General features: G+C 49.2%; 47 protein-coding genes (2 of these 47 cut by a window edge). 12 read left to right on the forward strand and 35 right to left on the reverse strand.

Translation table 11 applies throughout. From position 1 onward, the window contains the following. Positions 1-919 carry the end of a glycoside hydrolase family 38 C-terminal domain-containing protein gene (locus tag PKI34_03180; GenBank protein HNS16805.1) on the forward strand. The gene continues 2,342 nt to the left of window position 1, outside the view, so the window shows 919 of its 3,261 coding nt (coding positions 2,343-3,261); the start codon falls outside the window, past its left edge; its stop codon occupies positions 917-919. Positions 920-954: 35 nt separating this feature from the next. Here PKI34_03180 and PKI34_03185 read toward each other — a convergent pair whose 3' ends face one another. The 3 genes from PKI34_03185 to PKI34_03195 form a co-directional block, all read right to left on the reverse strand. Then, on the reverse strand, positions 955-2,511 hold the full coding sequence (locus PKI34_03185) for a hypothetical protein (protein HNS16806.1): 1,557 nt from the start codon (positions 2,509-2,511) through the stop codon (positions 955-957). A gap of 7 nt (positions 2,512-2,518) precedes the next feature. Then, positions 2,519-4,669, reverse strand: coding sequence for a methylmalonyl-CoA mutase (scpA, locus tag PKI34_03190; GenBank protein HNS16807.1), 2,151 nt, complete (start codon positions 4,667-4,669; stop codon positions 2,519-2,521). Between the two features lie 85 nt (positions 4,670-4,754). Further along, the gene (locus tag PKI34_03195) at positions 4,755-6,650 is read right to left on the reverse strand and encodes a methylmalonyl-CoA mutase family protein (protein HNS16808.1); all 1,896 of its coding nucleotides are present in this window, start codon (positions 6,648-6,650) and stop codon (positions 4,755-4,757) included. Between the two features lie 117 nt (positions 6,651-6,767). Here PKI34_03195 and PKI34_03200 point away from each other — a divergent pair, with 117 nt between their 5' ends. Continuing rightward, positions 6,768-7,619 carry a TIGR01777 family oxidoreductase gene (locus tag PKI34_03200; GenBank protein ID HNS16809.1) on the forward strand — a complete coding sequence of 284 codons (852 nt, stop codon included), beginning with the start codon at positions 6,768-6,770 and terminating at the stop codon, positions 7,617-7,619. Here PKI34_03200 and PKI34_03205 read toward each other — a convergent pair. Genes PKI34_03205 through PKI34_03215 form a run of 3 tightly spaced genes read right to left on the reverse strand, consistent with a single transcriptional unit; the run spans position 7,608 to position 12,044 of the window. Next, a complete protein-coding gene (locus PKI34_03205) occupies positions 7,608-9,416 on the reverse strand; it encodes a glycosyl hydrolase family 18 protein (GenBank protein HNS16810.1) in 1,809 nt (602 codons plus the stop codon). The two genes, PKI34_03200 and PKI34_03205, sit on opposite strands and share 12 nt — an antisense overlap. Next, positions 9,413-11,614, reverse strand: coding sequence for a S46 family peptidase (locus PKI34_03210; protein ID HNS16811.1), 2,202 nt, complete (start codon positions 11,612-11,614; stop codon positions 9,413-9,415). The genes PKI34_03205 and PKI34_03210 overlap by 4 nt, the downstream gene beginning before the upstream one ends. Before the next feature lie 22 nt (positions 11,615-11,636). Continuing rightward, positions 11,637-12,044 carry a Rid family detoxifying hydrolase gene (locus tag PKI34_03215; GenBank protein ID HNS16812.1) on the reverse strand — a complete coding sequence of 136 codons (408 nt, stop codon included), beginning with the start codon at positions 12,042-12,044 and terminating at the stop codon, positions 11,637-11,639. Positions 12,045-12,174: 130 nt separating this feature from the next. Between PKI34_03215 and PKI34_03220 the strand changes: the two genes are divergently transcribed. Further along, positions 12,175-13,152, forward strand: coding sequence for a hypothetical protein (locus tag PKI34_03220; protein ID HNS16813.1), 978 nt, complete (start codon positions 12,175-12,177; stop codon positions 13,150-13,152). Here the strand turns inward: PKI34_03220 and PKI34_03225 are convergent. Beyond that, a complete protein-coding gene (locus tag PKI34_03225) occupies positions 13,149-15,719 on the reverse strand; it encodes a putative LPS assembly protein LptD (protein HNS16814.1) in 2,571 nt (856 codons plus the stop codon). The two genes, PKI34_03220 and PKI34_03225, sit on opposite strands and share 4 nt — an antisense overlap. A 125-nt stretch (positions 15,720-15,844) precedes the next feature. On the opposite strand from PKI34_03225, the gene PKI34_03230 reads away from it, so the two are divergent. Both PKI34_03230 and PKI34_03235 read left to right on the forward strand, forming a co-directional pair. Next, positions 15,845-17,062, forward strand: coding sequence for an N-acetylmuramoyl-L-alanine amidase (locus tag PKI34_03230; protein ID HNS16815.1), 1,218 nt, complete (start codon positions 15,845-15,847; stop codon positions 17,060-17,062). A 96-nt stretch (positions 17,063-17,158) separates the two neighbouring features. Then, entirely contained in the window at positions 17,159-18,169 is a 1,011-nt protein-coding gene (locus PKI34_03235) for an MlaD family protein (GenBank protein ID HNS16816.1), read from the forward strand. A 10-nt stretch (positions 18,170-18,179) separates the two neighbouring features. On the opposite strand, the gene PKI34_03240 is transcribed toward PKI34_03235, so the two are convergent. Then, positions 18,180-19,691: an OstA-like protein gene (locus tag PKI34_03240; GenBank protein HNS16817.1), complete on the reverse strand. Its 1,512-nt coding sequence runs from the start codon at positions 19,689-19,691 to the stop codon at positions 18,180-18,182. A gap of 102 nt (positions 19,692-19,793) precedes the next feature. Further along, on the reverse strand, positions 19,794-21,569 hold the full coding sequence (locus tag PKI34_03245) for a chloride channel protein (GenBank protein HNS16818.1): 1,776 nt from the start codon (positions 21,567-21,569) through the stop codon (positions 19,794-19,796). Between the two features lie 175 nt (positions 21,570-21,744). Here PKI34_03245 and PKI34_03250 point away from each other — a divergent pair, with 175 nt between their 5' ends. Both PKI34_03250 and PKI34_03255 read left to right on the forward strand, forming a co-directional pair. Beyond that, complete coding sequence (locus PKI34_03250; GenBank protein HNS16819.1) at positions 21,745-22,347, forward strand: OB-fold nucleic acid binding domain-containing protein; 603 nt, start codon at positions 21,745-21,747, stop codon at positions 22,345-22,347. A gap of 11 nt (positions 22,348-22,358) precedes the next feature. Beyond that, entirely contained in the window at positions 22,359-22,931 is a 573-nt protein-coding gene (locus PKI34_03255; GenBank protein HNS16820.1) for a PepSY-associated TM helix domain-containing protein, read from the forward strand. On the opposite strand, the gene radA is transcribed toward PKI34_03255, so the two are convergent. The 7 genes from radA to PKI34_03290 all read right to left on the reverse strand — a co-directional run bounded on the left by radA (position 22,928) and on the right by PKI34_03290 (position 28,233). Further along, positions 22,928-24,286, reverse strand: a complete 1,359-nt coding sequence (radA, locus tag PKI34_03260) for a DNA repair protein RadA (protein HNS16821.1) — start codon at positions 24,284-24,286, stop codon at positions 22,928-22,930. The genes PKI34_03255 and radA overlap by 4 nt on opposite strands. Positions 24,287-24,309: 23 nt before the next feature. After that, the gene (gene rfaE2 / locus PKI34_03265; GenBank protein HNS16822.1) at positions 24,310-24,804 is read right to left on the reverse strand and encodes a D-glycero-beta-D-manno-heptose 1-phosphate adenylyltransferase; all 495 of its coding nucleotides are present in this window, start codon (positions 24,802-24,804) and stop codon (positions 24,310-24,312) included. Continuing rightward, positions 24,767-25,807 (reverse strand): lysylphosphatidylglycerol synthase transmembrane domain-containing protein, encoded by a 1,041-nt coding sequence (locus PKI34_03270; GenBank protein ID HNS16823.1) that lies wholly within the window; start codon positions 25,805-25,807, stop codon positions 24,767-24,769. The genes rfaE2 and PKI34_03270 overlap by 38 nt, the downstream gene beginning before the upstream one ends. 3 nt (positions 25,808-25,810) lie before the next feature. Further along, the gene (locus PKI34_03275; protein HNS16824.1) at positions 25,811-26,158 is read right to left on the reverse strand and encodes an aspartate 1-decarboxylase; all 348 of its coding nucleotides are present in this window, start codon (positions 26,156-26,158) and stop codon (positions 25,811-25,813) included. A gap of 16 nt (positions 26,159-26,174) precedes the next feature. Then, a complete protein-coding gene (gene panC, locus PKI34_03280) occupies positions 26,175-27,017 on the reverse strand; it encodes a pantoate--beta-alanine ligase (GenBank protein HNS16825.1) in 843 nt (280 codons plus the stop codon). A 65-nt stretch (positions 27,018-27,082) separates the two neighbouring features. Continuing rightward, positions 27,083-27,607 (reverse strand): thioredoxin family protein, encoded by a 525-nt coding sequence (locus tag PKI34_03285; protein ID HNS16826.1) that lies wholly within the window; start codon positions 27,605-27,607, stop codon positions 27,083-27,085. 113 nt (positions 27,608-27,720) lie between these two features. After that, positions 27,721-28,233, reverse strand: coding sequence for a hypothetical protein (locus PKI34_03290; protein ID HNS16827.1), 513 nt, complete (start codon positions 28,231-28,233; stop codon positions 27,721-27,723). Between the two features lie 273 nt (positions 28,234-28,506). On the opposite strand from PKI34_03290, the gene zupT reads away from it, so the two are divergent. Next, positions 28,507-29,319 carry a zinc transporter ZupT gene (zupT, locus tag PKI34_03295; GenBank protein HNS16828.1) on the forward strand — a complete coding sequence of 271 codons (813 nt, stop codon included), beginning with the start codon at positions 28,507-28,509 and terminating at the stop codon, positions 29,317-29,319. A gap of 26 nt (positions 29,320-29,345) precedes the next feature. Here zupT and PKI34_03300 read toward each other — a convergent pair whose 3' ends face one another. Further along, the gene (locus PKI34_03300; GenBank protein HNS16829.1) at positions 29,346-29,777 is read right to left on the reverse strand and encodes a Mut7-C RNAse domain-containing protein; all 432 of its coding nucleotides are present in this window, start codon (positions 29,775-29,777) and stop codon (positions 29,346-29,348) included. 223 nt (positions 29,778-30,000) lie between these two features. Here PKI34_03300 and PKI34_03305 point away from each other — a divergent pair, with 223 nt between their 5' ends. Together PKI34_03305 and PKI34_03310 are read left to right on the forward strand one after the other, a co-directional pair. Then, on the forward strand, positions 30,001-31,719 hold the full coding sequence (locus PKI34_03305) for a M20/M25/M40 family metallo-hydrolase (GenBank protein ID HNS16830.1): 1,719 nt from the start codon (positions 30,001-30,003) through the stop codon (positions 31,717-31,719). Positions 31,720-31,766: 47 nt separating this feature from the next. After that, a complete protein-coding gene (locus PKI34_03310; GenBank protein HNS16831.1) occupies positions 31,767-32,165 on the forward strand; it encodes a GtrA family protein in 399 nt (132 codons plus the stop codon). Between the two features lie 6 nt (positions 32,166-32,171). On the opposite strand, the gene PKI34_03315 is transcribed toward PKI34_03310, so the two are convergent. The 9 genes from PKI34_03315 to PKI34_03355 all read right to left on the reverse strand — a co-directional run bounded on the left by PKI34_03315 (position 32,172) and on the right by PKI34_03355 (position 41,947). Further along, a complete protein-coding gene (locus tag PKI34_03315; protein HNS16832.1) occupies positions 32,172-32,666 on the reverse strand; it encodes a cytidine deaminase in 495 nt (164 codons plus the stop codon). After that, the gene (locus PKI34_03320) at positions 32,653-34,233 is read right to left on the reverse strand and encodes an O-antigen ligase family protein (GenBank protein HNS16833.1); all 1,581 of its coding nucleotides are present in this window, start codon (positions 34,231-34,233) and stop codon (positions 32,653-32,655) included. Before PKI34_03320 ends, PKI34_03315 begins: the two co-directional genes overlap by 14 nt. 111 nt (positions 34,234-34,344) lie before the next feature. Then, a complete protein-coding gene (locus PKI34_03325; GenBank protein ID HNS16834.1) occupies positions 34,345-36,030 on the reverse strand; it encodes a S41 family peptidase in 1,686 nt (561 codons plus the stop codon). Positions 36,031-36,086: 56 nt separating this feature from the next. After that, positions 36,087-36,308, reverse strand: coding sequence for a membrane protein insertion efficiency factor YidD (yidD, locus tag PKI34_03330; GenBank protein HNS16835.1), 222 nt, complete (start codon positions 36,306-36,308; stop codon positions 36,087-36,089). Beyond that, positions 36,289-36,702 (reverse strand): ribonuclease P protein component, encoded by a 414-nt coding sequence (locus PKI34_03335; GenBank protein HNS16836.1) that lies wholly within the window; start codon positions 36,700-36,702, stop codon positions 36,289-36,291. The genes yidD and PKI34_03335 overlap by 20 nt, the downstream gene beginning before the upstream one ends. 6 nt (positions 36,703-36,708) lie before the next feature. After that, entirely contained in the window at positions 36,709-37,461 is a 753-nt protein-coding gene (locus tag PKI34_03340; GenBank protein HNS16837.1) for a uroporphyrinogen-III synthase, read from the reverse strand. A gap of 53 nt (positions 37,462-37,514) precedes the next feature. Beyond that, on the reverse strand, positions 37,515-38,387 hold the full coding sequence (locus tag PKI34_03345; GenBank protein HNS16838.1) for a DUF4271 domain-containing protein: 873 nt from the start codon (positions 38,385-38,387) through the stop codon (positions 37,515-37,517). Next, positions 38,384-39,154, reverse strand: coding sequence for a Sir2 family NAD-dependent protein deacetylase (locus tag PKI34_03350; GenBank protein HNS16839.1), 771 nt, complete (start codon positions 39,152-39,154; stop codon positions 38,384-38,386). The genes PKI34_03345 and PKI34_03350 overlap by 4 nt, the downstream gene beginning before the upstream one ends. Before the next feature lie 51 nt (positions 39,155-39,205). Further along, on the reverse strand, positions 39,206-41,947 hold the full coding sequence (locus PKI34_03355) for a bifunctional acetate--CoA ligase family protein/GNAT family N-acetyltransferase (protein HNS16840.1): 2,742 nt from the start codon (positions 41,945-41,947) through the stop codon (positions 39,206-39,208). Between the two features lie 185 nt (positions 41,948-42,132). Between PKI34_03355 and PKI34_03360 the strand changes: the two genes are divergently transcribed. Next, positions 42,133-43,686: a glycosyltransferase family 39 protein gene (locus PKI34_03360; GenBank protein ID HNS16841.1), complete on the forward strand. Its 1,554-nt coding sequence runs from the start codon at positions 42,133-42,135 to the stop codon at positions 43,684-43,686. A 121-nt stretch (positions 43,687-43,807) separates the two neighbouring features. Here PKI34_03360 and PKI34_03365 read toward each other — a convergent pair whose 3' ends face one another. From PKI34_03365 to PKI34_03375, 3 genes are read right to left on the reverse strand one after another with little or no spacing between them, the layout of a single operon-like run. Continuing rightward, the gene (locus PKI34_03365) at positions 43,808-45,085 is read right to left on the reverse strand and encodes an OFA family MFS transporter (GenBank protein HNS16842.1); all 1,278 of its coding nucleotides are present in this window, start codon (positions 45,083-45,085) and stop codon (positions 43,808-43,810) included. A gap of 12 nt (positions 45,086-45,097) precedes the next feature. Then, a complete protein-coding gene (acs, locus tag PKI34_03370) occupies positions 45,098-47,011 on the reverse strand; it encodes an acetate--CoA ligase (GenBank protein HNS16843.1) in 1,914 nt (637 codons plus the stop codon). Positions 47,012-47,050: 39 nt separating this feature from the next. After that, complete coding sequence (locus PKI34_03375; GenBank protein HNS16844.1) at positions 47,051-48,316, reverse strand: DcaP family trimeric outer membrane transporter; 1,266 nt, start codon at positions 48,314-48,316, stop codon at positions 47,051-47,053. A gap of 219 nt (positions 48,317-48,535) precedes the next feature. Between PKI34_03375 and PKI34_03380 the strand changes: the two genes are divergently transcribed. Then, a complete protein-coding gene (locus PKI34_03380; protein ID HNS16845.1) occupies positions 48,536-49,744 on the forward strand; it encodes an acetate kinase in 1,209 nt (402 codons plus the stop codon). Position 49,745: 1 nt separating this feature from the next. On the opposite strand, the gene PKI34_03385 is transcribed toward PKI34_03380, so the two are convergent. The 6 genes from PKI34_03385 to PKI34_03410 form a co-directional block, all read right to left on the reverse strand. Then, positions 49,746-50,489, reverse strand: a complete 744-nt coding sequence (locus PKI34_03385; protein HNS16846.1) for a YebC/PmpR family DNA-binding transcriptional regulator — start codon at positions 50,487-50,489, stop codon at positions 49,746-49,748. A gap of 173 nt (positions 50,490-50,662) precedes the next feature. Next, the gene (locus tag PKI34_03390; GenBank protein ID HNS16847.1) at positions 50,663-52,213 is read right to left on the reverse strand and encodes a DUF2807 domain-containing protein; all 1,551 of its coding nucleotides are present in this window, start codon (positions 52,211-52,213) and stop codon (positions 50,663-50,665) included. A gap of 98 nt (positions 52,214-52,311) precedes the next feature. Continuing rightward, positions 52,312-53,472: a hypothetical protein gene (locus PKI34_03395; GenBank protein ID HNS16848.1), complete on the reverse strand. Its 1,161-nt coding sequence runs from the start codon at positions 53,470-53,472 to the stop codon at positions 52,312-52,314. A 15-nt stretch (positions 53,473-53,487) separates the two neighbouring features. Then, positions 53,488-53,973 carry a sigma-70 family RNA polymerase sigma factor gene (locus PKI34_03400; GenBank protein ID HNS16849.1) on the reverse strand — a complete coding sequence of 162 codons (486 nt, stop codon included), beginning with the start codon at positions 53,971-53,973 and terminating at the stop codon, positions 53,488-53,490. Positions 53,974-54,061: 88 nt separating this feature from the next. Then, the gene (gene lepA / locus PKI34_03405) at positions 54,062-55,849 is read right to left on the reverse strand and encodes a translation elongation factor 4 (GenBank protein ID HNS16850.1); all 1,788 of its coding nucleotides are present in this window, start codon (positions 55,847-55,849) and stop codon (positions 54,062-54,064) included. Positions 55,850-55,886: 37 nt separating this feature from the next. Continuing rightward, positions 55,887-57,671, reverse strand: partial view of a PEP/pyruvate-binding domain-containing protein gene (locus PKI34_03410; GenBank protein ID HNS16851.1) — the 3' end only. The gene runs 2,331 nt beyond the window's last position; the window shows 1,785 of its 4,116 coding nt (coding positions 2,332-4,116); its start codon lies off the right edge, out of view; the stop codon is at positions 55,887-55,889.

Raw genomic sequence — 57,671 nt, forward strand, 5'->3', positions numbered from 1 at the left:
CCTTCCCGGACTAAATACCTATTACTATGTGGCCGGAAGGGATCCTTCCCATCCGCAATCTGTGGAACTCATCAAGTTTAAAGTAAAGGAATCCGGCCCTGTCATCAGTTCTCTTCAGGTAGTCGCCCAACCTCCCGGATGTGATTATTTTTCCGGTGAAATCAGGTTGATCCATGGCCTGTACCGCATCGAGATCATCAACCGGATCAATAAGACCGGTATCCTTGCACCCGAAAGTATTCACCTTGCATTTCCCTTCAATGTTCCTGAGGGGATCATCCGTTATGACCTGGGGTATGCAGTATGCAGGGCGGAGGAGGATCAGCTTCCGGGAGCCTGCCGGAACTACATCACTGCGGAGAACTGGGTGGATGTATCCAATCAGGGATATGGCATCACCTGGGTAAGCCCGGACGCCCCGATCATTGAGATCGGACAGATCTCCACGGATGCCACTGTCTTTGGATGGACAAAAAAATTACAGCCCACACAGACCTTTTATTCCTACCTGATGAACAATTACTGGGAAACCAATTACAAGGCTTCCCAGGATGGGGAATTTGTCTTCCGGTACATCCTGCTGCCCCATGAAGAATTTGACGCTGTACAGTCAGAACGAAGGGCCATTGAGCAGCGCCAGTCATTGATCGCAGCCCTGTGCGGGCCTGATGCCAGGGCAACCTGTCTTTTCCCCTTATGGGATCATCCGGCGGTCAACCTGATTAACATCCGGCTTTCAGCTGACGGAAAGGGAACCTGCCTGACCCTTTTCAACAGCAGTATGCAGCCGGCTACCGTTGATCCCGGACTGTTGGGGACACAGGTTTTCCAGAGCGACTTGGATGGAAACACGTTTGAAACTATCCGTGAGGCTATCCGGATACCGGGAATGGGATGGCTGCAGGTGGTAGTGTTTTAGATCACTAAAACAGCAAGCAGGATCATCATGGATGATCATTTCTTAGTCGCCCCTGGCCAGTTGAGGGTCAATCCCAGGAATAAATTGATCTGGTTTGACCGTATGCTCATGGTGCTGGTACGCGTACCTTGCAATGCAGCCTGCTCTATCGTATTGTATTCAACAGGATCTGAAAGGTTCATCAACTGCATTTGATTCCGGATATGTCCTACCGAATAGGTGATCCCCGTGTTGACCACATTTTTCAGGATGGTCAGACTGGTTCCGAAGGAAAAATGATACATATCCACAACTTCAGTGATCATTTGGTTAAGGTCGCCATAATCTCCGTAATCGAACTTCTTCAGGTCATTGAAGTCGGTCCTGAATCCTGCCAGGATCAGGGCGTTCTCCGTTGCCTTCCATTTCGCTCCCAGGGCAAGATTAACGACTGTTTTTGCTCCACCGGCACATTCCAGCCATTGCTGGCTGGTCAATTCACCATCCGTCAAACCTGTTGATACGATGGATTGATCCTTCACTTCTGTCAATGCATACGGTTTCACCCGGTGAAAATACTCCAGGCTGACATAATACGATTTACGTCCATCCGGTGCATGATAGGCAAGTCCGGCCCCCAGGGACCAGGGATCTTTATAGTTAACACTGATCTGCTTTTTTTTCTGAGCATCCTCGATCAGGTAATCCGGTAAAAACCCGGAGCCGTCTGGATTCATTATATTTTGTTGTTTTTCACTCTTGTACAGTTGTTTTCCATCTTCGTAAACACCCAGGGAAGGAAATTCAATCTTCATTCCGAAGTCCATCCGCTCCGTCCTGTACTGCATTCCCACTGAAAACATCAGCCGGTAATCATTGAATTTGACACGGTATTTATAATCCATGGTAGCCAGATAGGAAGAAGTTTCAGAGGCGGGATGGACCAGCTCGGATTCCGTTCCGAAAGCAGCAAGATTATACAGGTTCCAATAGTCCAATACCTTGAAAATACCGAAGAGGCTGCAGCCTACCGAAAGGTGCTCGTTAAATTCGTAGGAACTTCCCAACCCGACCCAGTAGTTTGTAAATTCGCTATAGAGAGAAAAATCAGCAACATATTCTTCATAACCTGGATTGGATAAGAGTATATCGGTCTGTCGGCGGTCATTCAGGGAAAGTTGCCGATGAAAGGTTTCTTTTGAAAACGTGACAAACTGGAACGTCAAATTTTCATCAAGGTTGGATTTTATCAGGTAGGATACGAAGCGTGGCCTGAATGCAAGTGTGAATTGTTTCAGGTCATAATTGTCACCAAGCGCCTTATTCCAGGAGCCCCAGTCAATGTAGACAAGGCTGGCATTCAGGGAGAATGAGGATTGCCCCGTAGCTTTGATTGACGCGTGATTATAAAAGATGGCAGCGGTTCCTGAGCCTCCGCCGATGACTGCACCTCCCAGCAGGGAGGATTCTTCGCTGAAGCTGTAGGTGTAATGCCGGTGGGATTGTGCCAGCAGACCGAAGGTGATCAGGAACGGCAGTAACAGCATCAGCATGATCTTCAGCAGCAGGGGGCTTCTCGACGTGGTGGGGAAAATAGGTTCCGTTGAAGGCATTGCCGGATTATTTTCTGGTTTCGATCAGGATTTCGAGCAGTCGGGTCCCGCAGTCAGAAATCACCGTACCGGGCCCAAAGATGGCCACAACGCCTTTTTGATAGAGAAAGTCGTAATCCTGAGGAGGGATGACACCCCCTACGATGACCATGATATCTTCGCGGTTTAACTGCCTGAGCTCATCAATCAGTTTGGGCACCAGTGTTTTATGTCCGGCGGCCAGACTGGAGACACCCAGGATGTGCACATCATTTTCCACGGCCTGTAGCGCGGCTTCATCCGGTGTTTGAAACAGGGGTCCGATATCCACATCAAAACCAATATCGGCAAAGCCGGTGGCAACGACTTTTGCACCTCTGTCGTGGCCATCCTGACCAAGTTTTGCGACCATGATCCTGGGTCGGCGTCCTTCGAGGGCTTCAAACTGATCGGCCAGCTTGCAGGCGGTCTGGAAGCTTTCGTCGCCTCTGGACTCGGAGGAGTAAACACCCGAGATGGAACGGATCACGGCCTTATAACGCCCGAACACTTTTTCGCATGCCAGTGAGATCTCCCCCAGGGAGGCGCGTTTTTTTGCCGCGTCCACCGATAGTTCAAGGAGATTCCCTTCTCCCGACGCGCAGGCCTGTGTGATTGCCTCCAGGGCCTGGTTCACCTCCTGTTCATCCCGTCCTGACCGAAGCTGCCTCAGCCGTTCGACCTGAGCTTCCCTGACGGCGGTGTTGTCCACTTCCAGGATATCGATGGGTTCTTCTTTATCAAGACGGTATTTGTTAACGCCCACGATCGTGTCCTGATTGGAATCGATCCGCGCTTGCTTGCGGGCTGCCGCTTCCTCGATGCGCATTTTTGGCAAGCCTGTTTCAATGGCCTTCGCCATACCGCCGAGCTCCTCAATTTCCGTGATGAGGTCCCAAGCCCTTTGCGCGATCTGATGGGTCAGGTATTCAACATAATAGGATCCCGCCCAGGGATCAATGCTCCGCGTAATGTTGGTCTCTTCCTGGAGGTAGAGCTGCGTGTTGCGGGCGATCCGCGCCGAGAAATCGGTGGGCAAGGCAATGGCCTCATCCAGCGCATTGGTGTGCAGCGACTGGGTATGTCCCATTACGGCAGCAAGTGCCTCCACGCAGGTGCGCGTCACATTGTTGAATGGATCTTGTTCGGTGAGGCTCCAGCCGGAGGTCTGGCAGTGGGTCCGCAGGGCCATGGACTTTGGATTTTTCGGATGGAATTCATTGACGATCCTAGCCCAGAGCATGCGGGCTGCCCTCATTTTGGCGATCTCCATGAAATAATTCATTCCGATGCCCCAGAAAAAAGAAATGCGGGGTGCAAAGGAATCGATGTCCAAACCGGCATTGACCCCTGTGCGAAGGTATTCCCATCCATCGGCCAGTGTATAGGCAAGTTCCAGGTCGCAGGTCGCACCCGCTTCCTGCATGTGGTAGCCACTGACGCTGATGGAATTGAAGCGGGGCATGTGCTGCGAAGTATACTTGAAAATATCCGCAATGATGCGCATGGAGGGCTGGGGCGGATAAATATAGGTGTTCCTGACCATGAATTCCTTCAGAATGTCGTTTTGGATAGTCCCTGACATCTGATCAGGTGACACGCCCTGTTCGAGTGCAGCGACTATATAAAAAGCAAGGACAGGCAGCACGGCACCGTTCATGGTCATCGAGACCGACATCTTGTCGAGGGGAATGCTGTCAAAGAGGATCTTCATATCCAGGATGGAGTCGACCGCCACACCCGCTTTGCCAACATCGCCGATCACCCGGGGATGATCCGAATCGTAGCCCCGGTGCGTCGCCAGGTCAAAGGCAATGGACAAACCTTTCTGCCCGGAAGCCAGGTTGCGGCGGTAAAAGGCATTGGATTCCTCCGCAGTGGAGAAACCTGCGTACTGCCGGATGGTCCAGGGCTGGGTGACGTACATGGTGGAGTAAGGCCCCCTTAGAAATGGCGGAATGCCCGCCGCAAAGTGCAGGTGCTCCAGATCAACCAGATCTTTACCGGTAAAAATGGGCCTGACCGGGATCCGTTCGGCCGTCATCCATTCCGGCATCAGGTCCATCCGGATTCCTTTTTCATCAGAATGTCCTGCCGCCGAAATGGCCCATAAATCAATCTTTTTGAAATTCGGTTTCATACAAGATATTCATTGTCAAATTGTTAAATTGTCAAATTGCAAGGGAGGCCGTGGTTAAATTGAATCATGATGTACCCAAACAATCTTAACCGATCCTTAACACTTTCTGAAACTCCCTTAATGTTTCCAGAATGTTCGACCGTACATGAATGAAATGCCTGATTCCCTGTTCTTTCAATTTCTCCACAAGTTCCTTAGGATATCCTGCCAGTACCGGGATGGCGTGCCGCTGAAGGGCCAGGACAACCTCCCCGCCAATCTGGGCATATTCTTCATCCGAACTGCAAAATACAACGATTTCCGCCTTGCTCTTTATTGCATCGGCAACACCGTCCTCCAGGGTAGCAAAACCAAGGTTGTCCAGAGCCTCAAAGCCTGCACAGGCAAAGAAATTGATGGCAAATTGCGCCCGCGCCCTCCGCATGGTCAGGTTGCCATAGGTCAGCATAAAAACGACCGGACGTTTCGCATTCCTGGCAAACTGGTCGGTTGCATACCGAATTTGTTCAAAGGCCATGCTCCCCCGGTAGGACCTCAATGGCTCGGCAATGGCATCATTTCTTTTTTGAAATACAGGTTCCAACTCCTGGTCATCAATCTCGTTACGGATGCTTTCCTGAAAATGAGGGTACTGGTTTGTCCCGATCAGGATTTCTTTACGTTGAGCTAGTGCCAGATCCCTTGACAGTGAATGTGAATGGACCTGTTCCTGGATAAATCCCTCTTTAAAAGCCTGTAAAAAGCCACCCTTTTCTTCAACGCGAAGGAACAGATCCCAGGCTTGTTCTGAGAGCATCCGGGTTAGCTTTTCGATGTAGTAGGAGCCTGCAGACGGGTCGATAACCCTGTCAAGATAGGATTCTTCCTTTAAGAGCAGCTGCTGGTTCCGCGCGATTCGTTCGGAAGTGTCATTCGGGCTCCCGGAAGCACTGTCGTAGGCCATCACGGCGTGTGAACTGGTTCCGGCCAGAATGGCCGACATCGACTCGGTGGCTGACCTGAGCAAATTGACATACGGATCGTACAGGGTCAAATTCCATCGGGAGGTGACCGTATGTATGTTCATTTTGCAGACCTGGTCCTGAGATGGACCGTATGCTTTGACGATCGCTGACCATAAGAAGCGGGCAGCCCTCAGCCTGGCCATTTCCATGAAATAATCAGGCCCAATGGCAAACTGGAACCGGATACGCGGAGCAACCCTGTTGATGGACAGCTTCCGTTCCGTTAACTGCGTAAGGTACTCCACTCCTGCTGAAAGGCTGAAGCCAATCTCCTGGACAATGGATGCCCCTGCATTTTTAAAAAGATCTCCGTGGAACGTGATCACCTGAAAATTGGGTAAATATGCGGCATTTTCGATCAGCTGCTTGCCTGTGTCAAAGGCAGCATCCGGGGAGGGCGAACAGCTTCCTGTCCGGATCAGCTCACCCAATGGATCGTAGTCAACAGAGCCCCTGATCTTATCCAAACTGCGGTTATACCTTCTGACCAGCTCAAGAATGATGGTCACGATATCGGAAGAAGCTTTTCCACAAACGAAATTGATCTCCAGACTTTCAGCAAAAATATTTTTGAATAGCCTGTCGAGTTCCTGGCAGGTATAGGAATGGTCCTCATCCAGAACAAATCCGATCGAATCGACTCCTTTCATAAGAATGTCCAGCGCCCTGGCATTGGCTGCCGGGATGTCCTCCACCGGGATGTCCTGCCGGATCAGCCAGCTGTTATCTTCTTTTGCATTGCCCCTGACGAAAGGGAATTCGCCCGGCAGGATCTCCAGGTGTTTTAGCTCCAGCAGGTCTTCTTCCCGGTAGTAGGGACGGGCAGAAAATCCCTGCCCTGTGTTCCACAGGAGTTTTTGGTCGTAATCAGCTCCCTTCAGGTCTTCCCGGATCTTTTCCTCCCACACGCTGGTGGGGACAGGCGGAAAATCGGTGAACAATTTTTTTTGTTCCCCGGAACTATTTGTATCTTTCATGGGTCATACGGATTCATTCTTTTGTGAACGCTAAAATAGTCTTTTTTACGAAATTCGCGTTGTCCGCTTGCTAAATTGCATCGGACCGGCTACGTATATGCCCCAAAAAGATATGTTATGAAAATACTGATCAGCGGAAGCACCGGTTTTATCGGTAAAAGTCTGTCATTGTCTTTCACGAACCGTGACTGGATCATTGAACCCTTGACCAGGAAGGATTTTCTCGATGAACACAGGCTTGCCGAAAGGGTGAACGGAGCCGGTGCAGTCATTCATCTTGCAGGGGCCCCCATTCTCAAGCGGTGGACAAAAGCGTACAGGGAGGAAATTTATGCAAGCCGCGTGATCACCACTCGTAAGCTGGTGAGGGCGATCCGAAACTGCAGGGAACACCCCGGGCTGTTGATTTCGACCTCAGCCAGTGGAATCGTAAGAGATGGCTGTATCATCAACGAAAAGGGAGCCGATTTCGATGGCGGATTCCTCGGAAACCTTTGCCAGGATTGGGAAGCCGCTGCCCTTGAGGTACAGGACATTACCAGGGTGGTCGTTTTCAGGCTATCCGTTGTCCTCGACCGCAACGAAGGTGCCCTCCCTAAAATGTTATGGGCATTTAAGTTGGGATTGGGAGGACCGATCGCAAACGGCAAACAGCTCTTCAGCTGGATCCACAGGACTGATCTGCTCAATGCTTATTCCCATGTTATTGAAAATGATTCCATTCAGGGTATTGTCCACCTGGCCTCTCCCTTAACCGTGACCAACCTGGAATATACCAACACCCTGGCCAGGGTGCTGAACCGGCCGGCCGTGATCCCGATCCCAGCCTTCGCGCTGAAGCTCCTCTACGGTGATGCCGCTGCAATTCTGACCGGCGGTCAGGGTATCCTTCCTGAAAAACTGCTAAACTCAGGATTTACATTCCGATTCCCACGGCTGGAAGAAGCATTGAAGGACCTACTGGCCTGAAAAGATCCATTTTATGGATTGCGACACTCCATTTCCAAAGGTCATTCTGGTCACATAAAGCCCTCCGGGATGCAGGTTTTGTCCTCCGGGATCATGGATCAAATGATATTCCCCCCTGTCAAGGTGATGAACCACCGGTCGGCCGGTCAGGATACCTTTCATATCGTGGGTTTCGATGACCAAAACCTGGTGATCGGACACGGAAAGCTCCAGATGCAGGCAATCCGTGACCGGATTCGGGTAGTAGCGAACCGGCTGAATTGAAAAGGGTGCTGAATCCTGGATGCTCATCGGACCACAATGCCAGATGGCCTTCCAGCCGGAAAAGTTCCCGGTCTGGTTAGTCAGAATGTGCAGGGTGATTGCTCCCTGACTGGCGGTGAAGGTCACAGGAATGGAATCACCCGTGAGCTGACCAAGCAGAGGCGCGGTGGTATCCCGTCCGTCGTGAACGAACACGTAATCGATCCCATTTTCAAGGTCCAGCACCTGAAATGTAAGGTTAAGTTCTTTACAATCAGAAGGTTCAATTAAAAGAAAATAATCTTCACCGGGGTAATATGCATAAGCCGGGCCTCCTGAATCGTAAAGGGTATCCTGGTAGACCGCCGGGGCCTGCACCGTGAATTTATCCCGGATCAGCTGCCAGAAATCATCATACCCGTGATCATAACCCAGCGCCCAGATCCCGATACCGGCCAGGCCCCGCTGGTTGACCAGGTCGAACCGCTTTCCAAGACTTCTCACATCATCGATAAAGCATTGATACAACCGGTCAGCCTGAAACGAATAATACGGTGAGAAACTGTTGGATTCCCAGTGTTTATTTGCATCCGAATAGCTACCCGTCGTGCTGTTTCGGATCGTGTAATAGGTCAGTGCCGTTCCCCAACCGGTGACAGACGAAGGCGCCAGGGGTTTCTCAACCGGCCATTGCCGGCCATAATAGGGTAGTCCCAGTACAATTTTTGCGTTGGGTATTCCCTTGCTCTGAAACCAGGAAACCGATCGCGACAGGTTATAGTCGAAGCTGCTGACCATTGAATAGAGACCGGCCACAGGACCGGCCATACCACTTCCGTTCCAGTAATAATCATACCCCATGATCATAAACATATCGATGACAGGCTCGAGGAGTTCCAAATTAAAAAGCCCGTTCGGATCAACGGCAGGCACTGCCAGGCTTACCATTTTATCAGGCAGCTGCGTATGAAATTCCTGGGCGAAGTGGAGGAGAAACTGATTGAACTCAAAGCTCAGGGAGGATGGAACCGATTCAAAATCAAGATTGACCCCCTTTGCATTTCTTGCTTTGACAAGCGAAACAGCCGTGTCGATCAGCGTCTGCTGTGAGGTCGTATTGGAGAACAATGCCATGTGTGCGCTGAAAAGCGTAATGCAAAGATGGACATCCACGCCGCTGGAAAGGGCAGAATCGATGACCGGGGCTGCCATCCAATTATGCAGCGAGACCGGCGTCCCGGTGTAGGGATCCACCTCGAAGGAAAAGTAACAGAGATCCGACAGCAGGTCCCACTGGTAATTCAGGTAAGCACTGCCCATCCAGTAGGGATGATACCCAAAAACCGTCCGTTTGAGCTGGCCTGGGCCGCGTGTTTGGCGGATCACCTCCGTTTGAAGACCGTTCAGTGAATCAAACTGTGATTCCCGGGTGAACTCAAACCTTGAATAATAACGGGATTGTTCCTGGTGAATGGTCACATATGGAGTTTCCTGTGCAAGAAGTGAAAAATACCCGACACATCCCAAAAGTCCGGCGATCCATTTTCGGGTCATTCCACAAGGGTCATTTCGTCGATCAGGTGCCCGGCACCTGCAAATTTATCGATGATGAACAGGCAGTACCGTATATCGAGGCTGATGTTCCGGCACATGGCGGGGTCGTACATCAGGTCGCTCATGGTGCCCTCCCAGCAGCGGTCAAAATTGATCCCGATCAGGTGTCCTTCCGCATTCAGGACCGGACTGCCCGAATTTCCGCCCGACGTGTGGTTGGTGGCAAGGAAGCAGGTGTGCATGCTTCCATCCTTATCCGCGTACGGCCCATAATCGGCTCTTTCATAAAGCTCCTTCAGCTTTTCGTGCACCACATAATCGTGGACAGCCGGATCCTCTTTGCTGATTATTCCGGAAAGGGTCGTGAAACAGCTGTAGGTTACGGCATCTGCAGGCCTGTAGCCAGCCACTTTCCCATAGGTGACCCTCAACGTGGAATTTGCATCCGGGTAGAAACGTTTGTCGGAAAGCATTTCCATCTGCGCCTTCATGTAGATCCGCATCAGGCTGTCGGACCTGGCTTCCAGGGTTTGCATGACAGGTACGAGCTGATCGAAATAGTAATCCCGAAGTTCGATGTTCAACCGGTAGGCTCTGTCTTTCGTCATTTTTTTGGAATCTGATCTTTTGAAATTTTCCAGCAGATCCATGACTTCTTCCCGGGAATCAAACATGGAAGACGTAAAGATGTCCTCCGTAAAGCGTTTGACATCCCCCTGGTAGTCAGTCGTAATTTCCCGGAAGAACGGGGGGCTGAATGTGGGATCAAGATTTGAATAATAATCCTGGACCAATTGCTGGAACAGTTTGATATCCACCTCCCGGTCATAATTTCTGTACTGTCCGGCCATGGAAGTTTTCAGTGCAGCCAGTTCTTTGTCAATGGCCGTCCTGGCCGATTCTTTATCACTGCTGACATTGATCAGGTTCCGGCACGATCCTGCTAGTCGGAGCAGGTCGGTACGGAAGGCAGATTCCCAGAGATAGGTTTCTGCTTTCAGGTAGGGGGTCAGCGAAGCGTACAGCTCCTTGAAAGCAGGTAAAAGGCCACCATACGCGGATTTTCGTGACGGATCTTCGGCTGTCCAGCGCGTGAATTGCTCTTCAAACTGCTGTTTTTTATCTAATGCCTGCAGCCGGTCGATGCCCCGGTTCTCCCCGATCCATTTCTTCCATCCGTTGGCGATCCCTGCTTGCTTTGCAGCGTACCGGATACGGGTGACATCATCATTCTGCATGGCCTCATCAATGATCCCAAGGGCAATGCCCCTCATCCTGATACGGATAGGATTTTCTTCCTGCGTCATCATCTCAACAGCGTACGAAGGAAGATATTCGGTGGTTTGGCCGGGATATCCGAAGACAAACGTGAAATCTCCTTCCTGATATCCATCCAGAGCGATTTTCAAGTGATTTTTTGGTGCATAGGGCACATTTTCAGGGGAATAGGCAGCAGGCAGGTTGGCCGAATCAACATAGATCCTGAATACGGAGAAATCACCGGTGTGGCGGGGCCACATCCAGTTGTCGGTGTCCCCGCCGAATTTCCCGATACTCGAGGGAGGAGCTCCTACCAGGCGGATATCGCGGAAAATTTCATTGATAAACAGATAATAGGCATTTCCATAAAAAAATGGCTCAATGTCGGCCGCATAATGGGTACCCTCTGTCGCTTCCCCTTTGATTTTTTCCATCCGTTCAGTAATGATCTTCTGTCTTTCCTGCTCGGTAGCATCCGATGGGATCTCCCGGAGAATTTTTTCGGTCACATCTTCCATCCGGATCAGGAGCGTACAGGTCAGTCCGGGGCAGGGCAGTTCCTCATTGCGGTTAAGAGCCCAGAAACCTTCCGTCAGGTAATCGTGTTCAACGGAACTGTGCCGCTGAATGGAGCCGAAGCCGCAATGATGGTTGGTGAGAATGAGCCCTTCTTCTGAGACAATTTCGGCGGTACATCCACCTCCAAAGATGACAACCGCATCTTTCAGCGAAGAATGATTGATGCTGTAAATATCCTCAGCCGTGATCTTCATCCCCATCGCCACCATCTCTTCCTCGGTGTGTCCGCCCAGCAGCATGGGTATCCACATTCCCTCGTCTGCCTTTGAGAAAATGCCTGCAGAAAGCATGAGCAAAACAAGGAAACTCCTTTTGATAAAATTCTCCCTGACCATCATTTTTATTATTTCATTTTTCATTCTACATTCTTCATATTAAGCATCAATGCATCGATAAGATCTCTTTTTCAGCTGCCCTGACTGCAATGCAGGAGATCTCAACCGCTGCATCTTTTGGCAGGCCTTTGACTGCCACTGCTTCCCGGGCGGGTGGGTCCTGGCCAAAATAAGTGGCGTACACATTATTGAATTCGTTGTACAACTTCATATCTGAAAGAAAAGCTGACACTTTCACAACATTTGAGAAGTCCATCCCCGCCTCTTTTAAAATGGCCCGGATGTTTTTCATGATCTGTTTAACCTGGGCTTCAGGGCCACCTTCCGTAATGGAACCCGTGAATGGATCGATCCCAATTTGCCCGGAAACATACAGGGTATTATCAATTAGAATTGCCTGGCTGTAAGAGGCCAGTGGAGCCGGAGCTCCGGTGATGGAAATGGATTTTTTCATTTTTTGAACCTTTTAGGCAAAAGTAATCATTTTCAATTTAAGAATGGTCATTGTCTGAAGGGCCATTTTTTCATAGGGTAAGGGTCAGCTCAAATGGATAATTTCATATCTTGCATCAAATTCTCAACCTATGACACTCCTGTTGAATCGTTCCGACGTAATATCAGTTCTCACCATGCAGGACTGCATGGCCATTGTTGAAAAGGCTTTCAGTGAACTCTCCGAAGGAACCGCCGTGCTTCCCCTGCGTACGGCCATTTCGCCTCCGGGTGGAATTTCGCTTTACATGCCTGCATATCTGAAAGAGATGAAGGCGCTGGCCGTCAAGGTGGTCACAATTTACAAAGAGAATCCTGCGAAGTACCAATTCCCGGTCGTCATGGGGAAGGTGCTGCTTCAGGACCCCGATTCCGGCGATGTGATCTGCATCATGGACGGCGGATACCTTACGGCTGTCCGCACCGGAGCAGCCAGTGGCGTGGCGACCCGCTACCTGGCACGCAAAGACGAAGGACAGTTGCTGGCGGTCTTTGGTACGGGCGTTCAGGCGAAGATGCAGCTGCTTGCCGTCGCTGAAGCCAGAAAGCTTTCAGGAGCACTTGTCTTCGATCTTTCGGCTGCATCCGCTCAAAAGTTCGCAGAGGAACTTGGCCCGAAGGTGAATTTCCCCATCCGGATCGCCGGCGAACCCGCGCAATTGCTTGAAGCAGACATCATCTGTACGGCAACTTCTTCTCCAACGCCCCTGTTCGACGGAAACCGTGTGAAGCCAGGCACGCATATCAACGGCATCGGAAGCCACACCCCAGGTACCCGGGAACTCGATACGGCCATCATCCTGCGGTCGAAATTCATTGGCGACAGCCGGGAGGCATGTTTTGGCGAAGCCGGCGACATCCTGATCCCGATCCGGGAAGGAGCCATCACCGAATCACACTATTACGCAGATCTTGGGGAGATCATCACGGGGAAAAAAGCCGGCAGGGAATATGCTGACGAAATTACCCTGTTCAAATCGAACGGATTGGCCATACAGGATGCAGCCACCGCGAAACTGGTCTACGAAAAAGCAGTTCAGGCCGGAGTTGGCACAAGAGTGGATATCTAATAGTTGTCGCGAAAATCTTTCTTTTTCTGTAATTTCAGATCCTGCAACATTCTTGACTTGGCATTGATGGCAAAGTTCCAGCTCTGCAATCCGCCGATCGGTATCCAGTTGAACCGCATTTCCCAGCAATGCAGGTCACGGTACACGCTGATGGAGGTGGTTGAGAAATCAAAATCAATCAGGTCAATGCCGGATGAAAAGGTCACCTTCCATTTTGGTGTGATGGAAATATCCCCCGTGAAGGAGAGGGTTTGAACAACGTCATTCTCATTCAGCATTTTGGTCGTGTTGAACCGGTGGATGAAGCGGAGATTATAGGAAAGGTTAAGGCTCCAGGGATTGTTCCAGTCCAGGTACCTCTCAGGTTGATTGATAATGTCCGTAAGTTCCTCCTGGGTGCCGGTGCCGGGTTTTGGTGCCAGTGGCTTCTTCTTGGGACCCAACCGGTAACTGAAGCTCAGATTCCAGGTGGTATTGTCAAACCTCAGCAGCCGCCGGTTTTTTTCCCACTGAAACTGGTTGATCCTTCTTCCCGTTGAGTCATCCAGTGCGTAAAGATCCCATGCACCGTTGAACTGAAGATTGAGGTTCTTGATCAGCCTTGTCCGCCCCGACATGGTGATGGGTGACCATTTCAATGAATCCCTGGCAATATCATAGCTGGTCATGATCGCAAAGTTCTCGATCAGTACCAGTTTCTTCATCCCCGTGATCGTGTCTTTCCTTGACCTGACTTTCACTTCAAGATTATTTTGAAGGCTCAGTGACACATTTCCCGATTTCCCGTCCGGGACCGTTCCATAGATGCTGTTTTGAAAGGGTGAATACCGGATGCTGTCGGTATGTTCAGCATCCGTATAATAGTAGTCCCAGTACCCGTATTTTGGATTACCGAAGTCGGGCCGGATGGAGAATCCAACGGACGGGGTCATCACATGGCGGATGGCCCTGAGGGGCCCCTTTTTGAACTGGAGTATGCCGTAAAACTTTGTGGAGATTGAGGAACTGAAATTAAAATCCCTGACGCCGGAAAAGCCTTTCACTGTATCATTACGTACATAGCCAACCGTGGTGTCATTACCCGTAATGAGTGTATCATTTGACCAGGATTTTATGATTTTCTGAAAGTACCATCGCTCGGTGTAATTGATGTTGTTCGACATGTTGAAGTACTTAAACAGCTTAAGCGTGCTGGAAATGGGAATGGCATGCTTGATGCCGTTGCGCATGTCATCCAGAAACTTGCCTTCCAACAGCAATGAATCGTACGTACTGATCCTGTTTTCTGCATTCATCGTATAATTCATGCTGATATTTTCGTACCATTTGAGTTCTCCCACCCGCTCTCTTTTACGGAAGGGATAAAACCTGTTCACGCTGAACGAAATTTTGGGAAGATAAAAATCAATGGTCTTTTGCAGTGTGTTTTGCGAATGGTTTAGGTTGAGGGCCAGAAAATACTTGCCGGACCAGTTTTTCTGATAGGAGATGCTTGACTGGAAGGTATTTGATTGATAATCGTTGATTGAGACCGGGTTATACTGGTTGAACGAGCGGGTCACGAAATTGACATTGGCGCTGAACGTGCTTCCGGGTCTGGCTTTAGGGTCCTGTGTGTGGATCCACCGTACTGAAAAATCCTTGTTACGCTGATAGCCTGGAGTGCCCTCGTCACCGATCCGGTTCACCGCATAGCTGAATGTGAAGGAGCCGCCGAATTTATACCGCTTTTTGTAGCCCATGGAGGGTTTGATGGCCCAGCTGCCCCGGGAATAGATGTCGCCTTTGATGGTCAGGTCAAAATAATCATTGATCCCCCAATAGTATCCTCCGTTCTCGAGAAAAAAACCACGGTCTTTTGATTCACCATACGTCGGAAAGATGATCCCTGAAGTTCTGCCTTTGGAAATGGGAAACATACCAAAAGGAACTGCCAGGGGCAGTGGAACATCTGCAACCGTCAGCCAGGCCGGGCCTGTGATGATCTTATTATCGGGGATCACCTTGGCTTTTTTGAATTTCATGGCGAAATGCGGGTGGGGAGCACTGCAGGTGGTGTAACTTCCCGACTGAATATTAATGATATTTCCCTCCATCCGCTTGATGGTCGTACCGTGTATGTACCCCTCTCCCTCCTGGGTGATCACTCCCTTGATCAACCCTTTTTCCGTTTGGAAGTTATAGCGCATCTCCTCGGCTGTGAACTCCTGATCGCCTTCTTTGAAAATGGGTTTTCCGATCCGGTTACCCAGCGAATCGGTCTGTGATGTAGCATACAGTTCACTTTTATCAAAATCAATTTCAACATAACCTGCTTTCAGGTTGGACTTCAGGTAATTCAGCTCTGCATCCCTGTAGAGCCAGGCCTTCTGCTGCCGTAAATCAAAGATCAGGGAATCCACTGACTTGTAGTCAATTTTGCCTTCCAGTTTGAATTTGCTGACAGAAGCCTGGATGGAATCCCTGCCTGTCGTATCGGCCCGGATGGAAAACAGGGTGTCGGGGGGCATAGGCAATACAACGGTATCCTGGGCTTCAAGCCTCAAAAAACCTGTAAAAATGATCAACAGTATACCAGAATAAGTTACCCACCGTTTATTTGTTAATAAGTCACGCAATGCGTTGAATCCTGACAAGGTGAAATGACTATTTTTGTGATACGCCAGTCAAAACTACTTAAATTCTGCCATAGGTGAAACGATCAGGTGTTATTTTTGGTATGCTCTGCTTTCTCTTGCTGATCGCATGGACGGCTGATTCACAAAATAATCTCAACAAGATTGACAGGGTGGTGATCGATGCAGGTCACGGAGGTGAAGATCCGGGCGCCCTGGGAAAACATTCCAGGGAAAAAGACATTGTCCTGGCTATTGCCTTGAAAACGGGAGAATACATTGAAAAGAACCTCCCCGATGTGAAAGTGATCTATACACGCACAACAGACAGGTTCATCGAACTGTACAAACGCGCACATATAGCGAATGAAAGTCATGCCGACCTGTATATTTCCATCCATTGCAATTCAAGTCCAAAGTCAGCGCCGTTTGGTGCTGAGACGTACGTGATGGGTCTGCACAAAAGCGAGAACAACCTTGAAGTGGCTAAACTTGAAAATGCTGCCATTCTCCTGGAAAGCGACTATACTGCTAACTATGAAGGATTTGACCCCAATTCAGATGAAGCCTACATTGTATTTAACATGTACCAGAATCTTTTCCTGGAACAGAGCCTGGGTATGGCGGTCCACGTACAGGATCAGTTCAGGGAGAGGGTCGGACGGCACGACAGGGGTGTAAAACAGGCAGGTTTTCTGGTTTTGTACCGGACAACCATGCCCGGGGTACTGATCGAAACGGGTTTTTTAAGCAATGCGGCAGAAGAAAGCTACCTGATGTCGGAAGAAGGGCAGGTTTATCTGGCATCCGCTATTTACAGGGCATTCAGGGACTATAAGAATGAAGTGGAGGGCAAAATTGACGGGCAACCGACTTCGGGAGGTAAAACGGTTGCTGCCAATCCGCCGGTTCAAACTCCCCGGGAAGAGCCTGTCAAGAAACAGGACGCTTCACCGACGCCAACACCTGGTCCCGCTAAAAATAGCTCCGCGTCAAAGGAGCCCATCCCTTCTGCCTCGGGTGAATCGATCTCCTTTTGTGTTCAGGTGCATACATCTCCAAAAAAAATCCCCCTCAATTCAAAGCTGTTTGCCGGGTTGCAGAATGTCAGGGAGTACTATCACGGGGGATTATACAAATATACAAGTGGCAATGAATCCTCTTTTGAGGAGGCATCCCGGTTGTGCAAAACCATCCGTTCAAAGGGATTTAATGACGCATTCGTTGTCGCCTTTCAGGGTGAAACGCGTATAGATGTTGAAAAAGCAAGGCAACTGGCAAAACCAGCCCCCTAGCTCGATCATCTGAGAAGGTTTTTAACCTCAAACCCAAAAATCGTCGAAATAATAGCCGGATTTTATTATATTTGCATCTCCAATAATGGCTGACCGGTGAAATTAACCCGTGAAACAAAGATCGGACTGGTATTTGTCGTTGCGCTGGCGCTCCTGATCTGGGGATTGAACTTCCTGAAGGGAAAGACGCTTTTTAAAGCTGAGCGGAATTTTTACGCTGTCTATGACCACATTGATGGTCTTGTCGTTGCTAATCCGGTCAATATCAATGGTTTTTCGGTGGGTCAGGTGACGGAGATTTCCTTTGAAAGCGAAACTTCCCCACGTATCATCGTGGAGTTCATGCTGGATAAAAAGATCCAGATCCCCCAAAACACGGTTGCCAGGATTTATTCACAGGATCTGCTCGGAGGCAAGTCGATTGATCTTCTGCTGGGAGATTCACCCACTTACTGTAAGCCAGGCGATACGCTTGTCTCTTCGATCGAAACATCCCTGCGCGAGGAAGTCAACCGGCAGGTGGAGCCCATCAGGCGAAAGGCCGAGGATCTGATTTCATCCATTGATTCAATTGTCACCGTAATCCAGTTTATTTTTAACGAAAATATGCAGGATGACCTGATATCGAGTGCCTCCAACCTTAAAACCACCTTCGTCAACCTTCAGAATACGACTTCGAACATTGATAATCTTGTACTTACGCAACAACAAAGGTTGATCGAAATCATCGGTCACATTGAAAGCATCACACGGAATCTTCAGAACAGCAATGCGGAAATTACCAATATTCTCAGCAATTTTTCGGCGATCAGCGATACGGTTACCCGTATGGAGATATCAAAGACCTTTGGTGACCTGAATCAGGCGCTGGGGGATATTTCAGCGGTTGTTGGCAAGATCAATCAGGGCGAAGGCTCCCTGGGATCATTGATCAATGATCAGAAGCTTTATAATAACCTTGTGGCTTCATCCTCTGAACTAAATCTGTTACTTGAGGATATCAGGTTAAACCCCAGGCGGTATGTTTCCGTATCTGTTTTTGGGAAAAACCCGGATAAGCACGCCAAATCCCCATCCGGGCAGGATGGATCCCAGAAAGAGCAGTAAGGACCTTCCTTTATTCTCTCCACAGGAAGATCTCATTTTTATTCCGTGGTCGTTGATTTTCCCTCCAGTTGAATCCTCTCAGTTTTTTCTCCTCCTCCGGCAGATCCTTCTCGGGGTAGAGAACGGCAACCGGACGATCGATATAGACAATCCGCTCGATCTTGTTCTCGTTGACGAAGATCCACATTGAGCCTGAAACAGCTTTGTTGACCCCAATGAGTGATTCGTCCTCATCCCTAACGTAGTAGATCGTTTCTGAGTTGGATTCCACCCGGATCCTTTGAAGCTGGTTTTCCGTGAAATACCCGATCATGTTTAAACCCCTGATCTGGTTGAACCGCAGGGTATCATCCATTGAAATGATCAACGAGGTGTTATGCAGGTTCATCCGGTCGATTTGCCTGTTGCGGAACCAGATCCTGATCGAGTCGGCGGTGAGTTGGTTCTCATCCGACCAGAGGACAGGATCGTTGTAGAGGGTAAGAACCGAGTCGGCTATGTTGTTGTGCAACGAATCACACATCCCCTGTATGTCGGTTCGATAGAATTTGACCCTATGGTAAGCAAGCAGGTCCCTGGCTTTCTGGGCTGAATCAAAACGTGCGATCAGCGTATCTGCATGCATGAACAGCGTATCTTCCCTGTCAGCAAGGATGGCCAGTGCACTGTCGGTGATCATGCTGAATTTCTGCTCTTTGCTGTAGAGGGAATAATTACCCTTGAGCACGATATCCTGAACGGTATCGGTGACGGTAATGTTACGAAAAGCCCTTCCCAATCCCGTTTTCTGCTCGTAGTATATGCTGTCGGCCGCCAGGATCTGATCACCTGTATGGATCCGTGAGTTTTTTCCCAGGTAGGATTTATCATTTCGAGTATCAAACCATCCTGTCTGACAGTAAATGTAAAAATCTTCGGATTCAATATGTGTCGGTCCGATGAAATAGGCGATCTCTGTTTCGGTATTATAGCGCATGGTGTCAGCCCTCACCGTGTAGTCAGTATCCTTCAGGGTCACATTCCTGCTGAAGGCAAATTCTTTCACCCTGACATAATAATATCCGCTTTCGCTTTGCAGCTCCTTTTCTCCTGACAGGACTCTCCCTCCGTCGTGGTAATAGCTCTCTTGTGTCAACCGATTGTAGATCAGATATTCAGAGTAAAGCGTTGTCTGATCATCAATTAACCTGACTTCCCGCTCAATCTCACCGATCTTTGTATTCCCGTCGTACCAGATGTGTTTTCCGTACAAATGAAGTGTATCCCTGGATTCAACATGAACATCGCCCATCGCTTCCACCCGGTTCTCAACCTCATTCAGGTAAGCCGTGTCACAGTAAAGATAAATATTGTCGTGCTCAAGAATGATATTACCTGTCAACACCTGCACATTGGCATTGGCGCGCCTGTCGTAGCTGATCTCATCAGACTGGATCAGCCGGATAAGAGCGGTATCCTGCGAAAAACACGGCTGCCTCAGCACCAGCAGGATCAGCATCCAGCCTGCGTTCCGGAGGATCATAAACCTGTTTGAACACCCATTTCCCATGCCGCAAAGGTATTGAATAATGATGATGTGCCTGATAAATTCAAAGGAACAGAAAAACGGGCAAGGCCCCGGAAATCATTCATCCGTAAGATTCTTCAGCATTTCACGATATTCCGAGAAAACATTCGCCCTGGAAACAAATCCAATGTATCTGCCCTGGTGAACGACAGCCAGTACGTATTGCCCGGAACGCTGAAATTTTTCAGTCACCTCCTCCATCGTGTCATCCAGGTCAACCGTATGGGGGGGGGTGACCATCAGATCACTCACGTAGGTCGTGCCATAGAGCTCTGGCTTGAACATGATCTTGCGCACATCATCCAGGGTGACCAATCCCCTGAAAAAACCCTGCTCATCCACTACCGGAAAGAGATTCCTGGAAGATTTTGATACCAATTTTACCAGATCCCCCAGATAATCATCCGGATGAAGGATCTGAAAATTCTTCTCGATAAGATCTTCTACCTTCATAAGGGTCAGCACGGCTTTGTCCTTGTCGTGCGTGATCAATTCTCCCTTTTGTGCCAGAAGTTGTGTGTAAACTGAATTGGGGACGAAGATCTTAACGGTCACATAGGAGATGGCACACGTGATCATCAGCGGGACGAACAGCTGGTAACCACCTGTTATTTCGGCAATCAGGAAAATACCGGTAAGGGGAGCATGCAACACCCCTGCGATGACTCCTCCCATGCCTGCCAGCGCAAAACTTCCTTCCGGGAGGGATCCCAGCCCTAAATAATGGGTGAGTTTCCCGAAAAACAGGCCCGTAAATACGCCCGTGAACAAAGCCGGAGCAAAAATCCCTCCGACACCTCCTGCACCAAAGGTCGCTGCCGTGGCGATGACCTTGAGCAGGATCATGGCCAGGAAGAACAGGAATACGATCATCAGCTCCTCCTGATAATTGCGAAACAGACTGTTGTTGACCAGGGAGCTCCAATCTCCGCTCAATGCGATATTGACGGTTTGATAACCTTCGCCATAGAGCGAAGGAAAGAGAAAAATGAGCAGTCCCAGCACACTGCATCCCACTATCCACCGTACGTGCCAGGCCTTTATCCGCTGGAAGAAGTGTTCGATCAGAATGTAGATCTTTGTAAAATAAACAGATACTCCCCCCGCAAAGATCCCCAGGAGGATATAATACGGTGCGTCTCCCACCTGAAAGCGGCCTTCGATCTCAAAAGGGTATAGCACTGCCTGACCGAGCAGGAAATAGGAGGTGAGAACGGCAGTGGCTGAAGCAATCAGAAGGGGTATGATGGAGAATGCCGTCAGGTCGATCATGATGACCTCAACAGCAAACAGCATCGCAGCAATGGGTGCCTGGAAGATGGAAGCCATCGCTGCAGCACTCGCCACGCCGATCATCAGGATGATTTGTTTGTAACTGAGGTTGAGTATCCTGCCCAGGTTCGACCCAATGGAAGCTCCTGTTCCGATCGTCGGTCCCTCCAGTCCGACGGATCCGCCAAATCCAACCGTCAGTACACTGGTGATGATGGAAGCGTACATCTGATAGGGAGCCAAAATGCCTTTCTTTCTTGAAATGGCATGCAAAACAATCGGGATGCCATGACTGAGGCGCTGACGAAGAATGAACCGGATGAAAATGATGACCAGCAGGATCCCGATTGCCGGGTAGAGAAGATTGAAGTAATGGTGGCCGGTGTACCCCGTACTGTCCGTCAGTAGTTTCTGAATAAAATGGACCCCGTTCTTGATGATCACTGCACTGGACCCACCGAGGAAGCCCACCACCACGCTCAACAACAGAATGAATTGTTTATCGTTGATATGGCGTGTTCTCCAGATCAGAAACCGGTTCAGGGCCAGGGTCATTTTCATGTGCAGATCTATTGATTGCTAAGATATCCAAAAATACTGAAAACCATCCTTGCTTTCCGGATCTTCATTTCGATCCGAAAAACTGAACGATATGTCAGGATTTTTTATTTTTGCAAAAAAAAAGAATTTCTTTGCGCTGTAAGGGCGCTTTCAATCTTTAGAAACGGAGGTAATCATGTATGTTCGGTTCATCGTTTTCATAACACTTGTCATTTTCCTGGCTTCTTGTGGTTCAGGCTCAGACCAGAAGCAAAAAACAGAAAATACTGAAGTTCCCGCTCTGACGGTAGCAAATTTTGATTCGCTGGCCGGTCAATACATTGGGCAGGAAGTCCAGGTTGAGGGTTTGGTGGATCATGTCTGTCGTCATAGCGGAAAACGGATGTTTTTGATTCTCCCCGATGCGGCAGGCCGTGTGAAAGTGGTCACCGGTGATAACATCGCAAGCTTTGATGTCGAATTGGAAGGCACGGATGTGATCGTCAGGGGCGTTGTGGATGAATTAAGGGTCGACGAGCAGTATTTGACTGAGTGGGAGACAGAACTTGAAGACCAGGAAGCAATTGAAGCGCAGGAGGCTGGAGAACCGGAGCCTGCTGGAACAGAAGGGCATGCTGAGGGAGTCCATTCCGGCATGGGCGAACAGGCTGACCAGGGAACGCACACGGAAGCCTGGGAGCAGATTGCTGACTACCGTGCTCAGATTGCAGCAAGTGAAAAAGGCTACCTCTCTTTCTTTTCCATCATTTGCTCAGAATTCGCCCAAAAGGGAAATTAAATCATTTGTTTATGGCTGCTTTCAAGTGGAGAAGGTGGAATAATGCAATCCACCGTGATTTTGGGTATTTCTTTTTCGGGATGACGGTTATTTATGCCCTGTCGGGTATTGCGCTGAATCATATACGGGATTGGAATCCGAACTACATCATCAGGAACTGGCAGGTGACGGTCAATATTCCTGAGGCGACCAATTATTTATCTGAAGATCAGGTCTTTGACATTCTTAGCCAGGCAGGGCTGAAAAATGAATATAAAAAGCATTACTTTCGTGATAAGCAGACACTTAAAATATTTCTGGATCATGGATCCGCCACTTTTAATCTGGAGACGGGTACGGGAACGGTTGAGACCATACGGCGGCGGCCTTTGTTTCACCAGGTGAATTTCCTGCATTATAATCCTTCAACATGGTGGACCTGGTTTTCCGACATCTATGCAGGTGCGCTGGTCTTGCTGGCGATCACCGGTTTGTTCGTATTAAGGGGGAAGAACGGCATTACACGCCGAGGTGCCTGGATAACACTGGCCGGGATCATCATCCCGCTGATCTTCCTGTTTGTCTATAAAGGCAGGAGTCTTTAGCCGAACAACAGCGCATAGACTTCTTCAATTCTTCGGGCCGGTACGATCCGGATGGAGAATTTTTTGACGTCAAGGTTCCTGCGGTTGTAGCCTGAGATGACGATCTTTTCAAATCCAAGCTTTTCTGCTTCCAGGATCCGGGATTCGATCCGGTTTACTGCACGGATTTCACCGGAGAGACCTACTTCTGCAGCGAAACAAACATTTTTATCCACAGGGATATCGGCATTGGAGGAGAGGATTGCACAGATCACTGCCAGATCGATGGCGGGGTCGTCCACTTTTATTCCGCCCGCTATATTGAGAAATACGTCCTTCATTCCCAGCCGGAAGCCACTTCTTTTTTCGAGAACGGCCAGAAGCATGTTCATACGGCGGACATCAAAGCCGGTGGCAGAGCGCTGGGGAGTGCCATAGGCTGCGGTACTGACCAGCGCCTGCGTTTCGATAAGCATCGGGCGTAAACCCTCTATGGTCGCGGCGATCACCACACCGCTCAGTTCCTCATCCCGCTGCGACAGGAGTATCTCGGAGGGATTCGATACCTCCCGCAATCCGTTGCCTTGCATCTCATAGATCCCCAGTTCAGAAACCGATCCGAACCTGTTCTTTGTGGCCCTGAGTATCCTGTAAACATGATGACGGTCGCCTTCAAACTGCAGTACCGTGTCGACCATATGCTCCAGAACCTTCGGGCCGGCCAGGTAGCCTTCCTTGGTGATGTGCCCGATGAGGATCACCGGCATTCCGGTGGCCTTGGCGTGCTTCTGCAATTCCGCAGCACACTCCCGCACCTGGCTGACCGATCCCTGCGCTGAGTCCACCGCGTCGGTCTGCAGTGTCTGAATGGAGTCAACGATCACCAGATCGGGTTTTACTTTGTCAATTTGATGAAGGACGGACTGAATGGAGGTTTCAGTGAGAATGAAGCAGCTTTTGTTTTTGATGCCCAGCCGGTTGCCGCGCATGCGCAGCTGCTGGTCACTTTCTTCGCCGGAAACGTACAGGATCCGTTTCCCCTCCATCCTCAGCGCCACCTGCATCATCAGTGTGGACTTCCCAATGCCGGGTTCCCCACCGACCAGCACCAGTGAACCGGGTACAAGCCCCCCTCCCAGTACCCTGTCGAGTTCCTGGTCGGCTGTGCTGATCCGTTGCTGGTCCGACCAGTCGATCTCTGTGATCAGTTTTGGCTCCTGGACTTTTCTCCCGGCAGAACGGTCATCACCACGATCATGGTGAACGACTTCTTCCACAAAGGTATTCCATTCACCGCAGGAAGGGCACTTTCCAATCCACTTGACCGACTGTGCACCGCAATTCTGACAGAAAAAAATAGTTTTGGCTTTTGACAAAGCAATTGGGGATTATGACGTGATTAGGAATGATTTCCTGTTTTTCGGATCAGTTCGGTTGAAGAATATCCCGGCAGGAGTTCGATGGTTACCACCTCCCCTCCCCGGGATGTGACAATATCGTGTCCGGCAATTTCTTCCGGTTTGTAATCAGCCCCTTTGACCAGTACATCCGGCTGGATTTTTTGTATGAGCTCATAGGGTGTATCGGCATTGAAAAGAACTACGGCCGTGACAAAACTCAGGGAAGCTAAAACCATGGCGCGTGCTTGTTCAACATTCACCGGCCGGTTTGCTCCCTTAAGCCGCCTGACCGATTCATCGGAATTCAGACCGATGATCAGCACATCTCCCAGGTCAGCCGCTTTTGATAAATAGTCAATGTGACCCAGGTGCAGTACGTCAAAACATCCGTTGGTGAATGCAATTTTTTCGCCCCGGAACCTCCAGATGGCCAATTGACGGTCCAGATCAGGCAAGTCAAGAATTTTGGACCGGATGCGGTCTGTCTTTCCCATACAAAGTTTTGTTCATTAAGGGTAGTAAAATTAATGAAATTATTCCAGCAAGGATGATCATCACTGTTTGCCCCGACCAAAGCAGCCATCCCATCGCATAGCCCTTGGTTTCAGGTATGTCATAGAGAAAAAGTGTTTCAGCCACAATGGCAGGATAAATGCCAATGCCTCCCTGCACAATCATGACGCCAATCGTTGCGAAAATATAAACTGCAAAACCTGCTGTCAGGGAAATTCCCTTTGTTTCGGGAAGACAGTTGAACACGACCATCGTCATGGCGTAATAAAGCGTCCAGATGAACAGGGAATGAAAGATGAACCAGAAGGGTTTTTTAATATGGGCCAGCGATTTCAGACCTTCAAGGAAGCCCATGATCACTTCTTTGATCTTACGATAGATCCCCGTGTGATTGAAATGTTTCCGCAGGAAATACAGCAATGCCAGGAAAAAGACCACGCCCGCGATCAAAAGGTAGATGAGGTAATGGGTTCCGTCAAAAAGCGCCAGTTTTCCCTGAATGGGATGAATGATCTTTTCAGCGATATAATTCGACACCCTGCCGAACTGTATCACCAGATTGAGGATGAACAGAAGTGCAAAAATGAGCAGATCGATTGCCCGCTCGGTGACCACTGTACCGAAAGATTTCTGAAAAGGTATTTTCTCATATTTTGCCAGCACGCCGCACCGGGAGACCTCTCCCAGTCGGGGTAAGGCCAGGTTGGCAAAATATCCGATGAAAACTGCAAAAACTACATTGCTGAACCTGGGATGGTACCCCATGGGTTCCAGGAGCATTCTCCAACGGATTGAGCGGCTGATATGGCTTACGATGCCGATGAGCAGGGAGAGAAGTATCCAGAGGTAATTTGCCTGCCTCAACGATTCCCATATTTCGGCCTTTTCTCCGGGGGTAAGGTTTCGCACAAAGAGCCAGATGAAAAACAATCCCAGACCCAGGAAAAACATAAGCTTCCCGATCGTTGCCAGCGTTTTTTTCAATGGCTACTGTAATTTGTTATCCTTGTCCGGAAAAAGGATAACGGGGGAGTGGTGTTTTGCTTCTTCCGGATCCATCACAGCATAGGTGACAATCAAAATGATATCCCCGATCTCGACCTTACGGGCAGCGGCACCATTCATGACAACTTCACCCGACCCGCGTTTACCCTTGATGACGTACGTCACAAAGCGTTCACCATTATTGACATTTAAAACATGAACCTGTTCGTTCTCAATAATATGCGCCGCATCCAGGAGGTCCTCATCAATGGTTATGCTGCCCATGTAATTCAGGTTGGAATCCGTTATGGTGGCCCGGTGAATTTTCGATTTTAAAACGTGTATCTGCATAATGACGGTAAAAGTATTAAAAAAATTTGATATTATCGATCAGCCGGACATTTCCCAGGCGGGCCGCCGTACAGGCGATGATCCGGTCGTTGTTTTCCCAGCTTTCAACAGGTTGCAGCGTATCTGCATCCACAATTTCGAAATACTCCAGGGCAAAGGCCGGGTGCTTTGAAAATTCTTCCCGGGCCCAGTCGGTCAACTGTTGAACCGTCATCTGCTCCCGGAGGTTTTTTGCTTTCCTGAGAATCCGGTAGATGACCGGGGCCATTGCCCGTTCTTCCGGTGAAAGTCGCTTGTTCCTTGAACTCATGGCCAGGCCGTCAGGCTCCCTGACGGTTTTGCAGGGGATGATCCTGACAGGCAAGCCGATCTGGCTGACCATGTTCCGTATGATGGCCAGTTGCTGGTAGTCCTTTTCACCAAAAAAAGCCTGATGGGGTTGAAGGATCTCAAAAAGCTTTTTCACGACAATGGCCACTCCATTGAAATGCCCGGGACGGAATTTTCCCTCCATGACCTTGTCCAGGTTTCCAAATTCGAAGATGGTGGTATCCGGAACGGGATACATCTCATCCACCGTCGGTATGAAGACCATATCGCATCCGGCATCCTGCAGTTTTCTGATATCTGCTGCTTCTTCCCTCGGGTATTTCAGCAGATCCTCCGGATTATTGAACTGGATGGGATTGACAAAGATACTGGCCGTTACGTGATCGGTAGCCATTTTCGCTTTACGGATCAAGGTAAGATGCCCTTCGTGCAGGGCTCCCATCGTAGGAACAAAGCCAATAGTGGCGCCCCCGGAAAGGATGGAATCAATGTGACGTTTGGTCTCAGCAAGGGTACGGAGGATCTTCATAGTCAAATGGTTTTACGGGAGTGGTCACAGGTTGTGGATGGTCATTGGCCGGAGATGGTTTGTGCTTAATCGTCTTTTAAGGTTTGGACGATGGTGAGCAAATCCTTTTCGAGCGTTTCGGAGGGAGTTTCGATGATCCTGCCCGCTTCCAGGTTATCCTTAACGATGATGAAGGTAGGCACGAGTCGAAGTTCCACACCGGAAATGTCGGCCAGAATGGTCTTCTTCTTCCTATCGACACAGATCAACGTAACCTGGCTTTCAGGAAACAGGATCTGGTCAAGTATTTTGAAAAACCGGGGTACCTGTTCCTGACTGTCACCGCACCAGGAACCCATCACGATGGTGATCTGATAACCATCCCATGGTTGATTCATCTGCTGAAGTACGGTTGCATCAGGTGAATACGATGCATATTCCTGCTGGTAGAACACGCCAAAGACCTTTCCTGCCAGACCATCCCTGTTGCAGGTATCGATCAGCACCTCTTCGTGCAGGGTTGTATCCATGATGACCTGATTCAGGTGCTGGGCAAAAACAAACTGCACCATAAGGCAAAGAATGATCAGAATAAAGAAATGTGTTTTCATTTGAATCGCTTCCTTAGGGGGCTCAAAGGTAATAAATTCAGTAATGAAAAAAGCACGCCAATTTGACGTGCTTCACTTTGAACTAACCTAAAACTATATGAAAAAATGAGGCCTCAGTTTAATATAAATTCATAAACCGCGTAGGAAAGTGTTCCCAGGATGATGATGACGGGAAGGACGATTTCCAGGATGCCAGCAACGGGATCTTCAATGGTTTTCAGCGGTGAAAGGGTTGATCTTGTGCTATCCGTTCCCGGAAAGTCATTGATCCGGGCCACTCCCAGGACCACCTGCTCCGTTTCGAACGGAATGTCGTCAATATAAAGTTCTTCATCCAGCAGGAAAACACTGGCCATTGCTTCATCCTGCGATGCATTCCGTTGCAGTGATTGTACAATTTCTTCCGTATCAAAGGGAATGTCATCAATGTATTCTTCTTCTTTCAATGAAAATTGCGTGAGATCGGATGCGTTGACAGAGATTCCTGCGATCTCTTCTGTATTGAAGGGAATGTCGTCAATATAGGCTTCTTCATTCAGGGATAACTGCAGATGTTCCTGCCCGGCCAGTACGAACATCCCTGTCATCATGAACATGGCAAGTAAAAATGGCTGCAAGGTTTTCATGGCATGTTGTTTTTCGGGATTTCAGCAAAATGTGGAATAAGATATGCCAAATGCATGCCACTATAATTAAATTATTGATAATCAGTTGATTAATTACAATTTAAAATCAATTAACCGGAGGGAAAGTGTTCGTTTTTCTTCATCAATGTACAATAGCGGACAAAAGATCAACGCAAAAAACAAAAATCAAAAAGCAAAGATCAGATATTGTTGATTGTTTATCAGATATCATAGAGACGGGTTTTGTATTTTTACAAGGTGTAAGAATCCACCATGGAAACCAAAACCCTTTTATTTGCTTTCGCACTGACCCTTTTTGCCGGACTATCCACCGGTATTGGCAGTGCACTGGCATTTTTCACCCGGCACACCAATACAAGATTTCTCTCCACAGCTCTGGGTTTTTCGGCCGGAGTCATGATCTATGTCTCGCTGGTGGAGATTTTTGCGAAGGCGAAAGATCAGCTGATTGCTGATCTGGGAACGCAAACTGGTTATTGGTATACTGTACTGGCCTTTTTTGCCGGAATGCTTCTGATCGCGATCATCGACAAACTGATCCCCTCGTATGAAAATCCTCATGAGTTACGCAGGGTGGAAGCCATTGAAACAGGCCAGCCGGAGAGGAACCAGAAACTGATGCGCATGGGTGTTTTTACGGCTCTGGCCATTGGCATCCATAATTTCCCGGAAGGCCTGGCAACCTTTATGGCAGCGTTGACAAAACCTGAACTGGGGATCGCCATTGCCGTGGCCATTGCGATACACAATATTCCGGAAGGGATCGCTGTTTCGGTACCCATCTACTTTGCAACGGGAAGCAAACGCAAGGCCTTCCTGCTCTCTTTCTTGTCGGGGCTGTCGGAACCTGTCGGAGCCATGGTTGGTTACCTGATCCTGCTGCCTTTCTTATCCCCGATGCTTTTTGGGTTATTGTTCGCCGGCGTTGCCGGAATCATGGTCTTTATTTCGCTGGATGAGCTGTTGCCTGCTGCTGAGGAATACGGCGAACATCATCTTTCCATTTACGGCCTGGTGGCCGGCATGGCTGTCATGGCATTAAGCCTGCTGCTGTTCGCGAAATAGACCTGAGCATGCAACCCTGAACCTGGTCACCCTGGGTGCCAGGGGGATATGTTCAGATCGTGAAGCATTGATACCATCCGCTGGTAATGGCTTCCGTTCCAGTAAACCCGCTGACAGTGTTCACAGCGGTAGAAGCTCTCATAAATGGCCCGTGTTTTAGGCTGCAGATATTCAAGAACCTCAGCTTTGTCAACATTTTTAATGATTCCATTGCATTCCATGCAGCGGTGGAAAGGCCGGATCTTTTTTGACAGATCAAGACGTTGGATGACTTCTTTCAGCTGCTCAACCGGTTTTTGTGACCGGATCCAGTAACCGTGGGTGACCTGGCTGTTTTTCAGCAACTGAATGTCTCTTGTCAGGACGATCCTTTTTTCTTTGGAAGCGATGGAAACGATCCGGTCATCCTCCAGATTGGTCTGGTAAAGCGTATCAAATCCAAGAAGCCGCCCGGACATCGAAATAGGATCAACAATACCTTACCCTGCACTATTTTCCAGAGAAAACCCGGTTCATCCGGGATGGATTCAGGATAAGGATCGTTTTGTGGATTCAAAGGTACTCATTTGTATCAGGAGGTTGCAAAAGCGGGGAAACAAATCATAAAATCTTTTACCTTTGCGCCCCATGAAACACTTTTTATTATTTTTCTTAGCCCTGTATCTCATTCCATATTTGGCAATGACACAGGACATAACTGTTTCCGAACTGAAACAGCACGTTTACTACCTGGCCTCTGATTCCCTTCAGGGGAGAAAATCCGGAACCCCGGGAGGCCTGATGGCAGCAACTTATGTCAGGGATCAATTCAGGAACTATGGTCTTGAACTGCAGTGCGATGACGGATTTCAGTATTTCGAGATTGTGACGGATGCAAAACTCGGCGGAACCAATGGATTGCATTTCGGACCCTTTACAGGCACTCCCGGTACGGATTTCATCCCGTTTAGTTATTCTTCCAATGGCACGTTGAATGCATCGGTTTGTTTTGCCGGGTATGGATTTGATTTTTCATCAGATTCTCTCACCTGGAATGATTATGAGGGAATTGATGTGACCGGCAGATGGGTTTTGATGTTTCAGGGTGATCCTGAGCCTGAGAATCCCGGAAGCGTTTTTGCCTCCTATGGCGACTCCTGGACAAAGATCCTGGGTGCGAAGGATCATGGTGCTGCAGGGATCTTTTTCGTCACTCCTGTGAAAATGGATAAAAGCGATGAACTGGGAGGGCTGCAGCTTGAAAAAAGCACTGCAGTGGCTGGCATACCGGTGATCCATCTTTCGCGGAAAACAGCAGACCGGATGCTTTCCTGCCAGGGAATGACCGTCGGGGAGTTGGAAGCCAGGTTGAATGAGGATCGCAGGCCTTCTTCCTTCCTGATCCCCCTGGAGGTGAGCGCCACGGTGGATGTCTTATTCCAGAAAGCCCGTACCCAGAACGTCATAGCGACCTTGAAAGGGACAGATCCCGTCCTTAGCCAGGAGTACATTGTCATCGGAGCCCATTACGATCATCTGGGCCTGGGGGGACCGGGATCGAATTCAAGGGCGCTGGATACGGTGGCGGTTCACAACGGTGCCGATGATAATGCATCGGGGGTGGCGGGCTTGCTTGAACTGGCTGAAGAGCTGGCCTTAAACAGGGATCAGGTCAAGCGGAGCATCCTGTTCATAGCGTTTGATGCTGAAGAAATGGGACTGCTTGGGTCGAAGTATTTTATCGATCAGTCGAAGGACATGATCGACAAGATGGATGCGATGATCAACATCGATATGATCGGCAGGTTTTATCCTCAGGAAAAGCCATTGCTGATCAATGGAACGGGCACTTCCGCTGAATCAGAAAGCATACTGAATGAAATTGCTGCCGGCCTTGATTTCAGGCTGGCATACGCTCCGGAGGGTTTCGGTGCTTCGGACCATTCGAGCTTTTATGCCAGGGACATACCGGTCTTCTTCATCACCAGCGGGGCGCACGACGATTATCATATGCCCCAGGATGATGCCGACCGGATTCATTATGAAGGAATCCAGCAGATCGTGTCGTTCATGTTCGACCTGGTAACGGTAATTGCAGACAGGGAATCCCCGTTGACTTTTCAGGAAGCGGGACCCAAGGAGCCTCCGCGTTCCGGACGAGGCTTCAAAGTGACCCTGGGCATTTTACCTGATTTTGCATCAACAGATAATACCGGTTTGCGGGTCGATGCTGTGCGGAAAGGTGGCCCTGCTGATCAGGGTGGCATGAAGAAGGGTGACAAGATCGTTGCCCTCCAAGGGAAAGCAGTCACCAATATCTATGATTATATGGCCCGTTTAAAAGAACTGGAAGCCGGACAGGCGGCAGCCGTTGAAGTCCTCCGCGATGGGATCAGGCTTGTCCTGCTGATTCAGCTTTAAGGGCAGGACATTGGTCATCCTTATCAACCATCTGAAAGACTGAGCTCATGTCCGAACTGCTGAAATGGGAAGTCCTGATAAAATTCTTCAAGTTTGGTGTGGTAGGAGTATCCGGCATCGCCGTCGATTTTGGCATGACCTACCTTTGCAAGGAAGTCCTGAAGATCCAGAAATATGTCTCCAATGCCATTGGCTTTACCACTGCAGCTTCCACCAACTATCTCCTGAACCGGATATGGACCTTTCAGAGTACCGATCCGGCCATCTTTTTACAGTATTCCAGGTTTTTGATGATTTCACTGATCGGTCTGGGGATCAATACCCTCGTGCTCTGGATACTGGTCAGCAGGTATCACAAGCGCTTTTACCTGTCAAAACTTGCTGCAGTTGCGGTGGTGATGATCTGGAATTTTTTGGCCAACTATTTCTTTACGTTCCAGGGATAGAAAAGTTCAGTGTTTCTTCCGCAGTTCATCAGCGTGGAACATCAGGGGGAGCAAATGACTGATACTTTCAGCTATCCAGATCTTGCTTTTTTCGCCCATCATGACCAGTCGTACAGGTTGGTCGTAGAGTTTTTCGTATTCAGCGATCACCTGCCGGCATGCTCCACAGGGGGTGACCGGGTCGGTGATCAGGAAATTCTTCGCATGGCCCGCAATGGCGATGGCCATAACGGGAACACCAGGGTAAAGGGCTGAGGCAGCAAAAAGTGCCACGCGCTCGGCACAAAGTCCCGATGGGTAGGCGACATTTTCCTGGTTATTCCCTTTCACCATGCTGCCGTTTGACAGCCTGACCGCTGCACCAACATAATACTGCGAATAGGGTGCATAAGCATCCTTCGTTGATTCAATGGCCTGCTCTAGTAAAATCCTGTCGTCTTGCCCGAGTTCATCCGGGGAATTGAATTCCTGGAAGCGACTGATGATTTCAAATTGTTTCATGCGTTGTGATTTGTTTATTGAAAACAAACAGTGAGTAGAAAAATGCAAAGAAAGTCACACCTGCCTGGGTGTTGAGTGTGTCATCTCCCAGGAAGGAGACGACGGCTATTGAAAAGAATGCAATAAAGAAATAGTGGTGAAAGGCTCTGTTTCTGACAGCGGGATAGAAGATGGCCAGGAGAAACCAGATCAATCCCGGCCAACCATAGGCAATCAGGTACGTCAGGAACTGGTTATGTGCACTGAACATGCCTTTTTTTGCCGACTGCAGGGGTGACTCCATACGGATCAATTCATCCCGGAAGCTGGAACGGACATCGCCGGTTCCCACTCCAATGAGCCCATGGTCACGGATGACATTGATGGCTGCTTTAGCCTGTTCAATACGCTCCGTCGCTGAAGATCCTGCGTGAACCCCTGATCTCCGGTACGATTGGTATGCCATGATGATATGATGAATGCGGTTCTTCAGGCTGAACTTCTTCAGGTCATTGATGTTGGCCACTCCGTGCTCAATGTTATGGATATCTTGATCTGTCAGTGCCGCCACACCTTCATCATCTTTCCGCAGTTCTTTGGAAGTGAGGTAACGGATCAGGGTATACCTGACCTCCTGTCCTTGCATATCCAGGCTGTCGAAGGGAATCCTGCTTCGTCTTTCCCAGCCCTGCTTCAATTCAGGCCAGCAGAGATACATACCGACATAGTGTCCGTCTTCGATCCCCAGGGTTGTGTCGTTGACATAAAGCGCACCCCCGGGCGTGTACCTCTCCAGCTGTTCCATCCGGAGAGGAGGGACATTCAAATAATTTTTGACAGTATGGTGCACGTAAATTGCAACGACAGCAGGAACTGCAACCAGCAACCCGATGAACAGGATCCGCAGAAATTTGCCGGAGGAATGGAAGGACAGCCAGAGCAGGATGACACCCAGGGTGCCGAAGAAAGCCAGAATACCCGAAAGGGAGCGGAGCAGGAACAGAAAGACCACCAGCCACAGTAAAAGTGCAGTCAGGACGAACCGCATTCGGGAAGATATCTTCTCCTTTTGAAAACAGTAATAGGCCAGGATAAAGATCGCCAGGCAGATCATCAGACCGAACCGGCTGTGATGAATGAAAGCAGAAATTTGACGTGGATCTGTTATTTCTTGATTGATAAGCAGATAAGTGCTGTTTAAGGTGCCGGCAAAAACTGCAGCGACGAAAATAAGCAGAAAAAATCTGAACAGATTCACCGGGATCTTCTCCATGGAGGATAAAAAAAGAGGCAACAGGAACAGGGGAAGGTCATTACGCACGACTTTCATTCCATCATCCAGATCATTCGTATGGATAAGTCCAAGGATATCGATCAACAGGAGTGAGCTGAAGATGAGTGCAGGCTTGTTTTGCAGAAAACGGCTAAATTTCCTGACCAGGTTCAGGAATCCTTCTTTGACAGCGACGGGAACCAGCATCAGGATTCTGGCCGAACCCTTCTTTTCTTTATAGCAGGAGGAAATGCTACGGGTATTGATTCCATCCACAATGAAAACCCCGGCCAGTAAAAACTGGGCAACACTCATAAAAAAACGGGATAAGGGGAGAGCGGCCAACATTAAAGCCAGACCAAAATAGCATGTGTACTTTACAAAAAGTGACCAGGCTGAATCATTGGTCATGATGCATCATATTGGTTATTCATCCGTAGGATCCTGTTCAGGGTAGGTGCCGTCCAGAATGGATTGGTAGGTTTCGCTGCTCAGAAGGATCTCGGTAGCTTTTTTGATCTCAGGGTCATCTTTCAATGAGGTGACGATCTGGCCTTCCTGATAATAATACCTGGTAACGATTTCCTGCCTGAGGATGGTTTCCAGTTCATCCCGGCTTTGCTGCAGGTCATCCAGTTTGGTGGCCTGGATTTTTTTCTTCAGTGCTTCATATTCTCCTGAAATCTCATCGTAGACCTGGTCCTTCTTGGCCATGGCTTTCAGGTCATTCAGTTCCTTTTCGCTGCTGGTGGTGTAGGCATAATCTTTATCGGAGAGGTAGGAAAGGAAATCCTGATAAATGCTGTCATTGATCTCAAATTGATTCGCAGCGGGGATTACGGGATGACTCCAGTAATAGTTGGTGGCATAGTCAAAGATAAGGAATTTGCTGTAGAGTGTTTGGCTGATGCTGCTGAGTATCGGGATCTCGGTTTCGATATCGGGTTCAATTCCTCCACCGTCATAAACTGATCTTCCATTCCTGGTTTTAAATTCCGAGATAAGGGAGTCGGGGATTTTGGTGAACCGTCCTTTTTCATCCTTGTGAGAGTAGTCGATTGCCTGGATGCATCTTCCGCTTGGAATGTAGTATTTGGCCACCGTAACTTTCATTTTTGCATTATAGGAAAGGGGGATCACATTTTGGACCAAGCCTTTTCCGTAAGTTCTTTGCCCGATGATCACGCCCCGGTCGATATCCTGTATGGCACCCGCCACGATTTCTGAAGCGGACGCACTGGTATTGTCAACCAGCACGACCAGGGGGATCTGGGTGTCGAGGGCAGCATTTTCAGTGTGGTATGAACGGTTCCGATCCGTAAGTTTACCCTTTGTGCTGACGACCAATTCTCCTTTGTCAACAAAGATGTTGGTGATATGGACGGCTTCCTGGAGAAGGCCACCGCCGTTACCGCGCAGATCGAGGATCAATCCGTTCAAGGATTGCTTTTCTTTTAATTCCATAAAAGCTTCACGCACTTCTTTTCCGGCATTTTGGGTGAATCCGCTCAGTTTGATGTAGCCGGTCCCGTTATCCAGTATGCCGTAATAGGGTATGTTGGCCACTGTGATTTGTTCACGGGTGATGGAAACAGGTATTGGCTTTGGATTTCCCGGTCGTTCAATCAGGAGGTCAATGGTTGTGTTGGGCTGTCCTTTCAGAATGGTACTGACCTCATCGGTGTTTTTATCCCTGGCGGATTGCCGGTTTATTTCCAGGATTTTGTCACCGGCTTTTAATCCGGCCTTATCCGCTGGTGAGTTTTTGTAGGGTTCGGAAATGACTACATAATCGCCCTGCTGATGGATCAGGGCCCCGATTCCGCCATACTGACCGGTGGTCATGAACTCATAATCCTCAATATCGGATTCGGGGATATAGTTGGTATAGGGATCCAGTGATCCGAGTATGGCGTTGATGCCGGTTTTCATCAGGTCACCCGGCATGAGCTCATCAACATAATTGAGATTCAGCTCTTTGAAAAGGGTGACATAAATGTCAAGGTTCTTGGATATTTCGAAATCTTTACCGTTCTGACCTTTCAGGATAAAAGGGGTCGTCATCAGAAAAGGGACAAAAAAGGTAAAGATGCTGATTTTCAATGTTTTCATCTTAAGTGAAGATTGAGTTGTCTGGATAGGGTCTGGTATAGTCGGTTCATATTGCATTACGGCACGGGATCATACCCGCTACCACCCCAGGGGTGGCACGACAGTACTCTTTTCAGGGTCAGCCAGCCTCCTTTAAAGGGACCATGTTTCCTGATGGCTTCAATTCCGTATACTGAGCAGGTTGGTGTGTACCTGCAGGAGGGTGGCAGGTAAGGTGAGATGACAATCTGATAGAGTCGTATCAGCAAGATCATGAATTTACCCATCACCTTTTTCATATTCTCTGCTCAAACGCTGCAAAATTAGTATTATTATCGCTTCCAGTTGCCGGTACGGGAGAATTGAGTCACCGAAATAGACCAGGGCAAACGACAAGGTACCACGCTGCTTTGTCAGGCAGTCATAAAGGATAACCTTGTGCCGGCGATAAGCTTCCCGGATGCGTCTTTTCAGGAGGTTTCGATTCACTGCCAGGCCAATGTGTTTTCGTTGCACCTGGATGACCAGCTGTACAGGGAACGGCTGAACTGCAGGAGTGATCACCCAGTAAACCCGTATGGGGTAGATCGTGAAATGACGACCCTGGGTGAATAAAGTATTGATCTGGTTGCGATTGCAAAGACGTTCGTGCTTGCGGAACGTATTTCGGAGGAACGGATTGATTCCGGTCAATGCCTCTTATTTTTTCTTGTTGTTCTTTTCCAGGAATTCTTCAATGGCCATGGTCATCGAAGGAGCTGTCTTTGTGGGTGCACTGATATTCAGGGTAAGTCCGGCATCTTTGACAGCCTTGGCTGTGGATGGACCAAAAGCCCCAATCAGTTTTTCTTCCTGCTTGAAGTCAGGAAAATTCTTTATCAGTGATCTTACACCGGCTGGGCTGAAAAAGACCAGTAAATCATACTTGTCAATGCTGAAGTCCTTAAGATCACTCGCCAGTGTTTTGTAAATGACAGCCTTGGTGCACTGGATGTTACATTCCTGCAGAAGCTTTGTTATCTCGTGTTTGTGAACATCGGAACACGGGAGCAGGTATTTCTCTTCCCGGTGTTTTTTTATGATTTCCAGCAGATCCGTAAAGTTTTGTTTGCTGTAAAATATTTTTCTTTTTCGGTACTGAATGTATTTTTGGAGGTAAAAAGCAGTGGCTTCTGATATACAGAAATATTTCATTTCATCCGGGATTTCCACTCTCAGATCCTTTGCCAGGTTGAAAAAATGGTCAACCGCATTTCTGCTGGTAAAGATAATGGCAGAGTAGTCCAGCAGATGCACCTTGGATTTCCGGAATTCTTTTGCACTTATTCCCTCAATCTGGATGAAATTATAAAAATCGATGCTTACATTGTGTTTTGTTGCTAACTGTCCGTATGGTGATTTATTCAGTTCGGCTGGTTGAGGTTGCGATACGAGTATGTTCTTAACTTTCAAATCACGTTATTTTAAAAAGTTAGATAATTGACTAAAAGCCTGATATTCAATGCTTAGAGATTATCTTTTGCGATTTTTACAATGGCCAACAGAGGTAAAAATTCGACGGTGCAAAGATAAAAAAATAAATAAAACATTGAAAATTTTGTGTCAGACAGTCCGATGATGATTCCCCTGAAGATCCGCAAAAGGAAAAAAAGGCCGATGATTCCCAGGCTTATGTACAGGAAGAGCTGGGAATGGGAGTATGCATTGATCACCAGGAAAGGGAGCAGGATAATTCCGCACAGGAAGTTATACGACATGGAACTCATCAGGTACTGGGAAGTGATTTCATAATTCCGGAAGGTCCAGCCTAACACACGGATCAGGAATAGCCGGAAGAGAAGCCACAGGACAATGCCTCCGGCAATGGCCAGAAAAAGAAGGAACTGAAGGGATCCGGATGAAGAGGGACCGGACAGCGATTCACTGAATTGAAATAAAAGGAGCGCAGTTGCGCAGATGAAGAGGAATCCAAGCGACAGATTGATCAGGTCGTACCTTCCGCCCCCTTCGCGTATGAGCAGGTTCATATATTGTTTTGAGTATGAAGCCTGCACCAGCTGGGTAAACCTTTTTCGGAACGAGACCCTTACCCAGGCAAAAATGGCAAAACAGATCAGCAAAACAGGAATGATCCAGTCGTTAAGGACTTCCATCCGGACTGCAGGCGTGAATTCCCTGGTGTGAAAAGGCTGCGTTTGAAAATAGGAGACAGGCGCTTTCGCTGCAGATTGCAGTTCCTTTGCAGGTAACGTTTCCGTATAGTAATGGATCAGGTCCTGAAAATCCTTTGAAATATAGACTTCATCTGGACTGTAAGTGATCGGTTTTACCGGATCCGTGTACGGCAGCAAAGGAGTTAGTAGGCTGTCCTGGTTCATTCGATCAGCAGTAATTTACCCATTTTATGACACATGTCCACCGCAGTTCCCTGAAGGAAAATATCCGTGACCGTATCTGTATACCGTGTTTTTGTTATGTTAATTTCAATGATCCTGGCTTCGTTTTCTTTGGCCGTAAAAGGGATCTGTGCCGCCGGCAACACTTCCCCGTCGCTGCCAATGATCAGCATGACATCGGCTTTGATAGCTTCCTGAAATGATTGATTCAACTCATCCTGGGGTGGCTCCTCATTGAAAAAAACGATCTTTGGTTTCAAAACGCCCTTGCAGATGAAGCACGTCGGCGGTAAAAAATTCAGGTCCGTGAAACTGATATCATATTCAGAACCACAGTCGGTGCACACCAGTGTTTTGGAGGAACCATGAAGCTCCAGGACTTTTTTGCTGCCTGCTAACTGGTGCAGGTTGTCAATGTTTTGAGTGATCACCGTTTCGATGATTCCCCTTTTTTCCAGTTTAGAAATGAAGTAGTGTGCATAGTTGGGTTCGGCACGGCCAAAGGTATCATAAAAGATCTCCTTGATTTTTTGCCAGGATGCGAGTGGTTTTTTAAGAAAGAAACCCAGTTCAAGGTAAATTGGGTCAACGTAGTTCCAGATTCCGTTTTCCCCCCTGAAGGGAGGGATGCCGCTTTCGACCGATATGCCTGCACCTGTAAAGACAACTCCATACTTCGCATTCCGCAGAATGGCAACGGCTTTTTCTATATCATCTTTCCAGATTGTATCAAATAGGTCTTCAGGCATAGACTATTGCATCATTGGCTGATTCACGCCACAAGCTTTCCTCCGGACCGATTAGTTGGAGTCAAAAAAGTAGGTCTGTTCATAATCTGCCATTTCTTTGGTGACATGGACGGATCCATCGGAATTGAAATGAATGTTGAATCCGTATTTCTTGAAAACAGAGATCATAGGTTTGTTATCGACGGTTGTTTCAGCAACGATTCGTTTCAGTCCCCAGTGTTTGGCAACGTCCATTGAGTATTTCGTCAGGAGGTTGCCCAGGTCTTTTCTTTGCCACGCATCCCGGATCAGGATGGCGTATTCCACCGTATCCAGATCCAGGTTGGCGATCAGGCGGCCAACGCCGACGAGCTTTTTGGTGCCTTCCTCGATCACTTCTGCAACGATGGCGATTTCCCTGGAATAGTCGATCACACAGAACTGGGTGGCAATTTCGTGGGCTGCGTAGTGGAAATCATAGCGGAACCGGGAATAAATGGATTCCTTTGAGCAGCTTCCCAGCATATCCAGCCACAGGGGTTCGTCTTCGGGCTTGATCGGGCGCAGGGTGATGGTGGATCCGTCGGCCAGTGTCATCGGGGTGACATATTCTTCCGGGTACGGGTGCAGGATCAGGTGTGAGTAGTTGGGCACGGGGTTCTTCACGATCTCTTCGTCGATGACGATGCGCGCATCCAGGGCGATCACATTTTCCTGGCCCACCAGCAGCGGGTTAATATCCAGCTCGGTGATCTCAGGGTAGTCGGCTGACAGGTACGACATGCGGATCATGATCTCAATCAGCTTTTCTATGTTCTTTCGGGGTGCACCGCGGTATCCGGTGAGCAGAGGATATATTTTCAGGGATTTGAGCATATTGTCGGCCAGGGCCTCATTCAGCGGCGGGAATCCCAGGGCCTTGTCCTTGAACAGTTCGGCCACCACGCCTCCCATGCCGATCAGGATGCAGGTCCCGAACACCGGATCCTTTTTAATGCCAAGGATCAGTTCCACGGCATCCTTTTCCTGGACCATTTTCTGAACGGTGATCCCTTCGATGCGTGCCTGGGGCATTTTTTCCTTTACACGGTCCATCATCCTGTCCCAGCTGCCGATCAGGGACTCCTTGGTACGGTTGTTCAACGATACCCCCCCCACGTCGGTCTTATGCGTGATGTCGGGGGAGTGGATCTTCAAAACCACCGGATACCCAACTTCCTCAGCGATCTTGACAGCCTCATTTTTGTTTTTGGCGAGCATGGGCCGGGTGGTCGGTATGCCGTAAATTTCCAAAAGTTCCTTGGATGCATCTTCCGACATCGTACGGTTTTTGCCGAGGTCGGTGTTCTCCAGCTCATGGCGCAGGCGGGCAGTGACCTGCTCGCGGGTCGTCTTCCGGTCGTACGGGAAGGATACAGGGATATCCTGCGGGGTTTCAAATAAAGCATCCAGGTTATGCGAATAATCCGCCAGTGTCATGAAGGCGGAGATCGCCTGCTCGGGAGTTGCGTAATTGGCGATGTTGTGCTTATTAAAGATTTGGATCCCCTCGCGCATCTCTTTCCCTCCCAGCCAGGCAGTCAGGATAGGCTTGGTTGTTTTTTCGGTTAATTTACTGATTTCCAATGCTATTGAGGTCGGATCCGTCATGGCCTGAGGGGTCAGGATCGCCAGAACGGCATCCACACCCGGATCCTGCAGCACAATCTCAGTAGCCACGGCATAGCGTTCGGGAGTGGCGTCCCCCAGTACATCCACAGGGTTACCATGTGACCAGAACGGAGGAAGGTAATCATTGAGCTTTTTCATCGTATCATCCGTAAGCTTCACCAGTTCTCCTTTGCTGGCGATTAGCGTATCGGTTGCCATGACCCCCGGACCTCCTGCATTGGTAACAATAGCCAGGTTGGCCCCTTTCGGGATTCGCCTGCGGGAAATCAGATCCGTAAAATCAAAGATATCACCGATATTGTAGACCCTGGCGATGCCCGCCCGCTGGAAAACAGCATCGTAAATGGAGTCTTCCGAAGCCATGGCACCGGTGTGGGAAGCGGCCGCTTTGGCTGATTCCGGAAAACGACCGGCCTTATAGACAATGATGGGTTTTTTGCGGGCAAAGGCCCGGGCAGCGGTCATGAACTTGCGGGCCTCATTGATGGATTCAACGTACAGCACGATCGACTTGGTCTGGGGATCCATCCCAAAATAATCGATCAGATCACCAAACTCAACATCCATGCTGTTGCCGATGGAAACAAAATAAGAGAAACCGATATTTTCCTCGTAGGACCAGTCAAGGATCGAGGTGCAAAGGGCACCTGACTGGGAAATGAAGGCCACGTTGCCATCCTTGGGCATGCCCGAGGCAAAGCTCACATTCATTTTAAGGCGCGGAACAATGATGCCGAGGCAGTTCGGCCCGATGACACGCATTTCCGGAAAACTGGCAACCACCTTTTTCAATTCACCCTCGAGCACCTTCCCTGCGGCCCCTGTCTCCTTGAATCCGGCCGTCATGATGATGATGCCGTTAATCCCGGCTTCCCCGCATTCCTGTACCAATCCGGGCACCAGCTGGGCACCTGTGGTGATCACTGCCAAATCTGGGGTTTTGGGCAGGCTGCGAACATTCGGATAGCATTGGATGCCAAGAACGGCTTCATGTTTTGGATTGACAGGATAAACGACTCCATTGAACCCGCCGCCAACTAAATTCTTTAATGTAATGCCACCCACACTGTTTGGGTCGTTCTTCACACCGATCAATGCGATCCGCTGCGGTTTAAAGATGCTGCTTAAATGACTGACTCCCATAATAATAAAATTTTTTAAGTTGAATGATTATCGTGACGTTCAAGCTTTTCAAAAAGACGGTGCAAAGGTATTAAAGTTATAGGTTCATTATGAGGTTATGTTGTTAAAAACTTAACAAATTAAAAACCCGCGATCCATTGGTTCTGGGGTTTTTCTGTTAATTTTAAAATCCAGATTGGTTTGGTATGATAACGACCTATTTCGACGGTCAGCAGGCCACTTTCCTGATGGCCGGTGGTGTGTGTCTGATCCTTGGTATGTTCTTTCATCTAAAGGAAAGGGAAAAAGCAGCCGTTTTATTGCTCATGACCTCTGCTTTGCTGGTCAACCTGTTCGCTGCTGCCCTGGACCCCTTCCTTAACCTCTGGGATGAGCGCTTTCACGCCCTGGTGGCTAAAAACCTGATGGCTCATCCCTTCAAACCAACCCTGTATGATGATCCTGTCGTCACCATGGCGTACGACCGCTGGGACAGGTACCATATCTGGCTTCATAAACAGCCCCTTTTCCTCTGGCAGATCGCCCTGAGTTTCAAAATCTTCGGTGTGTCAGAATTCAGTGTGCGCATTCCCTCGGCCGTTCTGGGTACTTTCCTGGTTCTGGCCGGTTACCGAAGTGGCAAATTATTGGTCAGTAAACGTACGGGTTTCATAACGGGTATACTGATCGTGACCTCGCTTTACTTCCTTGAACTGGTCGCCGGCCGGCAGGAGGTTGATCATAACGATGTTTCCTTTGTTGTCTATATTTCCCTGAGCATTTGGGCGCTCATCGAATACAACTTTTCAGGGAAAAGGGGTTGGATACTGCTGGTCGGGCTTTTCAGCGGAATGGCCATTCTCTGCAAATGGCTGACGGGCTTGCTGGTCTACCTTGGGTGGCTGGTCCTCATTCTTCAGGACCTGAAATCAAGGTACCGGGAGTTCCTTCTTGTCTTCGCTGCGCTCCTGGTGACGGTGGCCGTCGCATTGCCCTGGCAGTTGTTGACCCTTTTCCGGTACCCGGCAGAAGCCGCAATGGCCCTGGAGATGAACTCCCGGCATTTTTTCGAATCCGTAGACGGCCACCGCGGCGACTTCTGGTATCATTTCCGGCAGATCAGCGTCATTTATGGCAAACTGTCACCCTACCTGATGGTTCCTGCCTGGGTCGTTTTGTACTTTCGTTTGAATGTCAAAAAGTTTTACCTTCCCCTGCTGGCGATGGCTGTCGTGGTTTACCTGTTCTTTTCACTGGCCACCACCAAAATGCCATCTTTCACGCTGCCGGTCAGCATGCTGATTTTCATCGCCCTGGCCAGTGTGATCGATACTGTTCTGGATTTGGTCAGGAAAATAAAAATGCCTGAGGCGCTTTACAGCGGTTCCGTGTTCATCGTGCTTCTGACAGTCGTCATACTGAGGATTAACATTGAAACCATTCAGGCCAGACATACGCTCCGGAAGCCGGACAACATTTATACCCCATGGCTGACCCACAACGCGCAGGTCTTCAAAAGCCTTGAATTGCCTCCCAATGCAGTTCTGTTCAATGTTAAAGGCAGGCATTATGTTGAAGCCATGTTTTATACTGGGTGCCCGGCGTATAATTTCCTTCCGGACCAAGGGCAGTATGAGGAGGTGAAGAATAAGGAGCGGAGGGTGGCTGTATTTCAGCCTTACGGAACAGATCTGCCGGATTATTTACAAGAAGATAAGGATGTTCTGGTTCTGACGCAGGAGATAAAGGGGTGGGAGTGATCCCAATGGAATAACGATTGATGATTGTCCAGATGGAAGGAGAGGTGGAGGTGGAGGGAGAGGGAGAGATATGAAAGGAAATCAGGGGTAAGAGCTTATCCTGATTTCCTTTCATTTGGAATCAGGCCGAAGCCTTGCCGGGAGGCCTCACCAGTGCAATGGTAAACACTGCTACGAAGCAAAGGATCCCGCAAATGGTGAATGCCAGCGGGAAATTGCCCAGATCTCCCAGTTTGCCACCCATGATCGGACCAGCGATGCCGCCGATGGCATAGGCCAGGAACACCCAGCCATAGTTCTGACCGATGAATTTTGTGCCGAATGTGTCAGCTGTCATAGTTGGAAACAGGGCGAAATTGCCACCGAAGTTAAATCCGATGAGCATGGCAAAGAGGTAGAGGGTAGCCTGGCTGCCGGCCATCCATTGGAACAGGATCACAAATACGCCCTGTGTTGCCATCATGATAATGATCGAAAGTTTCCTTCCGATCTTGTCGCTGATCGTGCCCCACAGGATGCGTCCCAGGCCATTGAATAGGGCGAAGAAAACTGCCATTGCCAGGGTGGCGGCTGCGCTGGCCACTTCAACAGGTATTCCTTTTGCCTGCATGGCCTGCATTGGCCAGAGTTTCATCAGCCCGATGCTCATCAATCCGGCGCTCGCACCAAAAGCGAAGGTCAGCAAGATCATATAGAACTGCCAGGATCTGAGCATTTCACCACTGTTGAAATCGATCGAACCGGCCACAGCCTTTTTGCCGGCAGGTGCAGCAGCAGGACTCCATCCGGCGGGTTTCCAGCCTTCCGGAGGGAAGACCATCCAGATGCTTCCGATCAGGACAAGTACCATATATGCGAAACCATAGGCGATAAATGTCCCGGAAACACCAATATGCTGAAGGAGTTGTCCGCCGCCCAGCGAGCCCAGTCTATCCGCCAGGGTCATCCAGAGGGTAGCGCCGAATCCAAATCCGGCAACGGCGAGCCCGGTGATCAATCCTTTCTTGTCCGGATACCAGCGCATTCCTACTGCGATGGGCACGACATATCCCAGACCGATGCCGCTGCCTCCGATGATACCTACAAAGATCAATGTGGTGGTAAAGTTTTCGGCTCCGAGCAGTCCTGCAAGGACATACCCCAGTCCGAGCACGAATCCTCCGGCCATGGCGAGTTTGCGCGGGCCCACTTTCGGCATCAGGCGTCCGGCGATCACCATGATGATCGCAAAGAAGGCAAGCCCGGCTGAGAAGACCATCTGTGTCTGCGCTTTTGTCCATCCGGCTTCCACCAACGGCTTTGTATACACTGACCAGGCATAGATGGCTCCCAGTGCAAGCTGTATCATGATGGCTCCAACCACCACCAGGCTTCGTTTTTGCACTTTTGTTTTTTCCATGTTAGTTGCTTATTACCGTTTCACTTCAACCTTGGCACCGCGGATGATCTCTTCGACCACACCGGGATCCAGCAGGGTGGAGGTATCTCCGAGGCTGGTGGCATCCCCTTCTCCGATTTTACGCAGGATCCGGCGCATGATCTTTCCGGAACGGGTCTTGGGCAATCCGCCGACGATCTGAACCATATCCGGGCGGGCGATCGGGCCAATGATCCTTGCAACCAGGTTCTTGATATCGTTCTCGATGGTCTTTTCTTCCACTTCGGTCAGTTCATCACAGGTCACATAGGCGTAGATTCCCTGTCCCTTGATATTATGCGGATAGCCGACCACGGCCGATTCATTGACTTTTGGATGCTGGTTGATGGCGTCTTCAATTTCTGCGGTACCCAGGCGGTGTCCCGATACATTGATCACATCGTCAACGCGGCCCATGATCCGGTAATAACCTTCCTCGTCGCGTTTGGCACCGTCACCGGTGAAATAGTAACCCCGGTATGTAGAAAAGTAATTCAGCCTGCAGCGGTCATGATCACCGTAGGTGGTACGGATCATTCCAGGCCAGGGGAACTTGATGCAAAGATTTCCCTGCACGTTGTTGCCTTCCATGACATTTCCTTCGTTATCCACCAGGATGGGCTGAACACCGGGCAGCGGCAGGGTGGCAAAAGAGGGTTTTGTGGGCGTGATCCCGGCCAGCGGCGTGATCAGGATGCCGCCGGTTTCGGTTTGCCACCAGGTATCCACAATCGGGCATTTGCCCTTGCCCACAACATCATGGTACCACCTCCAGGCTTCCTCATTGATGGGTTCACCAACGGTGCCCAGTACCTTGAGTGAGCTCAGGTCACGGCTTGTGACATATTCGTTGCCCTGTGCCAGTAACGCCCGGATAGCCGTTGGAGCAGTATAGAATTGTTTCACCTTATATTTGTCCACAACATCCCAGAAGCGTCCTGCATCAGGATAGGTTGGCACGCCTTCGAACATCACGCTGATGGCGCCCGCCAGCAAAGGACCGTAAACGATGTAGGTGTGACCGGTCACCCAGCCGATATCCGCCGTGCACCAGAAAATATCTCCCTCTTTGTACTGAAAGACATTCAGGAACGTATATTCGGCAAAAACCATGTAGCCCCCGATGGTGTGCAGCACTCCCTTGGGTTTGCCGGTGGAACCTGAAGTGTAAAGGATAAAGAGCGTGTCCTCGGCATCCATGATTTCCGCTTTGTTTTCACTGGAGACTCCCTGGATGAAGTCGTGCCACCAGATATCCCTTCCCGCCGTCATGTTGATCGGAGTTCCCGTATGTTTCAAGACGACGACATGTTCGATGGTCGGGCAGGTTTGCAGTGCTTCATCCACAATGTTTTTCAGGTTGATGTCCTTGGCTCCCCTGTAAGCACCGTCGGAGGTGATCACCAGGTTTGATTTTGCATCAATGATCCGGTCGGCAAGGGATGAGGACGAGAAACCGGCAAAAACGATGGAGTGAATGGCACCGATCCGGGCGCATGCCAGCATGGCGATGGGCAGCTCAGGGACCATGGGCAGGTAAAGGGCCACTCTGTCACCTTTTTTAATGCCCATTTTGAGCAATGCATTCGCAAACTGGCACACTTTTTCGTAAAGTTCGCCGTAGGTGAGCGTGCGGTTGGGTGAGGCCGGGTTGTTGGGTTCCCAGATCAGGGCAATCTGATCTTTTCTCTGCGGAAGATGTCGCTCAAAGATGTTTTCAGTGATATTAAGCTTCCCGTTGCTGAAAAACTTGATATCCGGGTCTTTGAAATTCCATTCTAAAACTTTATCCCATTTTTTTCGCCAGAAGAATGTTTCTGCCTGTTCGCCCCAGAAGCCTTCCGGATCGGCCACACTTCTGTCGTAGGTCTCCAGGTACTCTCTAAAACTCTTGATCTGCTTGGTCATAGTGCTTGAAATTAAGGTGAATAATGATGTGATGTGCTATTAAAAGAATAAGTATGTTCCCAGTAGAAATCTGAAATTGCCCACTTCTGCGGCATCCTGGACCTGGCCTCTTAAATCAGGTTGCCCATAGGCTGCAACGGTGTATTCAATCTCTGCAGCTACCCGGAATCGCCCTGAATTGAAAAGCAACCGTGGAGCGATTCGGTAAAGATAGGCGATATCCGATCCCCTGCTGTAATAGGTCTGTTTAGGATTGGCAGAACCTGACTGTTCAATAAGATCAATGTTATCGGCCGAGCCCGCATTGCGTGAATAGCCTCCGAACAGGCCAGCCTGCCAGGTTTTGCCATTGGTCTGGATCTCACCCCATAACGACATGGTTCTGATGGGAGTATAGGTGCGGAAATCCTTTGCCATATCGGTCACCTCCTCCACAGCATACCCACCCAGCATGGTCAGGCTGTGGAAATTTTCACCGTAAACGTATTCAAAGCTGAAGGTCACCGCCGGGATCTTGTATTTGACAAAGCCCATCCATGCCAGTCCTGAAACTACTTCACGGTCTTTGTAATTGGCCGAAGTCACCAAACGCGGCATGATCCTTTTATAATCTCCTCCGACACCGGCAAAAAATTCGTGGCCCGTGGTCTGATTCTTCCAGGTGTAGGTCAGTTTCAGGTTCAACTCAGGAAACGCTGCATTTCGAATGTATTTTGAACTGCCACCGTCCGGGCCATTGGTCACAAAGTCAATTTCTGACAGGGCCGTCCCAATCACGCTGAGGCTGCCGATTTTCTGTGTCAGCCGGATCTGGGGGTTGCGGGCAAAAGGCTGGAAGGGAGCTCCGGTATTGAAGGAAACTACATTTGGAAAACACTCGGTGATGAACATGGCATGCCAGTACTGGCCGATCATCAATTCGGTCTTTGGCCAGCTGAGCATGATGTAGGCATGACGCAACCGGAAGGAATTGATGTTTTGTTCGATGTTGCCAAAGAATTCTGCTTCGATCAGTCCCGTTGGTTTTGCTCCAAGGACTTCAGGAGCCGTTATGTCACCTTTGATCCGGCTCTGAATCGACAGAAAATGAAAACTGGATTTGGCATTGATGTCTTCACCATTTTCATCAGGCAGTTCCTTATCGGGATACAGAAGGTAATGACCCTGCCGGAGGGAAACGGTCTGCCGGGAATCATAGATGATGTCATTTTTGACAAATCCTGAAAATTTTATCCCAAAATCCTGTGCCGGAACCACCACAGGAAGGAGGATTGCAAACAGTGCACAGAATAGTTTATTGCTCATAGCGTGGACAGTTAGGATACTAAAACGAAAATCGATGATTATTAACGCGTTAACCCGCAGTCCGAAAAAAGTCCAAAATTAAAATTTTTACGTTAATACAGGGCATGAACAATGATCTTTAAATATACAGCAAGTTAATTTATATTAAATCTAAACATCCAAAAAAGATCACGACCTTTACGGCGTTTTGGACCTAATCCGTTAAAAATTGGATTTTTTATGATTATATTGGTATTGAATTGCGGCAGTTCTTCGATCAAGTTTCAGCTTTTCGAAATGCCTGAGAAGAAAGTACTGGTAAGGGGACTGATCGAGAAGATTGGATTGCAGGGAGGCAAATTGAAGCTTATCCTGCCATCGGGTCTGGAGGAGGAAGAAGAAAAGGAAATATCCACCCACGGGGAGGGCATTCAGGAGATGTTTGAGGTCATCACACGGCCTTCGCTGGAGGTCATTCCATCGGCAGAAAAGATTGATGCCGTGGGGCACCGTGTTGTTCACGGCGGTGAATTTTTCACCGGGAGTGTGCTCATTGATAGAAAAGTGATTGAAGCACTTCAGGCATGCACGGATCTGGCACCTTTACACAATCCATCGAACCTTGCCGGAATTGATGCCATCAGCCGGCTCATTCCCCATGTTCCCCAGGCCGGCGTCTTTGATACGGCTTTTCACCAGACGATGCCAACTCATGCCTATCTTTACGGATTGCCGTATGCATACTATGAAAAATACCGGATCAGGCGCTATGGATTTCACGGTACCAGCCACAGGTATGTTTCCCGGCGGGCCTGCGACATCCTTGGAGAAGACATCAGCGGGATGAAGATCGTCACCTGCCATCTGGGCAACGGCTCATCCATCGCCGCGATACGGCAGGGTGTTTCGGTTGACACTTCCATGGGGATGACCCCCACCGAAGGGTTGATGATGGGAACCCGCAGCGGTGACCTTGATCCGGGTGCCTTGCTGAAGATAGCCGACAAAGAGGATCTGAGCATCAGCCAGGTGAGCGACCTTGTCAATAAAAAGAGCGGGATGCTTGGCATTTCAGGTATTTCATCGGATATGAGGGATATCGGGCAGGCCGCGCTACAGGGAAATGTACGGGCCGAACTGGCCTTAAGCATGTTTGCCTACCGTGTGAAAAAATATATCGGAGCTTATGCAGCAGCAATGGATGGCCTGGATCTGGTCGTTTTGACGGGAGGGATCGGTGAAAATGATTCCCGGACCAGGGAACGGATCCTTTCGGATCTTACTTTTTTAGGGATTGAACTTGATCAGGAAGAGAACATCAGGCTCAGGGGCAGGGAAGGAAGGATTTCAAAGGCAAATTCAAGAACCAGAGTGATGGTCGTCCCAACCAATGAAGAGCTGGTCATCGCCAGTGAAACCTACAGTCTGGTGCGATCCCTGGGCTGTTGAATCACATATCAGCCATCAGTTCGTCGGTCATTTCGAGGTTGTGATACACATTTTGCACGTCATCATCCTCTTCAAATATCTCAATGAGTTTCAAGACCTTCAGGCCGGCTTCCTTGTCCAGTTTCACCGTTGTTTTTGGCAGGCGCTGCAGTTCGGCGCTTTCGGGCTGGATTTTCAGTTCTTCCATTTTTTTCATCATCGCCCCAAAGTCCTCCATGGCCGTTGTGATGGTAAAATATCCTTCCTCCAGTTCGATGTCCTCCGCCCCGGCGTCAATGACCTCCATCTGAAAATCATCGTGATCCTGCACACCTTCCTGAGGGATCTCAAAGATACCTTTCCGGTCGAAGATAAAGCTCAGGGATCCGTTGGTGCTCAGGGCACCCCCATATTTATTAAAGATCGAACGCACGTTGCTGATGGTGCGCTGCTGGTTATCGGTTGTGGCTTCAATGAATACAGCCACACCGTGGGGAGCGTATCCTTCGTAGGTGGTTTCCACAAAAGCGGCGGCATCTTTATCCGCGCCTTTGTTGATAGCCCTGAGGATGTTTTCTTTCGGCATATGGGCTCCCTTGGCATTGGAGATGGCCAGTCTCAACCTTGGATTCCCGTCGGGATCGGAACCGCCTTCTTTGACCGCAACCGTAATTTCTTTGATGATCTTGGAGAAGGCCTTGGACCGTTTTGCGTCGGCGGCCCCCTTCTTCCGTTTAATAGTGGACCATTTGCTGTGTCCTGACATAAGGTTTTGTTTTGATGGGTTGTGTACTTTTCTGAGGGGTACAAAGATATAAAATGGGATGAAATGCAGTCCTTTTTTGTGCAAAAATTGATGCTGGTGCGGGATTGCATGAAAAATCCTGCTCGAACAGGTTGCCGCAGGAGCAGGATTTTAGAATAAAGACAGCTTTCTTCTCACCAGGGAACCAAGGTGATCCCCAGCGTAAAGGGATACAGTTCCGGGCCTTCGTCTTTCTGGAACAGTTGGTTCAGTGAATAGGTGCCGTACAGGTTGATGATCCCCCAGCCTATACCGCCGTATGCATCCCATCGGAAGGGATTCATATGGTAGTCATCCCAGTGTTTTTCCTTGCCGGAACCGGAATCATCCCACTTCACCTTTGCTTTGGTCCCCAGCCGCACACCACCGACCACCCCGGCAGTCAGATGGAAACTGTTTGTTTTGCAGTAATGGTTGGTCTGAAATTCCATCAGCAGGGGAATCGTAAGATAGGCCGCCATCAGTTTGCTCTTTCTATAATCCCGTTCAGGGTGGGGCTGTTCATAGTCGTTGCCCTCTTTGCCGTGATAGGCATAAATCACTGCTGAGTCGGGAACAAAATGCAGGTCCTTGGCGTAATTATAGATACTCCAGCTGAGTCCGATGCCGGTGATCAATCCCAGATGGTTCCTGTAAAGGTTGAAGTTTTGTTCATAAACATTCAGCTGGACATTGAATGATTTTTCATATCTGAGATCCAAAAAGTCGTATTCATCAGGGACCTGGATGCTGAAATCCCGATCCACATAGCCATTGATCCCCAGGTGGAGTCCCCCCCAGTGCCCCCTGAATTTCTCTTTCTCCTCTTTGATGAATTCCACGTGGCCGTCATCGGAGATCACCAATTCCCTGTCCCCGAGTGTGATCCTCACTGTGTCATCCTCTCTGACATCCACCGATATTCCGCCCACTTTCACTTCGGTGGTTTCATCCCAGTCATCGGAACGAATGATGACCACTCCTTTGGAGGAAGGTTTGGTTTGAACACCATCCGGTGGATTTGTCAGTAATGTCTCTGGTTCCTGGTGATACCTGACCTCTCCAGCTCCGCTTGTATCAATGGTCAGTTCCTTGATGGCCAGCACTTCTCCGTTGGAGGCACCCGATGCCGAAATGGTTGTAAACTGTGTCTCCAGGTCGAAAGCTTTCAGCAATGAAGCTCCGCTCAGATGGCTGTTGTGACTGTTAGCAGTTCCAGTAAGCTGCATTTCCGCTGCTCCGGATAGTTCAGATTCCAGTACCTGAACATTCAATTCCATATCCAGTTCGGATGCTCCGCTCACATCGGCCATCAGGTACTGAAGCTCAAACGGGGTCAATCCCCTGACCTGGGAGGCTCCGGATGCCTTTATAAGGGAGAGATCTGGCAGGGTTATGTAAATGAGCAATTTGGTATAATCACGGATTTTTTCAGTCGAAATTTTAAAGGTCTGGTCTTCAACGATGGTTTTTATATTTTGAAGCAGGTTATCATCCGCTTCAACCACAACCAATTGCTCAGGTCCCTGGCTCAGCAGCACCTCGGCCATGCCACCGGCATCAATTTTATCAAAGAAAGCAAGCTCCCTGGTTTCCCGGGCAACCGTACCGCTGCCCTCATACCACTGAGCAAATGTGTGTAAAGAACATCCGGTGGTCAGAATAATGCACGAAATCACAATGGATAAAAGGTTCGCTCTTTTCATGGCTCTAAGATGTAAGGTTTTTGAAAAAGTTTTGTTAATCGACAGTAGGACGGATGGGAGACAGCATTTGTTACAGCAGGGCGGGCTGATCAGAAAATTTATTCAAAATGCTGGAACTGCCCGGCATCATTTTTCATCCGGGTCCGTTTGATCTCCCCTTTTTCATTGACAAGTGCATAGGAAATGATCCTGCCCTCTTCATTCATTATGCGCTGGATGCGAAGGTCACTGTTGGTAAGCTGGTTGATCCCTGCCACTCCCAAATCAGCGACTGTCCAAAGGTTTATATATTTCAGGCTTTTCATTTTGGATGGGTTGCCTGTAAAGATCTCCCTGACCTTACTGAAGGCGGCTTCACCGAATGAGCCGCTGGATTGATCCTTGTCGGTTCGGTAAGGTGACAGCGTATATTGATCCGTTTCCGTCAGATAGGGTAAAACCTGGGAATACAGGTCCCTTTTTTCAGCCAGCTTGATATCCGTGCCAGGCTGGAAAGAGGGATTGACAAGCTGGTACTGTATTCCCCTGTGAACGGGATGGATTGCTGTGATGCTGCTGGTTTCCGGAGTCTCGATGAGAGGCGTGGCCGCCGGTTCGGCAACAGGGGAATGAGTTGTGATTTTCTGACGATCCCGGGGCAGTGTTGCAGTGTATACGGGTGAAGGTGATTCATTTTTTTTGAGCGGTTCGGGCTCACCGGGGATTTCATGCATGGGCAGTTGTTCCTGCACCACGGCCGGCTCTTTTTTCTGAGTGGGCCAGATCACCATCAACGCCAGGAGAAGGATGGCCGCAGCTCCCGAAATGTAGTACAGCGCTTTTCTGGCCTGAATTCCGAAAGGATATTTTTTCAGTCTGTTTTTACCTGGAAATACAATGGTGTGATCCGGAACAAGCCTGGCTGCCCTGTATTGATCCAGTTCTTTTTTGGCCTGAGGATTTCTGAGGAGGAAGCGCTCCAGTATTCTGATCTCAGGAACGCTCAGATCGCCTTCTGAAAATCCGATAAGATATTCCTGGTAATTCAGCTCATTCACAGACCCGACTGAAACGATTGGATTTTGTTTAAGCAGCTCCTTGCCGGAGTACTGGATGGTCGGATCCGCCCTGACGGGAACGGCGTCAAGATCGTTCAATTCTTCCTGCAGGTCAGGATTTGCGTCAAGAAACAGCAACAACTCGCTGACCATCTCCGGCGGGAGTGTTCCATCGAGGTAATCGATGAAATAGATTTCGTAGTTGTCACGGTTAATCTTCATTGCTGGTTGGATGCCTTAAATCACATTTTCAAGTTTACCGATATAATTTTTCAGAAATACCCTTGCCCTGTAAATGTACACTTTGACCTGAGAATCACTCAGGTGCGTGATGTCGCCGATCTCCTGGTAAGAATATCCTTCATAGTCCCGGAGAAGGATCACTGTACGCTGAATATCAGGGAGCAATCGGATGGCCTGATCAAGTACTTCTTTCACGTCACTGAATCCGATCTCCTCTGAATGGCCATGCTCAAAGTAAGGCTGAGGTTCTTCCATATATTTTTCCTTCCGGATCCTGTCGATCATGGCATGGTAAGCCGTCGTAAAGATGTATGATTTCGCCTTTTCGAAGCTGACTTCAGATACCTTTTCCCATAATTTCAAGAACGAGTCCTGAACGATATCCCTGGATGTATCTTCATCCCTGAAGTTTTTCAGGATAAAGCGAAAAACGCCATCCGAATAATGATCGACACATCGGTTATATTCTGAAATGGTCATTCAATCAGTGTCAGTGTACCTGGTGAAAATCATGAAAACCGATTATAGGACGACCGGAGAATGAAAATGTTACAGAGCAGGTAAAAAATCAATCCATTTTCAACACAGCCAGAAAAGCGCTCTGGGGTATTTCCACGTTGCCCACCTGGCGCATTCGTTTCTTGCCTTTCTTCTGTTTTTCGAGAAGTTTTCGCTTACGGGTGATATCTCCTCCATAGCATTTTGCAGTCACATCCTTACGGAAAGCCTTTACGGTTTCCCTGGCAATAACCTTCGCTCCGATGGCTGCCTGTATGGCTACGTCATACTGTTGCCGCGGGATCAGCTCTTTGAGTTTTTCGCACATTCTGCGGCCAAAATCATAGCCGTGGTCCTTGTGGATCAACGTTGAGAGGGCGTCGACCGGTTCACCGTTCAGCAGGATATCCAGCTTGATCAGTTCAGCTGGTTTATACCCCGTCATATAGTAATCGAACGAGGCATACCCTTTTGAAATGCTTTTCAGCTTGTCGTAAAAATCAAAAACGATCTCGCTCAGGGGCATCTCAAAGGTGATTTCCACCCGGTCGGTGGTCAGGTAGACCTGGTTTTTCAGTGTGCCACGCTTGTCGATGCACAGTTTCATGATGGCACCAATGTATTCCGATTTGGAGATGACCTGTGCGGTGATGAATGGCTCTTCAATGTGGTGGATGAACTTTTGTTCCGGCATTCCGGAAGGATTGTGCACCTCGATAGTTTCGCCCTTTGGGTTGATGACCTTGAAGGAAACATTGGGAACGGTAGTGATCACATCCATGTCAAACTCCCTGTCGAGCCGTTCCTGGACAATTTCCATGTGCAGCAGGCCCAGAAAACCACAGCGGAAACCAAAGCCCAGCGCTGCAGAGGACTCGGGTTCATAAAAAAGAGAGGCGTCGTTCAGCTGGAGTTTCTCAAGGGAAGCCCTTAATTCCTCGTACTCGTCGGCATCCACCGGATATACACCGGCAAAGACCATGGGTTTCACGTTTTTGAATCCTTCAATGGGGGTATGGCTTGGTCGGTCATACCCGGTGATCGTGTCGCCCACCTTCACATCTTTGGAGGATTTGATGCCGGATATGATATACCCGACATCACCTGCTTCCAGCATGTCGACAGGGTCGAATTTCATTTTCAGCACCCCGATCTCATCGGCGATATAATCACTTCCGGTCGAAATAAATTTGACATGGTCTCCTTTCCGAAGCCGGCCGTTCAGGATCCGGAAGTAAGCATAGATGCCCCGGAAGGAATTGTAGACAGAATCAAAGATGAGTGCCTGCAGAGGTGCATCCGGGTCCCCTTTCGGAGGTGGTATCCGGTGAATGATCTCCCTGATGATCCGGTCCACTCCGTATCCGGTCTTGGCGCTTACTTCGATGATATCTTCCTCCCTGCATCCGATCAGGTCGACGATCTGTTCCTTGACTTCATCCGGCATGGCGTTGTCCATGTCCATCTTGTTCAGCACCGGGATCACTTCAAGGTTGTGATCCAGGGCCTGGTAGAGGTTGGAAATGGTTTGAGCCTGGATTCCCTGCGTAGCGTCGACAACCAGCAAAGCGCCCTCGCAGGCGGCAATGGAACGTGAGACTTCATACGAGAAGTCAACATGTCCCGGTGTATCGATCAGGTTAAGCTTGTAGGTTTTTCCCTCAAAGGTATGCCGCATCTGGATGGCGTGGCTCTTGATGGTAATGCCGCGTTCGCGTTCAAGGTCCATATTGTCGAGCACCTGGTCCTGAAATTCCCGGTCGGAAAGGGTATCGGTGAACTGAAGCAACCGGTCGGCGAGTGTGCTCTTTCCGTGGTCAATATGGGCAATGATGCAAAAATTGCGGATGGTTTCCATGGGGCAAAAATAGTAATAAATCTGATTTTTTGCACACTCAGATTCCCGGGACGGTTTCGGACAGTTCGATGAGGTAATTGCCTTTGTAGATGTTGCCCAGATGGCCGTCAATGGCTATTTTGTCTCCCGTTTTGAAGCTGACGCCGTTGACCAGGCAGGTTTTTTTCGCTTCATTCACCCTGAGCTCCGAGCAGTTCACCACGCATACCTTGCCAAGGCGTGCCGCGGTCACCGCCGCGTGGGAGGTTGCCCCTCCCTTGGCCGTGAGCAATCCCTGGCACTCAAAGATCATCCCGATGTCATCCGGAACGGTGTCGGGCCTGACCAGGATAGGGTGGTCATCCGGATGCGACTTTGCCAGCTCGATCAGATCATTCATGTCGAAGGCCAGCACGCCGTTGAGTGCTCCGCCTCCGATGCCGATGCCCCTGCCAACCAATTGCATCTGGTTGGGAGGTGTGCTGAAAACGTTGACTTTGTATCGCTTTTTTACAAACAGTTCCCGTGTCTGCAAAATGTATACATCTTCCGGCTTATCTGACTCGAACGTGAATTCAATCTCCTGAGGGCTGTATCCGTGGTTCTCGATCATATCCTCCGCAATCTGCCGGATCCGCTTATAGATCAGCGGCATGGAAGCTTCCAGGGAGCGTTTTTTCAATCGTGCCCGCTTACGCTGATTTTCCGAGACTGGCAGGGTATTCACCAGCCCGCTGACAATATCCTCCCCCTGGCTGCAAAAGGTAAAATCACCATACAGACTGACCCCCGGTTTTTGGGATTTTGGATCGTGGGTAAACACAACCCCGGTACCGGCATGTTTATGAAGATTCCCGAGGATCATCCGCTGCACGATCACAGCCGTACCCCACTCATCGGCAATCTGCAGGTGTTCGCGGTAAACCTTGGCCCTTTCCGAGTACCAGGATTCAAAAACAAACTGTATCGTCTTCTTGAGCTGCTGGAACAGGTCCCGCTCGAAAACAATTTCGTTATCGCTGAGAATCTTCTTGTAGGCCAGGGCAATTTGTTTCATGTGCCAGGGCTCAAAGTTGGCCTTCTGGTCGACCTTATATTTCTTTTTGTAGTCCTGTATGGTCTGATCAAACACATCCCGGCTGACTCCGTGGGCCATTCCCCAGCACTGCAGCAAACGGCGGTACGAATCCCAGGAAGTCCAGCCGTAGTTGAACTGCTTGCCCAGTTCTTCGGTCAGCTCATCGTTCATACCCACATTCAGGAAGGTGTTCATGGCACCGGGCATCGAAATAGCCGTTCCTGAACGCACAGAAAGCAACAACGGATTTTTTGGATTGCCAAACTGCCGTCCCGACATTCGTTCGATGCGCCGGATCTGGTCCATCATGATTTTATCGAACTCCTGGCTGATTTCAGGATGATTGGAAATGGTAAACCGTCTCCGGAACACTTCGGTGGTCAGAACAAATCCTTCCGGCACCGGAAATCCCGACAGGAAGAGTTTTTTAAGAAAATATCCTTTCGATCCCAGAAAGACCTGGTTGTCCATTTCAACAGTCTCATCATAGACCGGACTGATGACCAGGTCGGAGTTATAGGACATGACATCGCTGATCATGGTTGAAGGCAAGTTGTCCACCATGTTCCGCAATGAGTTCAGCACCTTTGTGATCAGATTGTCAAGAGGCTGTACCAGGAAGGCCGATGCGATGATATCCCTGAAAAACTCCTCCGACTTCTTATTGACCAGTTGCTGAAATTCTTTTTCTCCCAGCTTGCCATCAGGATCGTACAACTGGCGGATGACGATCTCGAGTGACAGTTCGTACGATTTGATGAAATA

The sequence above is a fragment of the Bacteroidales bacterium genome, from assembly GCA_035342335.1.
GTDB lineage: Bacteria > Bacteroidota > Bacteroidia > Bacteroidales > JAGONC01 > JAGONC01.

Bases quoted from the DNA above. Each gene is read 5' to 3' on its own strand.
- PKI34_03275 (HNS16824.1), bottom strand. From the start codon at position 26,158: ATGCAGATACACGTTTTAAAATCGAAAATTCACCGGGCCACCATAACG.
- PKI34_03250 (HNS16819.1), top strand. From the start codon at position 21,745: ATGTATGTTCGGTTCATCGTTTTCATAACACTTGTCATTTTCCTGGCT.
- panC (HNS16825.1), bottom strand. From the start codon at position 27,017: ATGAAGATCCTCCGTACCCTTGCTGAGACCAAACGTCACATTGATTCC.
- PKI34_03185 (HNS16806.1), bottom strand. From the start codon at position 2,511: ATGCCTTCAACGGAACCTATTTTCCCCACCACGTCGAGAAGCCCCCTG.
- PKI34_03210 (HNS16811.1), bottom strand. From the start codon at position 11,614: ATGAAAAATGAAATAATAAAAATGATGGTCAGGGAGAATTTTATCAAA.
- PKI34_03300 (HNS16829.1), bottom strand. From the start codon at position 29,777: ATGTCCGGGCGGCTTCTTGGATTTGATACGCTTTACCAGACCAATCTG.
- PKI34_03205 (HNS16810.1), bottom strand. From the start codon at position 9,416: ATGACCCGAAAATGGATCGCCGGACTTTTGGGATGTGTCGGGTATTTT.
- PKI34_03310 (HNS16831.1), top strand. From the start codon at position 31,767: ATGTCCGAACTGCTGAAATGGGAAGTCCTGATAAAATTCTTCAAGTTT.
- zupT (HNS16828.1), top strand. From the start codon at position 28,507: ATGGAAACCAAAACCCTTTTATTTGCTTTCGCACTGACCCTTTTTGCC.
- PKI34_03345 (HNS16838.1), bottom strand. From the start codon at position 38,387: ATGAACCAGGACAGCCTACTAACTCCTTTGCTGCCGTACACGGATCCG.
- acs (HNS16843.1), bottom strand. From the start codon at position 47,011: ATGACCAAGCAGATCAAGAGTTTTAGAGAGTACCTGGAGACCTACGAC.
- PKI34_03350 (HNS16839.1), bottom strand. From the start codon at position 39,154: ATGCCTGAAGACCTATTTGATACAATCTGGAAAGATGATATAGAAAAA.
- PKI34_03320 (HNS16833.1), bottom strand. From the start codon at position 34,233: ATGAGTGTTGCCCAGTTTTTACTGGCCGGGGTTTTCATTGTGGATGGA.
- PKI34_03195 (HNS16808.1), bottom strand. From the start codon at position 6,650: ATGAAAGATACAAATAGTTCCGGGGAACAAAAAAAATTGTTCACCGAT.
- PKI34_03395 (HNS16848.1), bottom strand. From the start codon at position 53,472: ATGAAGATTAACCGTGACAACTACGAAATCTATTTCATCGATTACCTC.
- PKI34_03380 (HNS16845.1), top strand. From the start codon at position 48,536: ATGATTATATTGGTATTGAATTGCGGCAGTTCTTCGATCAAGTTTCAG.
- PKI34_03355 (HNS16840.1), bottom strand. From the start codon at position 41,947: ATGGGAGTCAGTCATTTAAGCAGCATCTTTAAACCGCAGCGGATCGCA.
- PKI34_03390 (HNS16847.1), bottom strand. From the start codon at position 52,213: ATGAAAAGAGCGAACCTTTTATCCATTGTGATTTCGTGCATTATTCTG.
- PKI34_03215 (HNS16812.1), bottom strand. From the start codon at position 12,044: ATGAAAAAATCCATTTCCATCACCGGAGCTCCGGCTCCACTGGCCTCT.
- lepA (HNS16850.1), bottom strand. From the start codon at position 55,849: ATGGAAACCATCCGCAATTTTTGCATCATTGCCCATATTGACCACGGA.
- PKI34_03325 (HNS16834.1), bottom strand. From the start codon at position 36,030: ATGAAAACATTGAAAATCAGCATCTTTACCTTTTTTGTCCCTTTTCTG.
- PKI34_03285 (HNS16826.1), bottom strand. From the start codon at position 27,607: ATGAAAACACATTTCTTTATTCTGATCATTCTTTGCCTTATGGTGCAG.
- PKI34_03200 (HNS16809.1), top strand. From the start codon at position 6,768: ATGAAAATACTGATCAGCGGAAGCACCGGTTTTATCGGTAAAAGTCTG.
- PKI34_03315 (HNS16832.1), bottom strand. From the start codon at position 32,666: ATGAAACAATTTGAAATCATCAGTCGCTTCCAGGAATTCAATTCCCCG.
- PKI34_03220 (HNS16813.1), top strand. From the start codon at position 12,175: ATGACACTCCTGTTGAATCGTTCCGACGTAATATCAGTTCTCACCATG.
- yidD (HNS16835.1), bottom strand. From the start codon at position 36,308: ATGAAAAAGGTGATGGGTAAATTCATGATCTTGCTGATACGACTCTAT.
- PKI34_03385 (HNS16846.1), bottom strand. From the start codon at position 50,489: ATGTCAGGACACAGCAAATGGTCCACTATTAAACGGAAGAAGGGGGCC.
- PKI34_03245 (HNS16818.1), bottom strand. From the start codon at position 21,569: ATGAAAATGACCCTGGCCCTGAACCGGTTTCTGATCTGGAGAACACGC.
- PKI34_03305 (HNS16830.1), top strand. From the start codon at position 30,001: ATGACACAGGACATAACTGTTTCCGAACTGAAACAGCACGTTTACTAC.
- PKI34_03400 (HNS16849.1), bottom strand. From the start codon at position 53,973: ATGACCATTTCAGAATATAACCGATGTGTCGATCATTATTCGGATGGC.
- rfaE2 (HNS16822.1), bottom strand. From the start codon at position 24,804: ATGGGAAAGACAGACCGCATCCGGTCCAAAATTCTTGACTTGCCTGAT.
- PKI34_03255 (HNS16820.1), top strand. From the start codon at position 22,359: ATGGCTGCTTTCAAGTGGAGAAGGTGGAATAATGCAATCCACCGTGAT.
- PKI34_03240 (HNS16817.1), bottom strand. From the start codon at position 19,691: ATGATCCTCCGGAACGCAGGCTGGATGCTGATCCTGCTGGTGCTGAGG.
- PKI34_03290 (HNS16827.1), bottom strand. From the start codon at position 28,233: ATGAAAACCTTGCAGCCATTTTTACTTGCCATGTTCATGATGACAGGG.
- PKI34_03360 (HNS16841.1), top strand. From the start codon at position 42,133: ATGATAACGACCTATTTCGACGGTCAGCAGGCCACTTTCCTGATGGCC.
- PKI34_03375 (HNS16844.1), bottom strand. From the start codon at position 48,316: ATGAGCAATAAACTATTCTGTGCACTGTTTGCAATCCTCCTTCCTGTG.
- scpA (HNS16807.1), bottom strand. From the start codon at position 4,669: ATGAAACCGAATTTCAAAAAGATTGATTTATGGGCCATTTCGGCGGCA.
- PKI34_03365 (HNS16842.1), bottom strand. From the start codon at position 45,085: ATGGAAAAAACAAAAGTGCAAAAACGAAGCCTGGTGGTGGTTGGAGCC.